51 protein-coding genes, 1 tRNA gene and 1 pseudogene (2 of these 53 running past the window's edge) are annotated in these 57,671 nt (G+C 45.2%); 26 read left to right on the top strand and 27 right to left on the bottom strand.

The window, feature by feature from the left end; genetic code table 11:
• The 4 genes from OH461_RS12935 to pomA form a co-directional block, all read right to left on the bottom strand.
• Positions 1-694, bottom strand: partial view of a transcriptional regulator GcvA gene (locus OH461_RS12935; protein WP_270021024.1) — the 5' portion only. 218 nt of this gene lie to the left of the window's left edge; the window shows 694 of its 912 coding nt (coding positions 1-694); it begins with the start codon at positions 692-694; its stop codon lies beyond the left edge, outside the window.
• 446 nt (positions 695-1,140) lie between these two features.
• Positions 1,141-2,589 carry a tRNA uracil 4-sulfurtransferase ThiI gene (gene thiI, locus OH461_RS12930; RefSeq protein ID WP_270021023.1) on the bottom strand — a complete coding sequence of 483 codons (1,449 nt, stop codon included), beginning with the start codon at positions 2,587-2,589 and terminating at the stop codon, positions 1,141-1,143.
• Between the two features lie 148 nt (positions 2,590-2,737).
• Positions 2,738-3,679 carry a flagellar motor protein MotB gene (locus OH461_RS12925; protein ID WP_270021022.1) on the bottom strand — a complete coding sequence of 314 codons (942 nt, stop codon included), beginning with the start codon at positions 3,677-3,679 and terminating at the stop codon, positions 2,738-2,740.
• A 9-nt stretch (positions 3,680-3,688) separates the two neighbouring features.
• The gene (pomA, locus tag OH461_RS12920; RefSeq protein ID WP_333482226.1) at positions 3,689-4,402 is read right to left on the bottom strand and encodes a flagellar motor protein PomA; all 714 of its coding nucleotides are present in this window, start codon (positions 4,400-4,402) and stop codon (positions 3,689-3,691) included.
• A gap of 303 nt (positions 4,403-4,705) precedes the next feature.
• Here pomA and xseB point away from each other — a divergent pair, with 303 nt between their 5' ends.
• From xseB to dxs, 3 genes are read left to right on the top strand one after another with little or no spacing between them, the layout of a single operon-like run.
• Positions 4,706-4,948 (top strand): exodeoxyribonuclease VII small subunit, encoded by a 243-nt coding sequence (xseB, locus tag OH461_RS12915; protein WP_260259573.1) that lies wholly within the window; start codon positions 4,706-4,708, stop codon positions 4,946-4,948.
• A 20-nt stretch (positions 4,949-4,968) separates the two neighbouring features.
• Positions 4,969-5,853, top strand: a complete 885-nt coding sequence (gene ispA, locus OH461_RS12910) for a (2E,6E)-farnesyl diphosphate synthase (RefSeq protein WP_270021020.1) — start codon at positions 4,969-4,971, stop codon at positions 5,851-5,853.
• A 20-nt stretch (positions 5,854-5,873) separates the two neighbouring features.
• Positions 5,874-7,739: a 1-deoxy-D-xylulose-5-phosphate synthase gene (gene dxs, locus OH461_RS12905; protein WP_270021019.1), complete on the top strand. Its 1,866-nt coding sequence runs from the start codon at positions 5,874-5,876 to the stop codon at positions 7,737-7,739.
• An 87-nt stretch (positions 7,740-7,826) separates the two neighbouring features.
• Here the strand turns inward: dxs and truC are convergent, their stop codons facing one another.
• Both truC and OH461_RS12895 read right to left on the bottom strand, forming a co-directional pair.
• On the bottom strand, positions 7,827-8,549 hold the full coding sequence (gene truC, locus OH461_RS12900) for a tRNA pseudouridine(65) synthase TruC (protein WP_270021018.1): 723 nt from the start codon (positions 8,547-8,549) through the stop codon (positions 7,827-7,829).
• A gap of 12 nt (positions 8,550-8,561) precedes the next feature.
• Entirely contained in the window at positions 8,562-8,876 is a 315-nt protein-coding gene (locus tag OH461_RS12895; RefSeq protein ID WP_270021017.1) for a YqcC family protein, read from the bottom strand.
• A 91-nt stretch (positions 8,877-8,967) separates the two neighbouring features.
• Between OH461_RS12895 and OH461_RS12890 the strand changes: the two genes are divergently transcribed.
• Positions 8,968-10,005 (top strand): DUF3549 family protein, encoded by a 1,038-nt coding sequence (locus OH461_RS12890; RefSeq protein WP_270021016.1) that lies wholly within the window; start codon positions 8,968-8,970, stop codon positions 10,003-10,005.
• Positions 10,006-10,024: 19 nt separating this feature from the next.
• The gene (locus tag OH461_RS12885) at positions 10,025-10,324 is read left to right on the top strand and encodes a DUF3301 domain-containing protein (protein ID WP_260259579.1); all 300 of its coding nucleotides are present in this window, start codon (positions 10,025-10,027) and stop codon (positions 10,322-10,324) included.
• Here OH461_RS12885 and OH461_RS12880 read toward each other — a convergent pair.
• Positions 10,272-10,790: a GNAT family N-acetyltransferase gene (locus tag OH461_RS12880; RefSeq protein WP_270021015.1), complete on the bottom strand. Its 519-nt coding sequence runs from the start codon at positions 10,788-10,790 to the stop codon at positions 10,272-10,274. The two genes, OH461_RS12885 and OH461_RS12880, sit on opposite strands and share 53 nt — an antisense overlap.
• Before the next feature lie 876 nt (positions 10,791-11,666).
• Here OH461_RS12880 and OH461_RS12875 point away from each other — a divergent pair.
• Positions 11,667-11,951 carry a hypothetical protein gene (locus tag OH461_RS12875; RefSeq protein WP_270021014.1) on the top strand — a complete coding sequence of 95 codons (285 nt, stop codon included), beginning with the start codon at positions 11,667-11,669 and terminating at the stop codon, positions 11,949-11,951.
• Between the two features lie 58 nt (positions 11,952-12,009).
• Here the strand turns inward: OH461_RS12875 and sucD are convergent, their stop codons facing one another.
• From sucD to sdhC, 8 genes are all read right to left on the bottom strand, one after another.
• On the bottom strand, positions 12,010-12,882 hold the full coding sequence (gene sucD, locus OH461_RS12870) for a succinate--CoA ligase subunit alpha (RefSeq protein ID WP_270021013.1): 873 nt from the start codon (positions 12,880-12,882) through the stop codon (positions 12,010-12,012).
• Positions 12,882-14,048: an ADP-forming succinate--CoA ligase subunit beta gene (sucC, locus tag OH461_RS12865; RefSeq protein WP_270021012.1), complete on the bottom strand. Its 1,167-nt coding sequence runs from the start codon at positions 14,046-14,048 to the stop codon at positions 12,882-12,884. Before sucC ends, sucD begins: the two co-directional genes overlap by 1 nt.
• Before the next feature lie 199 nt (positions 14,049-14,247).
• Positions 14,248-15,453 (bottom strand): 2-oxoglutarate dehydrogenase complex dihydrolipoyllysine-residue succinyltransferase, encoded by a 1,206-nt coding sequence (gene odhB / locus OH461_RS12860; RefSeq protein WP_270021011.1) that lies wholly within the window; start codon positions 15,451-15,453, stop codon positions 14,248-14,250.
• A 27-nt stretch (positions 15,454-15,480) separates the two neighbouring features.
• Positions 15,481-18,321: a 2-oxoglutarate dehydrogenase E1 component gene (gene sucA / locus OH461_RS12855; protein WP_270021010.1), complete on the bottom strand. Its 2,841-nt coding sequence runs from the start codon at positions 18,319-18,321 to the stop codon at positions 15,481-15,483.
• 97 nt (positions 18,322-18,418) lie between these two features.
• On the bottom strand, positions 18,419-19,129 hold the full coding sequence (locus tag OH461_RS12850; protein WP_270021009.1) for a succinate dehydrogenase iron-sulfur subunit: 711 nt from the start codon (positions 19,127-19,129) through the stop codon (positions 18,419-18,421).
• Between the two features lie 15 nt (positions 19,130-19,144).
• Complete coding sequence (sdhA, locus tag OH461_RS12845) at positions 19,145-20,911, bottom strand: succinate dehydrogenase flavoprotein subunit (RefSeq protein WP_270021008.1); 1,767 nt, start codon at positions 20,909-20,911, stop codon at positions 19,145-19,147.
• Positions 20,912-21,256 (bottom strand): succinate dehydrogenase, hydrophobic membrane anchor protein, encoded by a 345-nt coding sequence (sdhD, locus tag OH461_RS12840; RefSeq protein WP_270021007.1) that lies wholly within the window; start codon positions 21,254-21,256, stop codon positions 20,912-20,914.
• Positions 21,250-21,642, bottom strand: coding sequence for a succinate dehydrogenase cytochrome b556 subunit (sdhC, locus tag OH461_RS12835; RefSeq protein ID WP_270021006.1), 393 nt, complete (start codon positions 21,640-21,642; stop codon positions 21,250-21,252). The genes sdhD and sdhC overlap by 7 nt, the downstream gene beginning before the upstream one ends.
• A gap of 394 nt (positions 21,643-22,036) precedes the next feature.
• Between sdhC and OH461_RS12830 the strand changes: the two genes are divergently transcribed.
• Positions 22,037-23,326 (top strand): citrate synthase, encoded by a 1,290-nt coding sequence (locus OH461_RS12830; protein WP_260259590.1) that lies wholly within the window; start codon positions 22,037-22,039, stop codon positions 23,324-23,326.
• A 69-nt stretch (positions 23,327-23,395) separates the two neighbouring features.
• Here OH461_RS12830 and OH461_RS12825 read toward each other — a convergent pair whose 3' ends face one another.
• A complete protein-coding gene (locus OH461_RS12825) occupies positions 23,396-24,154 on the bottom strand; it encodes a Nif3-like dinuclear metal center hexameric protein (RefSeq protein ID WP_270021005.1) in 759 nt (252 codons plus the stop codon).
• 80 nt (positions 24,155-24,234) lie between these two features.
• Here OH461_RS12825 and OH461_RS12820 point away from each other — a divergent pair, with 80 nt between their 5' ends.
• Positions 24,235-24,993, top strand: coding sequence for a DUF1853 family protein (locus tag OH461_RS12820; RefSeq protein ID WP_270021004.1), 759 nt, complete (start codon positions 24,235-24,237; stop codon positions 24,991-24,993).
• 60 nt (positions 24,994-25,053) lie between these two features.
• Here OH461_RS12820 and pgm read toward each other — a convergent pair whose 3' ends face one another.
• Both pgm and seqA read right to left on the bottom strand, forming a co-directional pair.
• Positions 25,054-26,700: a phosphoglucomutase (alpha-D-glucose-1,6-bisphosphate-dependent) gene (pgm, locus tag OH461_RS12815; protein ID WP_270021003.1), complete on the bottom strand. Its 1,647-nt coding sequence runs from the start codon at positions 26,698-26,700 to the stop codon at positions 25,054-25,056.
• A gap of 119 nt (positions 26,701-26,819) precedes the next feature.
• Positions 26,820-27,359: a replication initiation negative regulator SeqA gene (seqA, locus tag OH461_RS12810; RefSeq protein WP_270021002.1), complete on the bottom strand. Its 540-nt coding sequence runs from the start codon at positions 27,357-27,359 to the stop codon at positions 26,820-26,822.
• Between the two features lie 93 nt (positions 27,360-27,452).
• On the opposite strand from seqA, the gene OH461_RS12805 reads away from it, so the two are divergent.
• The 3 genes from OH461_RS12805 to fldA all read left to right on the top strand — a co-directional run bounded on the left by OH461_RS12805 (position 27,453) and on the right by fldA (position 29,150).
• A complete protein-coding gene (locus tag OH461_RS12805) occupies positions 27,453-28,217 on the top strand; it encodes an alpha/beta fold hydrolase (protein WP_270021001.1) in 765 nt (254 codons plus the stop codon).
• A 128-nt stretch (positions 28,218-28,345) separates the two neighbouring features.
• Positions 28,346-28,567 carry a DUF2788 domain-containing protein gene (locus OH461_RS12800; RefSeq protein WP_260259596.1) on the top strand — a complete coding sequence of 74 codons (222 nt, stop codon included), beginning with the start codon at positions 28,346-28,348 and terminating at the stop codon, positions 28,565-28,567.
• Between the two features lie 49 nt (positions 28,568-28,616).
• Entirely contained in the window at positions 28,617-29,150 is a 534-nt protein-coding gene (gene fldA / locus OH461_RS12795; RefSeq protein ID WP_270021000.1) for a flavodoxin FldA, read from the top strand.
• Positions 29,151-29,210: 60 nt separating this feature from the next.
• On the opposite strand, the gene OH461_RS12790 is transcribed toward fldA, so the two are convergent.
• Positions 29,211-29,711, bottom strand: coding sequence for a DUF4442 domain-containing protein (locus OH461_RS12790; protein WP_270020999.1), 501 nt, complete (start codon positions 29,709-29,711; stop codon positions 29,211-29,213).
• A 198-nt stretch (positions 29,712-29,909) separates the two neighbouring features.
• On the opposite strand from OH461_RS12790, the gene fcrX reads away from it, so the two are divergent.
• Positions 29,910-30,359, top strand: coding sequence for a ferric iron uptake transcriptional regulator FcrX (gene fcrX, locus OH461_RS12785; protein ID WP_270020998.1), 450 nt, complete (start codon positions 29,910-29,912; stop codon positions 30,357-30,359).
• Between the two features lie 117 nt (positions 30,360-30,476).
• Here fcrX and glnS read toward each other — a convergent pair whose 3' ends face one another.
• Positions 30,477-32,147 (bottom strand): glutamine--tRNA ligase, encoded by a 1,671-nt coding sequence (glnS, locus tag OH461_RS12780; RefSeq protein WP_270020997.1) that lies wholly within the window; start codon positions 32,145-32,147, stop codon positions 30,477-30,479.
• Positions 32,148-32,393: 246 nt separating this feature from the next.
• Positions 32,394-33,950, bottom strand: a complete 1,557-nt coding sequence (gene nagE / locus OH461_RS12775) for an N-acetylglucosamine-specific PTS transporter subunit IIBC (RefSeq protein ID WP_270020996.1) — start codon at positions 33,948-33,950, stop codon at positions 32,394-32,396.
• Positions 33,951-34,429: 479 nt separating this feature from the next.
• On the opposite strand from nagE, the gene nagA reads away from it, so the two are divergent.
• From nagA to OH461_RS12745, 6 genes are all read left to right on the top strand, one after another.
• Positions 34,430-35,566 carry an N-acetylglucosamine-6-phosphate deacetylase gene (gene nagA / locus OH461_RS12770; RefSeq protein ID WP_270020995.1) on the top strand — a complete coding sequence of 379 codons (1,137 nt, stop codon included), beginning with the start codon at positions 34,430-34,432 and terminating at the stop codon, positions 35,564-35,566.
• A gap of 1 nt (position 35,567) precedes the next feature.
• Entirely contained in the window at positions 35,568-36,782 is a 1,215-nt protein-coding gene (nagC, locus tag OH461_RS12765) for a DNA-binding transcriptional regulator NagC (protein ID WP_270020994.1), read from the top strand.
• Between the two features lie 85 nt (positions 36,783-36,867).
• Entirely contained in the window at positions 36,868-38,454 is a 1,587-nt protein-coding gene (locus tag OH461_RS12760) for a cation:proton antiporter family protein (RefSeq protein WP_270020993.1), read from the top strand.
• Between the two features lie 196 nt (positions 38,455-38,650).
• Positions 38,651-40,315: an asparagine synthase B gene (gene asnB, locus OH461_RS12755; protein ID WP_270020992.1), complete on the top strand. Its 1,665-nt coding sequence runs from the start codon at positions 38,651-38,653 to the stop codon at positions 40,313-40,315.
• Between the two features lie 272 nt (positions 40,316-40,587).
• Positions 40,588-41,979 carry a peptide MFS transporter gene (locus OH461_RS12750; protein WP_270020991.1) on the top strand — a complete coding sequence of 464 codons (1,392 nt, stop codon included), beginning with the start codon at positions 40,588-40,590 and terminating at the stop codon, positions 41,977-41,979.
• A 229-nt stretch (positions 41,980-42,208) separates the two neighbouring features.
• Complete coding sequence (locus OH461_RS12745) at positions 42,209-43,078, top strand: TraB/GumN family protein (RefSeq protein ID WP_270020990.1); 870 nt, start codon at positions 42,209-42,211, stop codon at positions 43,076-43,078.
• A gap of 290 nt (positions 43,079-43,368) precedes the next feature.
• On the opposite strand, the gene OH461_RS12740 is transcribed toward OH461_RS12745, so the two are convergent.
• A tRNA-Pro gene (locus OH461_RS12740) sits at positions 43,369-43,445 on the bottom strand.
• A gap of 525 nt (positions 43,446-43,970) precedes the next feature.
• On the opposite strand from OH461_RS12740, the gene smrA reads away from it, so the two are divergent.
• Positions 43,971-44,552 carry a DNA endonuclease SmrA gene (smrA, locus tag OH461_RS12735; protein WP_270020989.1) on the top strand — a complete coding sequence of 194 codons (582 nt, stop codon included), beginning with the start codon at positions 43,971-43,973 and terminating at the stop codon, positions 44,550-44,552.
• Between the two features lie 140 nt (positions 44,553-44,692).
• Positions 44,693-45,754 (top strand): 23S rRNA pseudouridine(2604) synthase RluF, encoded by a 1,062-nt coding sequence (rluF, locus tag OH461_RS12730; protein ID WP_270020988.1) that lies wholly within the window; start codon positions 44,693-44,695, stop codon positions 45,752-45,754.
• Positions 45,755-45,818: 64 nt separating this feature from the next.
• Here the strand turns inward: rluF and upp are convergent, their stop codons facing one another.
• Positions 45,819-46,445: a uracil phosphoribosyltransferase gene (upp, locus tag OH461_RS12725; protein ID WP_270020987.1), complete on the bottom strand. Its 627-nt coding sequence runs from the start codon at positions 46,443-46,445 to the stop codon at positions 45,819-45,821.
• A 307-nt stretch (positions 46,446-46,752) separates the two neighbouring features.
• Here upp and purM point away from each other — a divergent pair, with 307 nt between their 5' ends.
• The 4 genes from purM (at position 46,753) to OH461_RS12705 (ending at position 49,023) form a co-directional block, all read left to right on the top strand.
• Positions 46,753-47,793, top strand: coding sequence for a phosphoribosylformylglycinamidine cyclo-ligase (purM, locus tag OH461_RS12720; protein ID WP_270020986.1), 1,041 nt, complete (start codon positions 46,753-46,755; stop codon positions 47,791-47,793).
• Positions 47,794-47,795: 2 nt separating this feature from the next.
• A complete protein-coding gene (gene purN, locus OH461_RS12715; RefSeq protein ID WP_270020985.1) occupies positions 47,796-48,434 on the top strand; it encodes a phosphoribosylglycinamide formyltransferase in 639 nt (212 codons plus the stop codon).
• Positions 48,435-48,625: 191 nt separating this feature from the next.
• Positions 48,626-48,832, top strand: a complete 207-nt coding sequence (locus tag OH461_RS12710; protein ID WP_260259620.1) for a YaeP family protein — start codon at positions 48,626-48,628, stop codon at positions 48,830-48,832.
• Positions 48,832-49,023, top strand: a complete 192-nt coding sequence (locus OH461_RS12705; RefSeq protein ID WP_270020984.1) for a DUF4250 domain-containing protein — start codon at positions 48,832-48,834, stop codon at positions 49,021-49,023. The genes OH461_RS12710 and OH461_RS12705 overlap by 1 nt, the downstream gene beginning before the upstream one ends.
• A gap of 58 nt (positions 49,024-49,081) precedes the next feature.
• On the opposite strand, the pseudogene OH461_RS12700 reads toward OH461_RS12705, so the two are convergent.
• Positions 49,082-49,315 (bottom strand): annotated as a pseudogene (locus OH461_RS12700) (DUF3622 domain-containing protein); the annotation flags it as partial.
• A 374-nt stretch (positions 49,316-49,689) separates the two neighbouring features.
• On the opposite strand from OH461_RS12700, the gene OH461_RS12695 reads away from it, so the two are divergent.
• Positions 49,690-52,341 carry a chitinase C-terminal domain-containing protein gene (locus OH461_RS12695; protein ID WP_270020983.1) on the top strand — a complete coding sequence of 884 codons (2,652 nt, stop codon included), beginning with the start codon at positions 49,690-49,692 and terminating at the stop codon, positions 52,339-52,341.
• Between the two features lie 78 nt (positions 52,342-52,419).
• On the opposite strand, the gene ybaK is transcribed toward OH461_RS12695, so the two are convergent.
• The 3 genes from ybaK to OH461_RS12680 form a co-directional block, all read right to left on the bottom strand.
• A complete protein-coding gene (gene ybaK, locus OH461_RS12690; RefSeq protein WP_270020982.1) occupies positions 52,420-52,893 on the bottom strand; it encodes a Cys-tRNA(Pro) deacylase in 474 nt (157 codons plus the stop codon).
• A gap of 138 nt (positions 52,894-53,031) precedes the next feature.
• Positions 53,032-54,708 carry a bifunctional UDP-sugar hydrolase/5'-nucleotidase UshA gene (ushA, locus tag OH461_RS12685; RefSeq protein WP_270020981.1) on the bottom strand — a complete coding sequence of 559 codons (1,677 nt, stop codon included), beginning with the start codon at positions 54,706-54,708 and terminating at the stop codon, positions 53,032-53,034.
• 363 nt (positions 54,709-55,071) lie between these two features.
• Complete coding sequence (locus tag OH461_RS12680) at positions 55,072-56,319, bottom strand: DUF2066 domain-containing protein (protein ID WP_270020980.1); 1,248 nt, start codon at positions 56,317-56,319, stop codon at positions 55,072-55,074.
• A 336-nt stretch (positions 56,320-56,655) separates the two neighbouring features.
• Between OH461_RS12680 and OH461_RS12675 the strand changes: the two genes are divergently transcribed.
• On the top strand, positions 56,656-57,671 hold the 5' portion of the coding sequence (locus tag OH461_RS12675) for a uracil-xanthine permease family protein (RefSeq protein ID WP_270020979.1). Its footprint extends 226 nt past the window's final position; the window shows 1,016 of its 1,242 coding nt (coding positions 1-1,016); it begins with the start codon at positions 56,656-56,658; its stop codon lies beyond the right edge, outside the window.

Below are 57,671 nucleotides of genomic sequence, written 5' to 3'. Positions count from 1 at the left end.
GCGCGGCGGCCTGCAAAACCATCGTTGAGTGGCTGAAGATTGGGCCATGATTTACATTCACCCCTTCAATACCGTGAAACTTCGCGAAGTGTTTCCAATCTTTACGCGACGTGTCATGTAGCAAAGTATGATTCTTAAGATCACTTAGCTGTTCTAATGGTTTAGTGCCTAACAGCAACGATGGCGAACAAAGTGGAATAAGAAATTCTTGGTAAAGTTTATCCGCTCGTAAACCCGGCCAATTTCCTCGGCCATAGTAGATAGCCACGTCAACATCATCGGTTAACGAGCCTTCGTCCATATCAACTGCTTTAATCCGAACATCGATATCAGGTTCTTGTTGATTGAAGTCAGCAAGGCGTGGAACTAACCATTGAATCGCAAAGCTTGGCGGCAAGCTGATGGTCAGCGCGCCCTTCTCACTGCGCTCTAGCACCTTATCGGTGGCCTCAGCCAATGAGGTAAAAATATCCTTAATATCGAGGAAGTAACTTTGACCTTCTTCAGTCAACAGCAATGAACGGTTGCGGCGGCGGAAAAGCTTCAAACCTAGAAACTCTTCTAAGGCTTTGATTTGATGGCTAACTGCGGCCTGCGTCACAAATAACTCTTCTGCTGCACGAGTGAAACTAAGGTGGCGAGCAGCGGCTTCAAAGACCTTAAGTGAGTTGAGAGGCGGTAATCGTCTAGACATAGGGACACTCAATATATTGGATTAGTTTTTTTTATCTGAAACATTATAAAATGTCCATTGCCTGACGACCAGAGATTTTCTATATTTCATCCCGCAACGCAAGCCTGAACGGCTTGATTTCTTTTTGAAATCAATTGGCTTGATGTTGCGATGTTGTGTTTGCAAACTCGTATTTCGAGTTAGGTAGATTTTCTACCAAGGTTTTGTTTCACTAATCCCAGAAACAAAACATATACTTCCTGTATTTATTTTGACCTGTCTGTCAAATTTTTTAGCACCGCCTTCATGGCGGTGTATTTTTATCTAGCAAATTCTCCCTTTCCTCGATTGATCATTACTCGAATTATCCTATTCAGCAGGCAAATAAAAAGCGCAAACCGCGTGAACGATTTGCGCTTATGCATCAGCTTCTGTCAGCGCCTCTCTATTGGCACTAACCTAAAACTCTATGGGCGATATACTTTAACGTTGTTAAAGCCTTGCTCTTGCAAGTAGAGCGCCTGTAGGCGACTCATTACACCACGGTCACAGTAAAGAAGGTAAGTCTTGCTTTGGTCAAGATCGCCAAACTGTGTACCCAACTTGTAGAATGGTAGGTGTTTTACTTCTACACCTTCGATTTCTAGTGGGTTTTCGTCTTCCTCATCTGGGCTACGAATATCCAATACGATAGCGTGCTCTTCAACCGCTTGAACCTGTTCTACTTCTGGTGCTGCTTGCTCAGACTCTTTCGCGATATCACGAATGTCCATTTGGCGAGCTTCACGTACAACCTGCTCTAGAATGTCAAAGTTGAATTTCTCTTCTTCTGCTTCCAGTTTCGCTTTAACCGCTTTCACTGTTGGCTTCTTAGAGATAACACCACAGTACTCAGGCATTGTCTTAGCGAAGTCTTCAGTACCGATATCGCGTGCTAGGTTGATGATGTCTTCTTTATCCCAGTTAATCAGTGGACGTAGGATAAGAGAATCCGTTACGCCATCGATGTGACGTAGGTTAGTCAGCGTCTGGCTTGATACCTGACCTAGAGCTTCGCCGGTTACCAGCGCTTGAATACCAAACTTCTCAGCGATCATGCCTGCTGCACGCATAAACATACGCTTCAGGATCACACCCATTTGACCGTCATCGACTTTCTCTAGAATTTCAGCCACAACAGGTTCGAAATCTACTGAGATGAAACGTACTTTTGCAGAAGAGCCGTACTTGTTCCATAGGTAGTGAGACACTTGCTTAACACCAATCTCGTGCGCAGGGCCACCAAGATTAAAGAAACAGTAATGTACTTTTGAGCCACGTTTGATGTGTAGGTAGCTTGAAACACCAGAGTCGAAGCCACCTGAAATTAGACTTAGTACGTCTTCTTGCGTACCTAGCGGGAAACCACCCAAACCTTTGTGACGTGCAATCACTTGGTTTAGCTTCTCGTTCGCCACTTCGACTTTAATAGTAACATCTGGGTTATGCAGTTTTACTCGTGCGCTCTCAACCGCTTGGTTTAGACCACCACCTACGTAACGCTCTAGCTCGATAGACGTAAAGTCATGCTTACCACGACGCTTAGCACGTACAACGAAAGTTTTGTTTTCGATGTTAGCGCGGTTTAGGTCTAGCACTTGCTCGTAGATATCATGCAGGTCTGTAAATTCAGACTGCTTCACCTCTAATACGTGGTGGATACCCGGAGTACGAGTAAGGACTTCTAATGTTTCTTTGTAGTAGTCAAATGACTCCGACGTCACCTCAATATGGTCACGACGGTTGAATACTGCAACAGACTCAGTGCGACTCTTGATGATGTTGCGAATGTTGCACTCAAGAATCTTAGTGAAGCGCTTACGCACCGATTCACTTTTTACGAAAATTTCTGGATGGGGCTTTACAATAAATTTCATACTTCACTTCACTGGTTTACAGTTGTCGCAATCATTACCTCATAAGCATATACGTTATACGTAACGTGTGCAGAGGTCGTTAAGGGCGCGGATTATACAACAAGGAAAGACCATAAAAAAGACGGGCATTAAGCCCGTCTGATTTTATTTACTGTACCGTTGGCACTTCTTCGCTGTAGAGAGGTTCACCTTGCATGATACTTATCTCTACACGTCGGTTTCTCGAACGCTGCGACTCCGTATCGTTTGGCCCTAGCGGTTCGGTATCTGCCATACCTCGAACACGTAAGCGCTGATGAGAGAAGCCGCGCACTTTTTCCATCTCTTGCGCCACTGACACTGCTCGCTGAGCAGATAAGTCCCAATTAGAACGATACAGCTCAGAATCAATACGTTGATTATCTGTATGGCCTGACACTCGAACGATACCCGGAACGTCTTTGACAAGCTCTGCCACTTGGCGAACCAATGGACGGAACTTAGGTTGCAAGAATGCCGACCCCGCAGGGAATGCGCCCTTCTCTCGAATTCGAATCACAATCTGTTGGCCTAAGTTTTCAACTTCAATTGCGCCTTGATCAATTTCGCGTTGCAACGCTTTCTTAATCGCTTCCATCAAGGTTTCGAGCTCTTGAGACGCCTCAGCAGACTGTTGCTGCTCTTTATCAGACTCAGAGTTTTGGTTGTTCTTGGTGGATGTTTCAGGCGACTGACCGCCGGTCAGCTTACCTTCTTCACGCTGCGTACCACCAGCACGATCCGATTCACCCTCATGGAACTCGAGAGTTTGCTGCGTGATGTCGATGGTTTGCTGCATGATGACGTCGATCGGTGTCGGCTCAGGGCGACCCGGACGAAACTCTTGCGCGATGATACTGGTGCCTTTAGGGATGTCTTTTACTTCAAGACGGTTTTGTACACCAAACGCAAACTTCATCGAGCCGGCGATCTGTTTGAACTTCAGTACATCCATTTCAGAGAACGATAGCAGTAGTACGAAGAAACACATCAACAGCGACATCAAGTCAGCAAATGTATTCATCCACGCTGGTGCACCAGGGGGTGGACATTTACATTTTTCTTCTTCCATACCGTTCCCTTACTCGTTGTCTACGTCTAAGGCACGTTTACCTTCATTGAGGTAGTTCTTCAGGTAACTATCAATAACACGTGGGTTTTGACCATCTTGAATCGCTAGGACGCCATCCATGATCAAGCGGCGGTTCAGTTTTTCTTGCTCACGACGCAATGACAGTTTATCTGCAATCGGGAAGAACAACATGTTAGAAAGGATTGCTCCGTATAGGGTCGTCAAAAGTGCAACCGCCATTGCAGGGCCGATGGCTTTCGGGTCATCCATGTTTGACAACATGGCAACCAGACCAACTAGCGTACCAATCATACCCATTGCCGGAGCAACGTCACCAAATGCTTTGAATACGCTCGCGCCTTGTTCATGGCGCTCATCCGTCAAGGCAATATCTTTTTGTAGTGCCGAACGCACCACATCTGCGTCGTGACCATCTACTAGCAAGTCGATACCTTTTTGCATGAAGGTGTTGGTAATTTCCATCTCTTCAAGCGCAAGGAAGCCACCTTTACGTGCGGCATCGGCCATTTCAACGATCTTGGCAATTAAATCTTCTGGTTCATCGGTTTTGAACATGAAAGCTTTGCCAGCAATTTTGGTCGCACCAAAGAATTGACCGATGGTAAATTTCATCAACACAACGAAGGTTGAACCACCTAGTACAATCAGAATTGACGTTACATCGACGAACATCATGATACTGCCACCCAGTACCATCGCCATGATAACGAAGGCAAATCCGCCAATCAGACCTATCAGCGTTGCTAAATCCACAAAGCACTCCTCATGCTAACCTTTTACTCTTTCTCTGGAATTATATCGGCTGCGCCTCTGAATCTTTAGCTTTTTATTGGTATCACACTCACACTAATGCAGATTCCGCCGCAACAATTACCCTAACTAACAGCTAAGTAACGCTTGGGGGCACTAAATTACTTCACTTTTCTAACAAATTTGCTCGGTTAAATTTGACCATCATTAACGGCTAAGGTAACTTTCGTGCATCTTTCCCTAAGTAGAAAAGTTATGGCGAGCAAGAAACCTGAAAATATGACCTTTGAAGCAACCATCGAAGAGTTAGATAGCATTGTTGAAAACCTTGAAAATGGTGACCTTGCTCTCGACGATGCGCTGAAAAAGTTTGAACGCGGCATTTCTTTAGCTCGCGCAGGCCAAAGTAAACTGAACGATGCTGAGCAGCGTGTTAGTATATTGTTACAAAACGATGATGATGCTCCATTATCGGATTTTAACCAACAGCCTGAATAACCCAGTTAGAAGATTGCTCTATGCTTGAGGCATTAACCTCTTTTCAACAAAGAAATAATTCACAATTAGAGTCGTGGTTAGATAGCTACCCTCATCAAAACCAAACTCTGATTGAAGCAATGCGCTACGGCCTACTGTTAGGCGGTAAACGCGCGCGCCCATTTTTGGTTTACATTACCGGCCAAATGTTAGGCGTCTCCATCGAAGATTTAGACACTCCAGCCGCTGCTGTTGAGTGCATTCACGCCTATTCTCTGATTCATGATGACTTGCCAGCGATGGATGACGATGAGCTGCGTCGCGGACAACTGACTTGTCACATTAAATTCGATGAAGCCACCGCGATCCTGACTGGTGACGCATTACAAACCTTAGCGTTTACTATTTTGGCTGATGGTCGTTTAAATCCAAACGCCGAAGCACACCGTATTAAAATGGTGAAGATATTAGCAGAAGCTTCTGGTGCGAATGGCATGTGCATGGGTCAGTCACTTGATCTTGAAGCGGAGAATCGCTCTGTTGATTTGGCTGAACTGGAAGAAATCCATCGCAACAAAACTGGCGCACTGATGAAAAGTGCTATTCGCCTTGGCGCTTTAGCCGCTGGAGATAAAGGCATCGCTGTTCTGCCATTACTCGATAAGTACGCGGACGCGGTCGGCCTTGCATTCCAAGTTCAAGATGACATTTTGGATATCATTAGCGATACCGAAACGTTAGGTAAACCGCAAGGCTCTGACCAAGAATTAAACAAAAGTACTTATCCAGCTCTGCTAGGCTTAGAAGGAGCAATCAGCAAAGCTAACAACTTGTTACAGGAAGCGCTTCAAGCATTAGAAGCGATCCCATACAATACAACGCAATTAGAAGAGTTCGCCCGATACGTCGTCGAGCGCAAAAACTAACACTATAAGCGCGCATTTATATGACTCTTGATATTTCAAAGTACCCAACACTGGCATTAGCAAATACGCCTGATGAACTGCGTAGCCTTCCTAAAGATGTGCTGCCAAAGTTGTGTGAGGAGTTACGAACTTACCTACTTAACTCGGTAAGCCAGTCGAGTGGACACTTAGCATCTGGCCTTGGCACGGTTGAACTAACCGTGGCCATTCACTACGTCTACAACACTCCGTTTGATCAACTCATCTGGGACGTAGGCCACCAAGCATACCCACACAAAATCCTTACTGGCCGCCGTGAAGAGATGCCAACCATTCGTCAAAAAGATGGGCTACATCCTTTCCCATGGCGTGAAGAAAGCGAATACGACACTCTATCGGTGGGTCACTCGTCAACCTCGATCAGTGCTGGCCTAGGTATGGCGATCAGCGCGCAGAAAGAAGACAAGCAACGTAAAGTGGTTAGCGTCATTGGCGATGGCGCAATTACTGCGGGTATGGCATTTGAGGCCATGAACCACGCGGGTGGCATTCACCCTGATATGTTGGTGATTCTTAACGATAATGAAATGTCGATTTCAGAAAACGTTGGCGCACTCAACAATCACCTCGCACAGCTTCTTTCAGGTAACTTCTACACGTCGATTCGCGAAGGCGGTAAGAAAGTTCTGTCTGGTGTACCACCAATTAAAGAGCTGGTACGACGCACAGAAGAGCACCTAAAAGGCATGGTGATTCCTGGCACTCTATTTGAAGAATTAGGGTTTAACTATATTGGCCCGGTTGATGGCCATGATGTTATCGAGCTAGTGAAAACGCTGAAGAACATGCGCGAGCTAAAAGGCCCGCAGTTCCTGCATATTATGACTAAGAAAGGTAAAGGCTATGAACCTGCGGAGAAAGATCCGATTGGTTACCATGGCGTACCTAAGTTCGACCCAAATCATTCAAGCCTACCAAAGAGCACAAGCACTAAACCGACCTTCTCGAAGATCTTCGGTGACTTCCTGTGTGACATGGCAGCGCAAGATCCTAAGCTAATGGCAATTACACCCGCCATGCGCGAAGGTTCCGGCATGGTGCGTTTCTCGAAAGAGTTCCCAGAACAATACTTCGATGTGGCAATCGCAGAGCAACACGCAGTGACTCTCGCGACAGGTATGGCCATCGCAGGCGATCACCCTATCGTTGCGATTTACTCAACCTTCTTGCAACGTGGTTACGATCAATTGATCCACGATGTGGCCATCATGGATTTACCTGTGATGTTCGCCATCGACCGTGCTGGCCTTGTCGGTGCCGACGGTCAAACTCACCAAGGCGCGTTTGATATTAGCTTTATGCGCTGCATTCCTAACATGGTGATCATGACACCAAGTGACGAAAACGAATGTCGTCAAATGCTTTACACCGGCCACAAGCATACGGGCCCGAGTGCAGTGCGCTACCCTCGTGGTAATGGTATGGGTACACCAATTGAGCAAGAGTTTACTGCTCTTGAAATTGGTAAAGGCCGCATGGTTCGCCAAGGTGAGAAAGTCGCTATCTTAAACTTTGGTACTTTCATGCCTAACGCACTTGAAGCAGCAGAAGCGCTCAACGCCACCGTTGCCGATATGCGTTTTGCTAAACCATTAGATCATGAGTTAATTAAACAGCTCGCAGATAGCCACGACGTATTAGTCACGTTAGAAGAAAATGCGATTGCTGGCGGCGCGGGCGCTGGTGTGGTTGAGTTCTTAATGCAAGAAAAAATCATGAAGCCAGTACTTAACCTTGGCTTACCAGACCGCTTTATTGCGCAAGGTACGCAGCAAGAACTACATGCTGAACTTGGCCTTGATAGTGCAGGGATTGAAAAATCCATTCGCGACTACTGCGCAAAATAAGCAAGTACCTAATGATTAAAACAAAAGCCCTCATGATGAGGGCTTTTTTCTATCTCTAATCTCTAGCTCAAACAATTCGCTAACGATTTAATTCGGCATTTGCCAACCAAAGTTCTCACACAGCGACCGCCATGTTTCATCGACACCCGCTTTAATCGTAATGTTCTGCTGAGTAAACGGATGAACAAAGCTCAATGAAGAAGCATGCAGTAGCAAGCGGTGGCTATCAAAATGCTCACGGAACAGTTTGTTATGTTTTCCATCACCATGAGTCGTATCACCCACTATAGGATGGCGTAGGTGCGCCATATGACGACGTAGCTGATGTTTTCGACCCGTTTGAGGGCTAAGCTCCATCAAACAATAACGCGTCGTAGGAAAGCGTCCAGTTGAGATAGGAATCTCTACCTTCGCTAATGGTTGGTAATCTGTCACCGCTTCTTGAGCTTGCTTTTCTTCACTCGCAAACTTATCAGCTATCTTATCGAGCTCAACTTTGAGAGCATAATCGAGTGTGCCCCCTTCTTCTATCCATCCGCGCACAATCGCATGATACGTTTTTTGCATTTCATGGTTGGCAAACATTGGCATCACTTGAGAAGCCACTTCGCTCGATAGTGCAAAAATAAGTACGCCAGACGTAGGACGGTCTAAACGGTGCAAAGGAAACACGTGCTGACCAATTTGATCGCGCAATGTCTGCATAACAAACTGCGTTTCATGTTTATCAAGCCAACTGCGATGCACCAACATACCCGCAGGCTTATTGACCGCAACAAAATACTCATCTTGATAGACGATTTCTAACATTGTTCTTTTCCTTTAAGCCACTTGCTGGTCAATTTGAGCAATCAAGATAATGATCTCGGCGTATCTCGCCTCTGCTTGCCAACTCTGTTCAAAATATCCCACCATACTAAATCCAGTCGGTAGGCTTTGCTCTGCTGCTAACATGGCCTTCATTCGTGGAATGAACACCCATTGCAACCATTGCTCTGGCTTTAGTGTATCAATGGCAAAAGGCTGTTCACTGGCGAGCTGCTCTGGTGATGGAGGGACAGTGTCCCAAAGTTGTGCTGCTAGTAATTGCTGCTCTAGAGCATCCAACAAACCGAGCATTGAATTGTCTTGTTTCATGAGGCTTTGTTTATTTATCTTTGGCGGTGACCTTGAAAATTGGCGATAGAATACCATTTATAAGGGAAAGAAAGTTAGGAAAAGTCTTCCCATGGATACCATTCATACCCTTACCCAATTGCTAAAAAATAGCGGCTGCGACTATCAAGTCTTCGATTTAGGTCGACGAATCAAAACCATCACTAACGATGTGTTTGCTGATGTAGAAAAAGGCCAGCAAGCCTATCCGTATCCATTGCAGCGTAAAGCACATCTCGCCATCGCTTACTGGAACGAAGCAAAGCAACCGTGGATTTGGTTTCTTAAGTTCGAGCTAGACGAGCGTGGGTTATTAAAACAAGCGGATATCGGTAACTTCATCAAGTATGTGGTTGAAGCCATGGGCACTCGTCTCAATCAAGAGATGAGCGAAGAGCAGCAACAAAAACTCTCCAATAACCCATACACCTTTAAGCCTGCTGAAGACAAAATGGCGGTATTCCATAGCCAAGTTCGAGCTAAACTAGATTTACCTTGTAGCCAATACTACGAGCACGCTCAGCACTACTTCAGTGGTGATTTAGGTTGGGACAATTGGCAAACCGTTGGCTTGCAAGGCATCACTGATATTTGCGCTCGCCTTTCAACCTCACAAAATGGTGTGCAAGTTCGCAAGGCCATCAAGCACCTACCTAACGAGCCTCTTTACGCCCTACTAGGTGCATTAGAACACACCGAACTGCCTGAAAAACTGGCTGAGCGTATCTCAGAGCTTGCAGAGCAACAAATTCATAGTGACGACCCTGATCTTTTCTTAATCTCGGCGCTAGTTCGTTCGCTCTCTGGCGCTAATACTGAATTAGCAAACCCGATCCTAGATTCAATTTTACAAAGCCCTCGCCTTAGCCATCAGGAAGTACTGATTGGTATTGCAGGTCGCTGTTGGCACTTACTTGCCGATGCTAATCGAGCAGAGCAATTTCTACTTCGTTTAGCTCAAACCGGCAACCAAGCTTTGTTTAATCAATTATTCGCAGATTTGGTCATGTTACCCGAGCTACGTATGGTCATTTTACCTTTACTGCACTCAGCTCCCTCTACAGAGCTGGCCACCGCATTGATCAAGTTGCAGCAAGCAACGAAGTCATAACCAAATAGAGCATAACACTATGATTGGTGATTTATTGGCAATTGTCGGACTTAGTCTTGTTTGTATGATTTTCTGGCAACAGCGTCGCCAATCAGAACTGGCCAAAGTGGCGGTAAAACGTAAGTGTGATCAGTTAGATCTGCAATTATTAAGTGTCGCTTTCAAAGGCCACAAAATAAAAACGCCAGACGGAGTCTGGCGTTGGCATACTGTATATCAATTTGAATTTTCATCACTTGGGGATGATTACTATCAAGGTGAACTGATTATGCAGGGATTCCATGTCGTTCACTTTCAGCTTCCACCTCATCGGATGTAAACATGAATTCAAAGTAAGGGCCAAAAGCATCGTCATGCTGACGTTGCTTTTCAAAACCGATCTTTTCCAAAATTCTAATTGAGGCTTGGTGACTGACGTTTGATGTCGCTTTCACACGGCTTAAACGTAAGTCTTTCACTGCCTTATTAAAAAAAGCCCCAACCGCTTCAGAAGCATACCCTTGCCCCCAATAAGCCTTATCAAACAAATAACCAAGCTCTGGCGTTTCATCTAAATCACTCAAGAAAATATGGCCCATATATTCTCGTGTGCGGCTATCAAGCACCGCTCGAGAATACAAAGTATGATCATTAAGCAATCGGTGAAAAAGCTGTTTAGCGGTCGCTACAGTATGAGGGCCATTCATCTCAGCGCGATTCTTCGCACAGATGTTCAGCATTAAAAACTCTGATTGCAGCGATTCATTGTAGGGTACCAATAGCACTCTGCGGGTTACGATAGTCAAAACACTTCCTTGCTTACAACTCCACTTACCCACGCTACAACAGCTTTTCATGGGTTAGCGTATACACAAAATCTCCCTGTACCGGAATACAGAGAGTCAGAGATACCAACGAGCATAACTCTATGTTTATTGGTATTAAGCCGAATAACTGCCCTTTAGTTTTTTATATAGATGGGCAATGACGTCGTTGTGAGAATGTGTTTGATAAGAAAAGCCCCGATACGTGAGTACCGGGGCTATAGTCTTACTCGTAGCAATCCAGCCACTAAAAGGTGCTCCATGCATCTTCCTTAATAGTTACTGAATCCTTCAGTATATTCCGTCCATCGCTATCCTAGCGGTGTCCTGCAATTCCTTTGAGCTAACATTCCCCGTTAGCGCACTTCACTTGTTCCTTGAGCGGTATCCCTGGCATCGTCCTAATGCTGTCCTGCCTCATCCTAGAGGTGTCCTTCGCATCCATTGCTCATTAACAACCTTGTTAACGATGGTATCCTACCCAGTCCTCGTTCCGTGCTTAATTGGTATTCCTAACCAATCAACTATCTTCTTCCTGAAGATATCCACATCCTTAGTGGTTCCTATTCCGTGTCAGTATCCGTCCGACAAGGTTTAATTTACTCCTTTCCCTGTTCTGAACAATTGCCCTAGCTCACAAATAAATTTCAGACAAAGGAACAAAAAAGAAACAAGCAACTACTTATCAATTACTTAGGCAGAATTTTCCGCTATTTGGCGACATCACTATTCTCTTTCTCTTACATGGCTTGTAAGCGATCTCTCACAAGCTAAGGCCTTTTTTACCATTCGCCTTATGACGGATTGAGACGTATGATTGTCTTCAAGTAATCCGATAAGCGAATGAAGGAGTTGTTAATGCTTACTAAGGATGTCAGTGCGGAACTAGAAGCAGTGATTACTGAGCTCCACGCTCAAGGTAAAGAACCAACTGTCGCGTTAGTCAAAGCGCGCTTATCAACATCAGTGCCCATGCCCGCACTAATTACTGCAATTAAAAGTTGGAAAGGTAGCCAGCGCGTACCAAAAGTGGAAATAGCCACGACAAACTCTACCTCTGATGGCGAACGAATTGCTCAGCTCGAAAAGGAAGTGAGTGAACTTAAACAGCGCTTAGCCGCGTTGGAAGCGAAGCTCAACTAAGCAGTAAAACAAAAAAGCTTGGCGCATCGCCAAGCCTTTGTCTATTAGCATGAAGTCACTACCAACCCGTTACTTCACGCAGACCTTTACCAATGTCTGCTAGAGACTTAACGGTTTTCACACCCGCTGATTCTAAAGCTGCGAATTTGTCTTCCGCTGTACCTTTACCACCAGAGATGATTGCACCTGCGTGCCCCATACGTTTGCCTGGAGGCGCAGTCACACCCGCAATGTAAGAGACTACTGGCTTAGTGACGTTATCTTTGATGAACGCCGCAGCTTCTTCTTCTGCTGTACCACCGATTTCACCAATCATGACGATTGCTTCTGTTTCAGGGTCTTCTTGGAACAGCTTTAAGATATCAATGAAGTTTGAACCAGGAATTGGGTCACCGCCGATGCCAACACAAGTCGACTGACCAAAGCCTTCATCGGTAGTTTGCTTCACTGCTTCATAAGTCAATGTACCTGAGCGTGAAACAATACCCACTTTACCTTTCTTGTGGATATGGCCAGGCATGATACCAATCTTACACTCATCAGGCGTAATCACACCCGGACAGTTAGGACCAATCATAACCACACCCGCTTCATCTAGGCGTACTTTTACATCAAGTAGATCAAGCGTTGGGATACCTTCGGTAATGGTAACGATAAGCTTAATACCCGCATCAATCGCTTCTAAGATGGCATCTTTACAGAAAGGTGCTGGCACGTAGATAACTGATGCAGTTGCACCTGTTGCTTCTACCGCTTCACGTACAGTGTTAAACACTGGCAAACCTAGGTGAGTTTGACCGCCTTTGCCCGGTGACACACCACCCACCATTTGCGTACCGTAATCAATCGCTTGCTCTGAGTGGAACGTACCTTGACCGCCGGTGAAACCCTGACAGATAACTTTAGTATCTTTATTAATTAGTACTGACATTATTTGCCCTCCGCTGCTGCAACTACTTTTTGTGCTGCTTCAGTAAGAGAGTTTGCAGCAATGATATTCAGGCCGCTTTCCGCTAGCTTCTGAGAACCTAGTGGTGCGTTGTTACCTTCAAGACGTACAACAACTGGCACTTCTACGCCAACTTCTTCTACTGCACCGATAATGCCATCGGCAATTAGGTCACAGCGAACGATACCACCAAAGATGTTAACCAGTACCGCTTTCACATTGGAGTCTGAAAGAATGATTTTGAATGCTTCAGTTACACGCTCTTTCGTCGCGCCGCCACCTACATCTAGAAAGTTCGCAGGTTGACCGCCATGTAGGTTTACGATATCCATCGTACCCATTGCAAGGCCAGCACCATTAACCATACAGCCAATATTGCCATCAAGAGCAACGTAGTTTAGCTCCCACTGCGCAGCGTGTGCTTCACGCTCATCTTCTTGCGATGGATCGTGCATTTCACGTAGTTTTGGCTGACGGTATAGCGCGTTTGAGTCGATGTTGATCTTACCATCTAGACATAGAAGGTTGCCTTCACCAGTAATCACCAGTGGGTTAATTTCTAGTAGAGCAAGATCGTACTGAGCAAACATATTGCCAAGACCCATAAAGATCTTAACGAACTGTTTAATTTGATCGCCTTCAAGACCAAGTTTGAACGCCAGTTCACGGCCTTGGTATGCTTGAGGGCCTACTAGCGGGTCAATCGCGGCTTTGTGGATAAGCTCTGGCGTTTCTTCCGCTACTTTTTCAATTTCTACGCCGCCTTCAGTAGACGCCATAAATACGATTCGACGAGTTGAACGGTCTACTACTGCACCTAAGTACAGCTCATTAGCGATGTTAGACGCTTCTTCAACAAGGATTTTAGATACCGGCTGACCATTGGCATCTGTTTGGTATGTCACTAGGTTTTTACCTAGCCACTTCTGCGCGAATTCTTTAACACCATCTTTCGTATCGTGTAGCTCTACGCCACCCGCTTTACCACGTCCACCTGCGTGAACCTGACATTTAACGACTTTCTTTTCTGTGCTGATTCGACCGGCTGCTTCAAACGCTTCTTGCGGGGTATCACAAGCGTAGCCTTCTGGTACAGGCAATCCGAATTCTGCAAACAGCTGTTTGGCTTGATATTCATGCAAATTCATTTTGATAATCCGTTTGTTTTCCCTTAAGGGATTTTATTATTTCCATAACGTTGCAACTTTGGTGTTGCTTATACGTCTGTAGGGTCTTCTCAAATAAAGCCACATCACTTGGCTAAATTGAAGGCCAGACGTTGAGCTAGTCTAGCCTTGGACGCTAGTAACGTCGAGTTAACCGGAGCAACTCGACGTTTTAGCGATATTAAACGTCTAATAAGAGACGTGCTGGGTCTTCAAGTAACTCTTTAATGGTTACTAGGAAGCCCACTGACTCACGACCATCAATTAAACGGTGATCATAAGACAGCGCTAGGTACATCATCGGCAAGATTTCAACTTTGCCATCCACTGCCATTGGGCGGTCTTGAATCTTGTGCATACCAAGAATCGCCGCTTGCGGTGGGTTAATGATTGGCGTAGACATCAATGAGCCAAATACACCGCCATTAGTAATGGTGAAGTTACCACCCATTAGCTCATCAACCGTTAATTTGCCATCACGACCTTTAATCGCTAGATCTTTGATGCCTTTTTCAATATCGGCAAAGCCTAGTGTGTCACAGTCTTTTAGAACTGGAGTAACAAGGCCACGCGGCGTGGATACCGCCATGCTGATATCAAAGTAGTTGTGGTAAACGATGTCATCACCATCAATAGACGCGTTTACTTCTGGGTAACGTTTTAGCGCTTCTGTCACCGCTTTCACGTAGAAAGACATGAAGCCAAGACGAATGCCATGACGCTCTTCGAACTGATCTTTGTATTGTTTACGCAGATCCATGATTGGCTTCATGTTTACTTCGTTGAACGTGGTCAACATTGCAGTGCTGTTTTTCGCCTCAAGCAGACGGTTTGCCACTGTTTTACGTAGGCGAGTCATTGGCACACGCTTCTGGCTACGAGCTGCTGCCGGCGCTTCAACCGCTGGCTCTTCCGCTTTAGGCTCTTGTTTCGCATTCGCAAGGTGCGCTTCTACGTCTTCACGAGTAATGCGACCACCAACACCAGAACCTTTCACTTGATTCACTTCTAGGCCATGCTCAGCCATCAAACGACGAACGGCAGGGCTAAGTGCATCATTGGTCTCTTCTGTTAGAGAAGCTTTATGACGCTTATCTGGAGACGCTTCAGTTTCTTCGGTGCTGTCCGTGGTTGGTTCACCTGCGACTGCACCCGGCTTCAACTTAGCGATTAATTGTTTCGAAAGTACAGTTGCACCTTCTTGTTCGATAATGGCTTCAAGTACGCCCGCTTCTGGAGCCGGCACTTCTAGCACAACTTTATCTGTTTCGATGTCTACCAACACCTCATCACGCTCAACCGCTTCACCCGGTTGTTTGTGCCAAGTGGCAACAGTTGCGTCGGCGACTGATTCAGGTAAGTCTGGAACCAGAATTTCAATTGTCATTTTCTATCTTCCTTATGCTTCTAGTTCTTAATTCGAGGTATTAGCGTCTGCTACATCAGAACTAATCGTCAATGCGTCTTCAATTAACGCTTTTTGTTGTTTCAAGTGAACCGACATGTAACCAACGGCTGGCGAAGCTGAGGCTGGGCGTCCCGCATACTTCAAATCAGCGCCGGCTGGAATTCCAGCTCGGAAATTGTGTTGGCTAGAATACCAAGCACCTTGGTTTTGTGGTTCTTCTTGACACCATACGAAGTCTTCAACGTTGGTAAACGGAGCTATCGCCGCTTTCACCTCTTCTAGAGGGAATGGGTATAGCTGCTCGATACGAACAATCGCTACATCAGTTTGCTCATTATTTCTGCGCGTCTCTAGTAAGTCGTAATAAACCTTACCTGAACAGAACACCACGCGCTTCACTTGGCTTGCATCTAGATCGTCGACTTCACCAATTGCAGCTTGGAAGTTGCCATCGGTAAGGTCTTCTAGCTTAGAAGTACACAGTGGATGACGAAGCAGTGACTTAGGAGACATCACAATAAGTGGACGACGCATCGGGCGAACCACCTGACGACGAATCATGTGGTAAACCTGTGCAGGCGTCGATGGCACAACAACTTGCATGTTTTGTTCAGCACAAAGCTGGAGGTAGCGCTCTAGACGAGCAGACGAGTGCTCTGGGCCTTGGCCTTCATAACCGTGTGGAAGCAGCATGGTTAAACCACATAGGCGGTTCCATTTTTGCTCACCTGATGAGATAAATTGGTCAATCACCACTTGTGCGCCGTTGGCGAAATCACCAAATTGCGCTTCCCAAATGGTCAAGCCACTTGGCTCTGCGGTTGCGTAGCCATATTCAAACGCCAATACCGCCTCTTCAGACAGAACTGAGTCAAAGACTTGGAATGGACCTTGTTTGTCATGAATGTTCGCCAATGGAATGTAAGTGCTCGCATCCGATTGGTTATGCAGTACTGAGTGACGATGGAAGAACGTACCACGACCAGAATCCTGACCAGAAATACGAATTCGTTTACCGTCATCCACCAGCGTCGCGTAAGCCAACGTTTCCGCCATGCCCCAGTCAACATCCTTCTCGCCATTCATCATCGAGATACGGTCGTTGTAGAGTTTATTTACACGGCTTTGTAGCTTGTGGCTATCTGGGTATTGGCACAGACGGTTGCCAAGTTCAGCTAAACGCTCACGATCAAAAGTGCTATCCCATTCCGCATCCCAATCATGGCCAATGTATGGCGACCAGTCCACTGAGTGCAGAGCCATCGGGCGCCACTCTTTCACCACAACTTCACCACGATCAAGCGCATCGCGGTATTCGTTCACCAACTGAGTTGCAACTTCGATATCGTAGTCACCACGCTCAATCAATACGTCGGCATAAAGCTTACGAGGTGTTGGGTGTTTCTTAATTTTCTGATACATCAGAGGCTGAGTTGCATTTGGCTCATCAGCTTCGTTGTGGCCATGACGGCGGTAACATACCAAATCAATCACAACATCACGCTTAAACTCATTACGGTAATCCAGAGCAATACGTGTAACGAATGCTACGGCTTCTGGATCGTCTGAGTTAACGTGGAAAATCGGTGCCTGTACCATCTTCGCGATATCGGTACAGTACATGGTCGAACGAGTGTCACGAGGGTTTGACGTCGTAAAGCCAACTTGGTTATTGACTACGATACGAACCGTGCCACCTACTTGGAAGCCACGCGCCTGAGACATGTTAAACGTTTCAGCCACAACACCCTGACCCGCGATGGCTGAGTCACCGTGAATGGTGATTGGCAATACAGTATCGCCTTGTCTGTCACCTAAGCGGTCTTGACGGGCACGTACCGAACCAATAACCACAGGGTTCACAATCTCAAGGTGAGATGGGTTAAACGCCAAGGCTAAGTGAACATCACCACCGGGCGTTGCAAAGTCTGCTGAGAAACCTTGGTGATATTTAACATCGCCCGTACCCCACGTTTCATCGTGCTTACCGGCAAATTCATCAAACAAGTCTTGTGGTTTCTTACCCAACACGTTAACCAACATGTTAAGGCGACCACGGTGGGCCATACCAATCACCACTTCGCGCATGCCGTTTTTACCAGCATGACGAATCAATTCTTTGGTCATTGGGATAAGAGCATCACCACCTTCTAGTGAGAAACGTTTTGCCCCTGGGAACTTAGCACCCAAGTAACGCTCTAGACCTTCTGCAGCCGTTAACTCTTCAAGAAACTCACGCTTTTCTTCAGAAGTGAACGATGGCTGACCGACCACAGATTCTAAACGTTGCTGAATCCAACGTTTTTGCTCTGTATCCGTCATGTGCATGTACTCTGCACCAATCGAACCACAGTAAGTTTTCTTCAATGCCGCGTAGATGTCTTTCAGTTGCATGGTCTCTTGACCGATCGCAAATGAACCGACATTGAACGTTTCTTCGAAGTCATCTTCGGTGAGATTGTGGAATGCGGGATCTAATTCAGCCACCGGAGGGCGGTTCCATAGACCGAGGGGATCAAGTTCTGCAGCTTCGTGACCGCGGAATCGGTACGCATTGATTAACTGAAGAACTTTTACTTGTTTAGCATCGACATCTGGGTCACTGACTTGAACGCTATAATGCTTAGTTTCTTGGGCGAGTCGACGGAAGTAATCACGGACACGTGAATGAGGCTGTTCAATCACCTCTTGTGAAGGCTTGGGCAAACCTTCAAAAACACGAATCCACTCCTCACTTACCAGGTCGGGATCACTTAGATACAGTTCGTAGAGGTCTTCTACGTATGTTGCATTGGCGCCAGCCAAGTGTGAAGACTCGAGCCATGCCTTCATCACGCCGTTGTGCATATTTTCCCTTAACCAGTAGTTTTCACGTTTTTATTGCGGTCTATGCCGCACTTATAAGAGCCGATGCTCACCTGAACACCGGCAATTTTATGTATCTTTAAACCGAACGATTAACCAACATACTCTTAATATGGCCAATCGCTTTTGTCGGATTTAACCCTTTAGGACAAACACTTACACAATTCATGATGCCGTGGCAACGAAAAACGCTAAATGCGTCATCAAGATCTGATAATCGTTCATCTGTGGCTGTATCACGGCTATCAATCAGCCATCGATACGCTGCTAACAAACCTGCAGGGCCGATAAATTTATCTGGATTCCACCAGAAAGATGGACACGATGTTGTACAACATGCGCACATGATACATTCGTATAATCCATCAAGATGAGCACGCTCATCCGGCGCTTGTAAATTCTCGCGCGACGGTGGCAGCGCACCGTCTGAAATCAAGAATGGTTTTACTTTCGCATAGTTATCATAGAACTGTGTCATGTCAACGATAAGATCGCGAATTACAGGTAATCCCGGCAGTGGGCGAATGACAATCTGCTTACCTTGTAAAGCAGACAATGGCGTTATACATGCCAAGCCATTCTTACCATTCATATTCAAACCATCAGAGCCACAAACCCCTTCTCGGCAAGAACGACGAAACGCAATCGTTGGATCTTGCTCTTTAAGCAGAATCAGCGCATCCAACACCATCATGTCAGAGCCTTCATCTACCTCAAGAATGTAGTCCTTCATATAAGGCTTGTCATCGAGATCCGGATTGTAGCGATACAAAGAGAAGTTCAGTTTCATAGTCTTGTCCTCCTCTTAGTATGTACGAACTTTCGGTGGGAAAGCGTCACGATGCACAGGAGTCATGTTCACATCACGCTTACTCATCTGTTCTGTTTCAGGATTGTAAATAGAGTGACATAGCCACTGCTCGTCATCACGATCTGGGTAATCAAATCGAGCGTGTGCGCCGCGACTCTCTGTACGGTAGTTTGCTGCAACCGCAGTAGAGAATGCCGTTTCCATTAAGTTATCAAGTTCTAAACACTCAATGCGTTGCGTGTTGAACTCAGAAGACTTATCAGAAAGGTGCGCTTCTTTTAGACGCTCACGAATCACTTTAAGCTCTTCTAGGCCAGTTGCCATTGCATCGCCTTCACGGAATACCGAGAAGCTATTTTGCATACAAGTTTGCAGATCTTTACGGATAACTGCTGGGTCTTCACCGCTGGTGCTGTTTTCCCAGCGCATTGTGCGCGCCAGTGACGCTTCAATGTCTGATTCTGTTGCCGGACGAGCTTCCGCTTGCGCAGCTAAGGTTTCACCTAGGTGTAGACCCGTCGCTCGACCAAATACCACTAAATCAAGTAGTGAGTTACCACCTAAGCGGTTTGCACCATGTACAGATACAGAAGCAATCTCACCACAAGCGTATAGGCCTTGAACTTCCGCCTCACTGCCATCAGCCAGTTGTTTAATCGCTTGACCAGAAACTTGCGTCGGTACGCCGCCCATCATGTAGTGACAGGTTGGAATAACCGGAATCGGCTCTTTGACTGGGTCAACGTGAGCAAAAGTACGTGATAGTTCACAGATACCCGGTAGACGAGACTCAAGAACATCTTTGCCCAAATGGTCCATCTTAAGCTTAATGTGTGGACCCCACGGGCCATCACAACCGCGACCTTCACGGATTTCGATCATCATTGAACGAGCAACCACGTCACGACCAGCCAAGTCTTTAGCATTCGGCGCGTAACGTTCCATAAAGCGCTCACCGTCTTTATTTAACAGGTAACCACCTTCACCACGACAACCTTCTGTTACCAATACACCAGCACCTGCGATGCCCGTTGGGTGGAACTGCCACATTTCCATATCTTGCATCGGTACGCCCGCACGTAGCGCCATACCCACACCATCGCCCGTATTAATGTGCGCGTTAGTGGTAGAAGCGTAAATACGGCCAGCACCGCCGGTTGCAAGGATGGTTGCTTTCGATTTGAAGTAACAGATTTCGCCTGATTCCATACAAATCGCAGTACAGCCCATAATGGCGCCATCTTGGTTTTTCACCATATCTAACGCGTACCATTCAGAGAAAATGGTGGTTTTGTGCTTAACGTTTTGTTGGTAGAGAGTATGAAGAAGTGCGTGACCTGTACGGTCAGCCGCCGCCGCAGTACGTGCAGCCTGTTCACCACCAAACTGTTTCGACTGACCACCAAATGGGCGTTGATAAATCGTACCATTGTCAAAACGAGAAAACGGTAACCCCATCTTCTCTAGTTCAATCACGGATTCTGGACCGTTCTTACACATGTACTCAATGGCATTTTGGTCGCCAATGTAGTCAGAACCTTTTACGGTATCGTACATGTGCCACTGCCAATCATCTTCGTGAGAGTTACCTAAGGCTACGGTAATACCACCCTGAGCAGATACAGTATGAGAACGAGTTGGAAATACTTTAGATAACAAGGCACAAGTTAGGCCCTGCTCTGAAATTTGCAGCGCGGCACGCATGCCTGCACCACCTGCGCCGATTACTACGGCATCGAATTCACGAACTGGAATAGACACTTACGCACCCCACAAAATAAACAGACCAGAGAAGAAGTAACCCAACAATAGAGCTACGATACCGACTTGCAGCGCACCACGAAGCATCGTGTGCTTAATGTAATCAGTCAGAACCTGCCACAAACCAATCCATGCGTGGATCAACACGCAAGTTAGCGCCAACATAGTGAACGCTTTGGTAAAGGTTCCATCAAAAAACTGGGTCCAAGATGCGTAAGAAATATCTGTGAACGCACAAAAGCTCACCAGATAGATCGTGTAAAGAGTCATAATGATGGCTGATGCACGAATCAGTAGGAAATCGTGAACACCATTACGACCGAATGATGAAATGTTTTTTACCATACCAGTACCCCCGCGAGAACAGATAATACGGCGGTTGCTCCGAACGAGACTTTAGCGCTCATCGCGCCAGTGTCTAGCTCCTCAAAATAACCCATATCCATGAGAAGGTGACGAACACCACCTACAATATGATAGGCTAGAGCGGTAAGAACGCCCCATAAAATGAAGGTAACGAACCAACCGTCAACGATATCGACAGCTTTCATAAAACCAACAGGGGACGACAGAGATAGGGATAGCAGCCATAGCAAAATACCGATCGACACGAACGTAATCACACCCGATACACGATGTAATATGGATGCGATAGCGGTGATCGGAAAGCGTATGGTCCGCAAGTCTAAATTAACAGGTCTTGACTTTCTTTCTTTCACGGGCTTGCTCACTCAGCTCACTAGAGCATTTATAGTTATTAACGAAATTTAGTCGCAAACCCATAAAACAAAACATTTAATCAACAAAAACAGGTCAAATTGGACAGGTTAATTGTAAGTAAAATGTTAAAATCAGTTCTTGAAAAAGCAGTCATTAATTCTTTCAAGCCTTGAATTTATTAGGTTTCTCCCAAATTTCACATCGCCACTATACGATTGGCAACATTCTAATACAATTAGTGTAACAATTTTTGCTACACAGAACATATTTTTAACTTTATGGGCATAAAAAATAATAACAAGTGCACACATCAGAGGAGAAAAATTGACTTTATTAACGAACAGACGTACAAAAATGGCACACAAACATCCTGGATGGATTAAATAATAAACAAAGGAGATTGTTATGGCGGATAAGAATGCGACCCTTCATATTGAAGGTAAAGCACCAATCGAGCTGCCAATTATGGACGGGACTATTGGCCCACAAGTAATTGACGTTCGTAAACTGGGAGCAAACGGATTTTTCACTTTTGACCCAGGTTTTCTTGCCACTGCATCTTGTGAATCCCAAATCACCTACATCGACGGAGCGAAAGGTGTTCTTCTCCATCGCGGTTTTCCAATCGATCAATTAGCAAATAACGCTGATTATTTAGAAGTCTGTTATATCCTTCTTTACGGTGAAGCCCCAACTCGTGAGCAGTACGAGCAATTCAAAACAACAGTAACTCGCCATACCATGGTGCATGAGCAAATCGCTAGCTTCTTCCACGGCTTCCGTCGTGATGCACACCCAATGGCAGTTATGTGTGGCGTGGTTGGCGCATTGGCGGCCTTCTACCACGATTCACTTGATATCAACAACGACTCTCACCGAGAGATCGCTGCATACCGTCTGCTATCAAAAATGCCGACATTGGCTGCCATGTGTTACAAGTACTCTATTGGCCAGCCTTTCATCTACCCTCGCAATGACCTCAACTACGCAGAAAACTTCCTACACATGATGTTCGCAAATCCTTGTGAAGAGTATGAAGTGAACCCTGTTGTCGCTCGTGCGATGGACAAAATCTTTACTCTACATGCAGACCATGAGCAAAACGCATCAACGTCAACTGTGCGTCTAGCAGGCTCATCTGGTGCAAACCCATTCGCCTGTATTGCAGCAGGTATCGCGTCACTATGGGGGCCAGCACATGGCGGTGCAAACGAAGCGTGTCTGCGTATGCTGGAAGAAATTGGCAGCGTAGATAAGATTGAAGAATATGTTGCTAAAGCAAAAGACAAGGATGACCCATTCCGCCTAATGGGCTTTGGTCACCGTGTTTACAAAAACTACGACCCACGCGCAACAGTAATGCGTGAAGCATGTCATGAAGTATTGTCTGAGCTGAACATCAAAGATCCACTGCTTGATGTAGCAATGGAGTTAGAGCGTATTGCGTTGTCTGACGAATACTTCGTTGAGAAGAAACTGTACCCGAATGTCGACTTCTACTCAGGTATCATTCTAAAAGCGATTGGTATTCCTGTTTCTATGTTTACGGTTATCTTCGCAATGTCGCGTACTATTGGTTGGATTGCACACTGGAACGAAATGCACAGTGATCCTGCAAACCGTATCGGTCGCCCTCGCCAGCTATACACCGGTGAGCAGCAGCGCACATTTAAGCCTATCCACGAACGTGAATAAGCTTTAACAGTTCAATAAGCGAAAAAGGTTGACCATTGGTCAACCTTTTTTATTTCTGCTTTACACTATCTACACTGGATTATCGATATCAATGAAAGTGACATCTAACCCATGTTGCTCAGCTAACCACTCACCTAACGCCTTAATACCGTAGCGCTCTGTTGCATGGTGACCGGCTGCAAAGTAATGAATGTCTTGTTCTCTCGCGCTGTATGTGGTGCGTTCAGAGATTTCACCTGAAATGAACGCATCCAAACCATTTTGCGCAGCCAACTCAATGTAATCTTGACCACCACCTGTACACCAACCTACCGTTTCAATCAGCTTGTCCGCGTTGTCTGGCGTAATATGAAGCGGAGCGCGGTTCAGCACTGAATCAATTCTTTTCGCTAGCTCAGCGCCGGTTACAGGCTGCTTTAAACGCCCGTACATGGCGACAGACTGGGCGTGGCCTTCTAAACCACCCTCTACCTCTATCTCGAGTAAACGTGCAAGCTCTGCGTTATTACCGAGCTCAGGGTGAATATCCAGCGGCAGGTGGTAGCCCAAAAGATTAATATCATGTTTGATTAGGCTACGAATACGTTTACCTTTCATACCACGAATTGGCTCTGGCTCGCCTTTCCAAAAGTAACCATGATGAACTAATAGCGTATCCGCCCCCAATGCAATAGCTTGATCAATCAAAGCTTGAGAGGCCGTCACCCCAGTGACGATTTTCTTAACTTCCGATTGACCTTCCACCTGTAGGCCATTTGGGCTGTAATCTTTAATCAGTTGCGGAGACAACTTGTCGTTTAAAATCTTTTCCAATTGTAGATTGTTCATCTGACTTTCCAGTATGCTGATGGTTAGCGCTGTTATACCAATTTCAATCATCAAAGTGAAACGAACGAGTTCGATCGCCAATGGATAATCTGCAAAAATTTGATCACTGGGTACGCACAGCCCCCAACCTCATCACCTCCGAGGCGCCATTCAGTGATTTTTCCAGCTTTAACACTAAAGCAATCTCCAGTAATGCAAAATACCAAGGAAACTCTCGACTAGGATTTCTCTTTCAACACCTATGTACCGAAATATTCAAAAGAGATGAACATTACGCCATTGAGCTAGAAGAAGTGCAATTATCCGAGAATGGAAGAACGCTAGGCGCGATCGATTTGATTGTTAATAATCTCACGAGCCACCAGCTTGAACATTGGGAAGTTGCAATCAAGTTCTATCTACTCAAAGACGGGATTTGGTATGGCCCCAATGCGCATGACCAGTTGGATAAGAAACTGGATAGAATGCTAACCCACCAACTCAGCATGTCGTCGACTCAAGCATTCAAAAGTGCCTACCCCAATATGGCGATAGCGAGCCAGCGCTTGCTAATGCAAGGGCGCTTGTACACTAACCCTTTTAGTGACGAAGAAATACCAACGCACTGCTTAGACTACCCGCTAAACCAAACACAGATTAACGGTTATTGGTGCTACTTCCATCAAACTAGCCAAATTGGTAAACCGCTTTTCCCTTTAACTAAACCTCAGTGGGCGATTGGTACTGATGATTTCTCACAGCCTATCGAACCAAGCAGTGAACGATTTATCCATGCCCAAACCGAAGATGGGCAATTTTGGTTTATCGTCCCGGAAAGCTGGCCAAACAACAAAACCTAACCCCATAAAAAAGGGCTGATGTTATCACATCAGCCCTTTTCAGCTATATATGGCTATTAATTACAAGCCAGCATCAGCAAACACTTGATTTACAATCTCTTGAGCTTCTTTCTCAATCAATTTCAAGTGCTCTTCGCCTTTAAAGCTCTCACAGTAGATTTTGTAAATATCTTCTGTGCCTGACGGACGCGCCGCAAACCAACCATTTTCCGTGGTCACTTTCAGGCCACCAATCGCCGCACCATTGCCTGGCGCATGAGTCAAACGAGCAGTAATCGCATCGCCAGCTAATGTATCAGCAGAAACCATCTCAGGAGAAAGCTTCTTCAACACATCTTTTTGTGGGCCATTCGCCACTGCCTGAATACGATTGTACTTAGACTCACCATGTTTCGCAGCAAGTTCTTCATAATATTGCTGTGGGTTCTTACCCGTCACTGCGGTAATTTCTGCCGCGAGTAGACAAAGAATGATGCCATCTTTATCCGTTGACCAAGGCGTACCATCTTTACGTAAGAATGATGCGCCTGCGCTCTCTTCGCCGCCGAAACCAAACTTACCTGAATAGAGGCCATCAACAAACCACTTAAAGCCCACAGGTACTTCACAAAGCTCACGACCTAGGTCCGCCACAACACGATCGATTAACGCGCTAGATACGAGCGTCTTACCTACCGCAACGTCTTTACCCCAACCTTCACGATGACGGTATAGGTAATCAATACAAACGGCCAGGAAATGGTTCGGGTTCATCAAACCTTTTGGCGTCACAATACCGTGGCGATCGTAGTCTGGGTCATTACCAAACGCCAAATCATAGTCATCTTTCAGAGCAAGAAGCCCAGCCATAGCATAAGGTGATGAACAGTCCATACGAACCACACCATCTTTGTCTAAAGACATGAACTGGAAGCTTGGATCAATCGCTTCGCTCACGAGTGTAAGGTCTAAATTGTATGCCTTAGCGATTTGACGCCAGTAATCAATACCGCTGCCACCAAGAGGATCAACACCAATCTTAAGGTTCGCTTTTTGAATCGCTTCCATATCGATAACGTTAACCAAGTCATCAATGTACGGCTTAACCAGATCCAGCTCGACAAACAACTCTGATGCTTTTGCCTCGGCTAAAGGAAGACGCTTCACACCCTGTAGACCTTCTGCGATAACCACATTCGCACGATTTTCAATCGCTTTAGTCAGTGCATCTTCTGCAGGGCCACCATGAGTTGGGTTGTATTTAATACCGCCATCTTGTGGTGGGTTATGTGATGGAGTAATTACGATACCGTCAGCTTTATCTTGGTGCTGTAGGTTGTAAGTCAGGATTGCATGCGACACACCCGGCGTTGGCGTATAACCACTCTCTTGCTGAACAATGACTTTTACGCCATTAGCGATCAGAACTTCGACCACACTTGCGAAAGCGGGTTCAGATAGTGCGTGGGTGTCTTTACCGACAAACAGAGGACCTTTAACCCCTTTTTCTTCTCTTACTTCAGCAATAGCTTGCGCGATAGCCAAAATATGGTTTTCGTTAAAGGTCGACTTATCTGCAGTACCACGATGGCCAGACGTGCCAAACGCGACGTTATGCGCAGGGTTTGTTGGATCGGGTTGCAGTAAGAAGTAGTTGGAAACTAACACAGGAATATTGTGCAAATCCTGTTGCTGGGCCTTTTGTCCAGCGCGTGGGTGCATAGCCATGTTGACATCCTTTCTAAATTTAAATTACCGATAACGATCAGCAACAAGCCATAAAATATCGGCATAAAAAAAACCTCATAACTCGGAGTAAGCCAGATTATGAGGTCAGGTATTTGACGTTAGATGGAGTTAATCACTTTCTCGATTAAGTCGCTAGGGAAGCTCATCCTTTCCATAAGTTGATCAACCATTTGTCTCTTGCGACTGGTGTTATTATTAGTGATAACCCAGAATGGAGAAGCAGGAATAGCTTTAGGTTTAGTCGTATTGCCATTCTCTAATAGGGTTTGCTCGTTATCTGCAAAGTAAACACGTTTACGACCTTTGACTTGAGTCGCTTCTGAGAAACTCTCAGGATCAATGCGGTGCAGAGTAGATAAAACAAGCATAAAACGATCAATGGCTTTCTTAAGGCCTGCAAACTCGTCTGAAATCAGTAAAGTTCGCATCTCTTTTACGCCATCAACTTGTACATCTTTCACGGCATCCTTGCTGACCACTACCCCTTGAGGTTGTGGGCTAGATTGCTGTGGAGTTTCTTGAAGGTTCGCATCTACCGCCAATAAACGACGTAAAATATCTGACGCGCTCTCGCCAATATGTTGGGTTTGGCTTGCGATGTAACGGTATAGATCCTCATCAACCTCAATTGTTTTCATTCGCTTTTCACAATCTCTATGTTTAAACTCTGTGACGATTATAACGAGATCTTGTCTCAGACTCTACGTTAAACCAGTCACGAATAAGATAAAATGTCACAACTGCTCAACTACAAACTAGAAGGTGAGGGTCACACCATAGTATTGATCCACGGATTATTCGGTAATCTTGATAATCTTGGCTTGCTAGCAAGAAGCTTAAAACAAGATCATCAAGTGCTGAGTATTGATCTTCGCAACCATGGTCAATCCTTCCATTCAAAGAGCCATACCTATCTTGAGCAAGCTCAAGATGTCAAAGCGCTTTTGGATCATTTGGCAATTCAGCGCTGCACTTTAATTGGCCACTCAATGGGCGGTAAAGTCGCAATGAAGTTAGCGGAACTGATCGAACCCATGGTTGATAAGCTGATTGTACTCGACATGGCGCCCGTTCATTACTCACAAAGCCGACATGATAATGTTTTTGCAGGCCTACGTAACGTTGAGTCCGTCAAACCGACCAATCGCAAAGATGCTCAAAACCTTCTTGCTGAACATATCGAGCTTGATGGCGTGAGACAATTTCTCGGAAAGTCTCTTTACAATAACGGCGAGCACCTCGCTTGGCGCTTTAACGTCGAATCTCTCGGGGACAATTACTCAGAAATCCTTGGCTGGCAGCCAATCAACAAGATCGAGACACCGACCTTATTCGTAAAAGGGGTAAACTCCGATTATTTGTTGGCCAAACATCAAAACGACATTCAGCAGCAGTTTTTACACGCAAAAGCGCATGTCATTGCCAACACCGGACACTGGCTGCATGCTGAAAAACCGGATGAAGTGCTACGCACTATTCGAAAGTTCTTGGCTTAAAAGCCGTTTAAGAACGTTCGAGGAAATGCGATTTTTCTACACAGAAGCAAAGTGAGATACTCTCTCATTAACTTTGTCGGATAACAGTGGTATAGTTCGGCGCAAGTAAATTAGCATACAGGGATTCCATGCTTTACGACTACATGAACATGCTTGAGGCTATTGGCCTTGATCTTCTTTTCGCTGCTATCTTTTTTCTGATAGGTATGGCGATAAAAGATGTTCTCAAAGCAGGCAATGTGCCCGCATTTGGTCGTAGAATAGTATGGTTGGTTCTTTTCCTAGGGTGCGCTGGATTCATCGCGAAAGGGATAATTCAGTTGAGCTGGGAAGGGGGAGGCCTAGGCTAACCCACGCAAAGATGCTGTTAAGTAGACAATATTTAAAGGTAACGAATCTATGGCAAGTGTAGGTATCTTCTTTGGTAGTGACACAGGTAACACTGAAGCTGTTGCAAAGATGATTCAAAAAGAACTAGGTAAACAACTGGTTCACGTACAAGACATTGCAAAGAGCAGCAAAGAAGACATTGATAATTTTGATCTTCTGCTTCTAGGTATCCCTACTTGGTACTACGGTGAAGCTCAATGTGATTGGGATGACTTCTTCCCTGAGCTAGAGCAAATCGATTTCTCGACTAAGTTAGTCGCTATTTTCGGTTGTGGCGACCAAGAAGACTACGCAGAGTACTTCTGTGATGCGATGGGTACCGTTCGCGATATCGTTGAAGCGAAAGGCGGCACTATTCTTGGCTACACACCAACAGAAGGCTACGAGTTTGAAGCGTCTAAAGCGCTTGTAGAAGGCGACGACAGCCAGTTTGTTGGTCTATGTATTGATGAAGACCGTCAACCAGAGCTAACCGACGAGCGCGTTGGTAACTGGTGTAAACAAATTCATGAAGAAATGTGCCTAGCTGAGCTAGAAGATTAATTTCTTCCTGAAGAAAAACCTCCCATGTGGAGGTTTTTTTGTATCAGTTACTTTTGCTTATTAACTATTTGCTTGCTCTGCTTCGGTTCTGTGTTGCGGTTTTTTGCGTACATACAGTTTGCGCTGTACTTCTGCCACCACTTCTCCTTTTGCATCTTTTACGTGAATCACAAACTCGGGGAAGCTCTTATCTCCGTTGCTGGTTTGTTGATATATCTCATCCAGTTGAGCACTACTCAGTTCAAAATCCGCGAATAAATCCCCTTTTCCCGGCCTAATAAAGTTAATGCTAGCCTCTTTGTCCCACACATAATATTGCTCGCCTAAAATGCCCATCAGCATCAAGGAGTAAACAGGATCCGTCACAGAAAAAATACTGCCACCATATTGAGTTCTATTGGCATTTTTGTTCCACCAGCGCAATTTCAGCTTCATTTTCACTTGGCGGAAATCTCGGCTAATCGAAACGATTTTTATTCCCGCGCCCCAAAATGGCGGCCAACTATTTAACGCAAACCTCACAACCCTTGGTTTGTAAATCTTTGAAAATAAAGAACTCATGCATTTCCTTTGCAAAAAAGACTCATTAAGTTAATAAATTGTAACTGGTCATACCAGAAAAGTCCGTGACAGTACACATGTTTATAAAAAAATAATTAACCCCTTGAAGTTCGTGGTTTATTGTTTAGCCCACCTGCCCTATAATGGTATGAATATTGAATTCTGTTTAAATGCTGCAGATCATCAACGGGAAAGTATATGTCAGACAATAACCAAGCGCTAAAGGATGCTGGTCTTAAGGTAACATTACCAAGACTAAAAATTTTAGAAGTACTACAGCACCCTGAATGCCAACACATCAGTGCTGAAGAGCTGTATAAAAAACTGATCGACCTAGGTGAAGAGATCGGTTTAGCTACTGTGTATCGAGTATTAAACCAATTTGATGACGCAGGCATTGTGACTCGCCACCACTTCGAAGGCGGTAAGTCAGTATTTGAGCTTTCAACTCAACACCACCATGATCACCTAGTATGTCTAGATTGTGGCGAAGTTATCGAGTTTTCAGACGCCGTAATTGAAGAGCGTCAACGCGAAATCGCAGCAAAATACAATGTGACGCTAACCAACCACAGCCTATACCTATACGGCAAATGTGGCGACGGAACGTGTAAAGACGACCCTAACGCTCACAAAGCAAAGAAATAACAAAAAGCGCCCTTTAGTGGCGCTTTTTCTTTCTCTGTACTTTCCAAAGTTCAGCATAAAAAAAATGCCAGTCTAGTGACTGGCATTTTTGTTTTAACTATTCACTACACAGTGAAACTATTTTGCTTCAATCTTAGCCCACGTATCACGTAAGCCAACAGTGCGGTTGAATACTAGACTCTCCGCAGGTGAGTCTTTCTTATCCGCACAGAAGTAACCCATACGCTCAAACTGGAAGCCTTTCTCAGCTTCTGCTTGAGCTAGGCTTGGCTCAACAAAGCCATTAAGCACTACGAGTGACTCTGGGTTAATGGTTTCTGCAAAGTTATCCGCTGCCGCTGGGTTTGGCACTGTAAACAGGCGATCGTATAGACGAATCTCAGCAGGTAGACCTTTGTCAGCCGATACCCAGTGAATAACACCTTTCACTTTACGACCGTCAGCTGGGTTCTTACCTAGCGTATCTGCATCGTAGCTACAGAAAATCGTAGTAATGTTGCCTTCTGCATCTTTTTCAATACGTTCAGCTTTGATTACGTAAGCACCGCGCAGACGTACTTCTTTACCTAGCACTAGGCGTTTGTACTTCTTGTTCGCTTCTTCACGGAAGTCTTCACGCTCAATCCATACTTCACGGGTAAATGGAACTTCACGTGAACCCATTTCCGGTTTGTTTGGATGATTTGCCACAGATAGCGTTTCAACCTGACCTTCTGCGTAGTTTTCAATTACGATCTTAACCGGATCAAGCACAGCCATTGCACGTGGTGCATTTTCGTTCAAGTCATCACGGATACAAGATTCTAAAGAACCCATCTCGATCATGTTGTCTTGCTTGGTCACACCAATACGCTTACAGAACTCGCGAATAGATGCAGAGGTAAAGCCACGACGACGTAGGCCAGAGATAGTTGGCATACGCGGGTCATCCCAGCCATCAACCAATTTCTCAGTCACAAGTTGGTTTAGCTTACGCTTAGACATCACCGTATACTCAAGATTTAGACGACTAAACTCGTACTGACGAGGCTGACAATCAATAGTAATGTTGTCTAGAACCCAATCGTATAGACGACGGTTGTCTTGGAACTCAAGCGTACAGATAGAGTGCGTGATGCCCTCTAGCGCATCCGAGATACAGTGCGTGAAGTCGTACATTGGGTAAATGCACCACTTGTCACCCGTTTGGTGATGCTCAGCAAAACGCACACGGTAAAGCACTGGATCACGTAGCACGATGAACGATGACGCTAGGTCAATCTTAGCACGTAGACACGCTTTACCTTCTTCGAAGCCACCATCACGCATTTTTTCAAACAGCGCTAGGTTTTCTTCAGGTGTACGATCGCGGTATGGGCTCGGCTTACCTGGTTGGGTAAGTGTGCCACGGTACTCGCGGATCTGCTCAGGACTTAGCTCTTCAACGTACGCTAAGCCTTTGTTAATTAATTCCACTGCGTACTCGTATAGCTTGTCGAAGTAGTTTGATGAGTAACATACGTCACCATCCCACTCGAAGCCTAACCAGCTCACATCATTCTTAATTGACTCAACGTATTCTACGTCTTCTTTTTCTGGGTTAGTGTCATCAAAACGAAGATTACACTTACCTTGATAGTCCTGAGCAATACCAAAGTTTAAGCAAATTGACTTAGCGTGACCGATATGCAGATAGCCGTTTGGCTCTGGCGGGAAACGAGTATGCACGCTTGTGTGTGTACCATCCGCTAAATCTTTATCAATGATTTGGCGAATAAAGTTCGATGGACGAGCCTCAGCTTCACTCATCTATAGCACCTCAATTATTTTAGTATTGTCAGAGAAAAATGGCTCCAACGGGCAATTCTGCCGATTAGAGCATATTGACTCTAATCATCCACAATTCTTTATCAAGACACAACAACAACCGCGCTTTTATTGAGAAATAATCACGCCCTATTGATGCTAAATTAACCGCCCTGTTATTTTCTTTGCTGCAAACGCAAAAAAGCCTCCCGAAGGAGGCTTTTACACTTACATATTAACTATTGGTTATTATGGAAGTTTTACATCAGATAGGTCTTCGTTTGCACCGATAGCTTTCATTTCGCCAGCAACGATTTCAGCTAGTGGGCCAAGGATAACCTGAAGGTTGTTTTCACCTAGTTTAACTACACCTTTCGCACCAAGCTTCTTAAGAACATCTTCGTTAGCTACAGAGCGGTCTTTTAGAGTAAGACGTAGGCGAGTGATACAAGCGTCGATTGAAGTTAGGTTCTCGTGACCACCTAGAGCTTTTAGGTATTGACGAGCAAGGTCACCTTTTGGAGCTTCACCAGTTGCACCAGCTTCTTCGTCGTCATCTTCACGACCAGGCGACTTCAGGTTGAATGCGCGGATTGCGAAGCTAAATGTGAAGAAGTATAGAGCACCGAAGCCAAGACCGATTGCACCTAGTAGTAGAGGCTTAGTCGCTAGACCGAAGTTCAATAGGTAGTCGATTAGACCAGCAGAGAAACCGAAGCCGTGTAGCGTACCGAACATGTTAGCAACTACTAGCGATAGACCTGTAAATACTGCGTGCATTGCGTATAGAGCAGGAGCTAGGAATACGAACATGAATTCTAGTGGCTCAGTGATACCTGTTAGGAAAGAACAGAATGCTACTGAGAATAGTGCACCACCAACTTGACCGCGTTTTTCAGCAGGAGCCGCTAGGTACATTGCTAGAGCAGCACCAGGTAGACCGAACATCATTACTGGGAAGAAACCGTTCATGAATACACCAGCAGACTTATCGCCGCCGAAGAAACGGTGTAGGTCACCAGATTTAACTGTTTCAGTTACTTCTTTAACAGTTGCAGTGATTTCAGGAGTTACAGAGTTAGCAAACTCAAATGTGTACTCTTGGCCTACTACTAGAGTTTTCGCTAGAGTTGGGTCAACACAAAGTTGCTTGATGTTTTCGAAACCAGCAGCGCCAGCTACTACGATTTCTTGACAAGTACCCATACCGAACCAGAAGTAAGAGTTCAATACGTGGTGTAGACCTACAGGGATAAGTGCACGGTTAAGAGTACCGTAAACGAATTGACCAACAGCGCCTGAAGTAGATACAGCGTGTGCTAGAGCGTCAAGACCGCCTTGGATAGTTGGCCATACAACACCACCGATAGCACCTGCAACTAGAGCAAACAGACCAGCCATGATAGGAACTAGACGTTTACCAGCGAAGAATGCTAGCCATTCTGGAAGACGAGTTGCGTGGAAAGCGTTGTAAGAGTGACCCGCGATGATACCAGCGATGATACCGCCGAAGAATGACATGTTAACACTTGCGTCAATTGTTGTTGCTGTTGCTGTTAGTACGAAGTACGCAACTGCACCAGCTAGGCCTGCTGCACCGTTACCGTCTTTAGAAAGACCGATTGCGATACCTAGACCGAATAGCAGTGGAAGGTTACCGAAGATAGCACCACCTGCTTGTGCCATAAACGGAATGTCTAATAGGTCGCCTTGACCTAAACGAAGTAGAAGCGCCGCAACTGGAAGCGTTGCGATAGGTAGCATAAGCGCTTTACCTAGCTTCTGTGCATATCCAAGAATATTCACCTTAAGTTCCCCCTATAGGATTTGTATTTTGGTCGAGCTACTTTTTTTTGTTGCTCAATTTAGTCGAGCTCAGTTTATGACATTAATTTTGCTCCGCAAATTAAAACCTTATCATTTGTGATCCTAATCACCAGAAAAGGGTTGAATGGAAGGTTTTTGCTAGCGAGATCATAAAACTTATTTTACAATTCAAAAAAATGACCACAACGAGATAGTATTCTCTCGATTGTTACCCACGTGGAATGAGTCATAAACATTGCTTCTATAAGGCTTTAGCGTTTCTTTTTAGTTTTATAAATAAGCCGCTTTTTGATTCGCGACCAACCACACATTTAAAGGGTAATGGGATATGAAAAGTTCGTTTGCAAAAGATATTTCGCGACCTAATTGAAACGCTCAAATTAAGTCGTTTTTAGGGTAAAATTAACCCAGGTGGCCATAAAGTTTTAAGACTCTTAACTTATAAGGATTAGCTAATCATGTATGCGCTAACTAACTGTAAAATCTATACCGGTAACGATGTTCTCGTTGACCACGCAGTCATCATCAAGAATGACCTCATCAATTCAGTATGCCCAGTAGCTGAGCTACCTGAAGGTATCGAAACTCGCGACCTTAACGGTGCAAACCTGAGCCCTGGTTTTATTGACCTACAGTTAAACGGTTGTGGCGGCGTGATGCTAAACGATGAAATCACTGCAGACACAATGCAAATCATGCACGAAGCTAACCTAAAATCAGGTTGTACTAGTTTCCTACCTACGCTAATCACGTCATCAGACGAGAACATGCGTCAAGCTGTAGCTGCAGCTCGTGACTACCACGCGCAATACAAAAACCAATCGCTAGGTCTGCACCTTGAAGGTCCTTACCTTAACGTTGCGAAAAAAGGTATTCACAGCGTTGATTACATCCGTCCATCAGATGACAGCATGATCGACTTCATGTGCGAAAACGCAGACGTTATTGCAAAAGTAACGCTAGCACCAGAGCACAATGAACCTGCGCACATCGAACGCCTAAAAGCAGCGGGTATCGTTGTTTCTATCGGCCACACTAATGCCACTTACGCAGAAGCACGTAAGAGCTTTGAACACGGCATTACTTTCGCGACTCACCTATTCAATGCGATGACACCAATGGTTGGTCGTGAACCAGGTGTTGTTGGTGCGATTTATGATACTCCAGACGTATACGCTGGCATCATTGCTGACGGTTTCCACGTTGACTACGCTAACATCAGAATTGCTCACAAAATTAAGGGCGAAAAATTAGTATTAGTGACCGATGCCACAGCTCCTGCAGGCGCTGACATGGATTACTTTATTTTTGTTGGTAAGAAAGTATATTACCGTGATGGTAAGTGTGTTGATGAAAACGGCACACTTGGCGGCTCAGCACTAACAATGATTGAAGCAGTACAAAACACTGTTGAGCACGTCGGTATCGCTCTGGACGAAGCACTTCGTATGGCAACTTTGTATGCCGCGAAAGCAATCGGTGTTGAAGATAAACTAGGCCTAATCAAAAAAGGCATGGTTGCCAACCTGACTGTTTTTGACCGTGACTTCAACGTTCAGGCGAATGTTGTTAACGGACAATACGAGCAAGTGTAGAATGAATGGCGGACAAATAGGTAACGTAGATTTAGTCAAACAACTGAATAGCGCGGCAGTATATAGACTGATTGACCAGCAAGGTCCTATCTCTAGGATTCAAGTGGCAGACGTCAGTCAACTCGCCCCAGCTAGCGTCACTAAAATAACCCGCCAATTACTCGAGCGCGGCCTGATTAAAGAGGTCGCGCAACAAGCCTCGACCGGTGGTCGACGCGCAATTTCCCTGACGACCGAGGTGGAACCTTTCCACTCGGTCGCTGTTCGTTTAGGACGAGACTACATTCAAATCAGTCTGTTTGACCTTGGTGGTAAAGAGCTTAGCTCTGATTACCAAGAGTTTTACTACACCACTCAGGGTGAATTGGTTGATGGTCTTATTCTGTTCCTCAAAACCTTTATTCAAAATCACCAAACGACAATCAATCAACTGATTGCCATTGGTGTCGCGCTACCTGGTTTAATCAATCCTGAAACTGGCGTGGTTGAATACATGCCAAATATCAATGTAGATAATCTAGCTCTGGGCGATCTCATCCGTAACACCTTCCACGTACAATGCTTCGTTGGTAACGATGTTCGCGGCATGGCCTTAGCTGAGCATTACTTTGGCGCGAGCAAAGATTGCCAAGATTCTATCCTGGTAAGCGTTCACCGCGGAACGGGCGCAGGTATTATCGTCAATGGCCAAGTTTTCTTAGGCTTTAACCGCAACGTAGGTGAGATTGGCCATATTCAAATTGATCCTCTAGGCGAGCAATGCCAGTGTGGCAACTTTGGTTGTCTAGAGACGGTTGCCGCTAACCCAGCGATTGTCGAACGTGTGAAAAAACTGATTGCGCAAGGCTATGAATCTAGCCTGACTGAACTGCCTAGCATCACCATCAAAGATGTGTGCGACCAAGCAAACATGGGTGATGAGCTGGCTAAACAGAGCTTAGTTCGTGTGGGTAACCAGTTAGGTAAGGCTATCGCTATCACCATCAACCTGTTTAACCCACAGAAAGTAATCATTGCAGGTGATATCACGCGCTGTGAAGAAATTTTGTTCCCAGCAATTCGTCGTAACGTAGAAAACCAGTCTTTAACGACCTTCCATAGTGGCTTGCCAATTGTGGCATCGGAAATCGACGTTAAGCCGACGTTAAGCGCCTTTGCGATGATTAAACGTGCGATGTTAAACGGCGTTTTGTTACAAAAATTACTCGAAGACTGATCGTTTAAGCAATTAGTTGAGTTAGAATACGGGGCTATGTCGAAAGACATGGCCCTTACTCTATTTAGGACAGAACATTTTCAATATGGAACTCTTGTTAATTACTGCGGCATTTGTGGCTGGTTTTATCGCGCTCAAATGCAACTTACCGCCTTTAGTCGGCTTTTTGCTGGCTGGTTTTGGTTTACACGCTGCTGGCTTTCAATCCAACGACACTATCGTTACCCTTGCTGACCTTGGTGTTACCCTGCTGTTGTTCACCATTGGCTTAAAACTGGATGTCAAAACCCTACTTTCTAAAGAGATTTGGGCAGGCGCAACCGTTCACAACTTATTATCTACCGCTCTTTTTGCGGGAGCGCTTTTGTGTTTAAAAGTACTGGGTGTTGGTGCACTGGCCTCAATGAGTGTCGACCAAGTTGTTCTGCTCGGTTTTGCTCTTTCGTTCTCTAGTACCGTTTTTGCCGTTAAGTCTCTACAAGAAAAAGGCGAAATGAACGCCACTTACGGCACCATTGCTATCGGTATCTTGGTTATGCAAGATATCTTTGCTGTAGTATTTCTTACCGCCTCAACAGGTAAGCTACCCGAGTGGTACGCCATAGCCCTATTTGCCCTACCGCTACTCCGCCCTTTGTTCTACAAACTTTTAGACTGGGTAGGCCACGGCGAAATGTTGGTTCTGTTCGGTATTTTCTTCGCTTTAGTTGTGGGTGCAGGTTTGTTTGAACTTGTCGGTATGAAGGCCGATTTGGGCGCTCTGATCTTAGGTATGTTACTCGCCGGCCACAAAAAAGCCTCGGAGTTATCTAAATCGTTATTCAACCTTAAAGAACTGTTCTTAGTCTGCTTCTTCTTAAATATCGGCTTATCTGAGCAACCAACGCTTTCTGGTTTAGCGCTGGCTTTAATTTTCCTATTACTGCTCCCGCTTAAAGGCATTTTGTACTTCTTAGTACTGAACAACTTTAAGTTCCGCGTTCGTACTTCCCTACTCGCCTCTTTAAGCCTGTTTAACTTCAGTGAATTTGGTCTAATTGTTGGCGGTCTAGCCTTTAAGATGGGCTGGATGGGTGGTGATATTTTAGTCGCCTTGGCAATTGCCGTTTCTATTTCTTTCGTTCTTGCCGCGCCACTTAATCGCAAAGGTCACGAACTCTATCAGCGTTCCAGTCGTTGGCTAAAAGAACACGCTGCTGAAAAGCTCAATCAAAGAGATCAGCTCATCAACCCGGGCAGTGCTCAAGTGCTGATCTTAGGCATGGGCCGCATTGGTACAGGTGCGTACGACGAACTGATCAGTAATTACGGCAACATTAGCTTAGGCATAGAAGTGCGTGATGACGCAGCGAAACTGCATCGTGAAGAAGGCCGTAATGTCATTCAAGGCGATGCTACTGACCCTGATTTTTGGGAACGAATCTTAGACACCGCTCATGTCAAACTTGTGCTACTTGCCATGCCTCATCACCAAGGTAACCAAGTGGCGCTTGAGCAGCTGCAGTCTCGCAACTTTAAAGGCCAAATCGCCGCCATTGCCGAATACCAAGATCAAATGGACATTTTGCTTGAGAAAGGGGTCGATGCTGCCTTTAACATCTACAGCGAAGCGGGTGCTGGTTTTGCAAATAATGTATGTGACCAGCTAAAACCTAACTTCCAGAAACCTTAAACGTTGTCCAAAACTCATCGATATTGAATCAAAATCCACCAAATGGTGGATTTTTTTTAATCATTAGAAGATATATTAAATATTATTTAATGCATTCACTGTTTAGTCATTTTTTTTATCGATAGCGGTTGATTTTTTTAACCATAATGGCAAATTTGAACTCAAGAGATAAATACAGTTTAAAAAAGGGATTGGTATGTGTTCTATTTTTGGCATTTTGGATATAAAAAGTGATGCCGCTCAGTTGCGCCCTATTGCGCTAGAGATGTCTAAGAAACTTCGTCACCGTGGCCCAGATTGGTCAGGTATCTACTCATCAGATAACGCGATCTTAGCGCATGAGCGTTTAGCGATTGTGGGTCTAAATAGTGGCGCTCAGCCAATCTATAGCCCAAATAAAAAACACATACTGGCTGTAAACGGCGAAATCTATAACCACAAAGAAATTCGCGCTCGTTACGAAGGTAAATACGACTTCCAAACTGATTCAGACTGTGAAGTTATCCTCGCGCTATACCAAGATATGGGTGAAGCGCTGCTTGAAGAGCTTAACGGTATCTTCGCATTCGTATTATACGATGAAGAAAAAGATACTTACCTAGTAGGCCGTGACCACATTGGTATCATTCCGCTTTACCAAGGTTATGATGAGCACGGTAACTACTATGTGGCTTCAGAAATGAAAGCGCTGGTTCCTGTATGTAAGACAGTGAGCGAGTTCCCTCCTGGTTGTCACTACAGCAGCGCAGATGCTGAACCCCAGCGTTACTACATCCGCGATTGGAACGAATACGCAGCGGTTCAGGACAACCTTTCAAGCAAAGAAGAACTGACCGCCGCACTTGAAGCTGCAGTAAAACGCCAGCTAATGACTGACGTACCTTACGGGGTGCTTCTATCGGGTGGTCTAGATTCATCTATCACATCAGCAGTAGCGAAACGTTTTGCCGCTATGCGTATCGAAGATGATGAGAAATCAGAGGCATGGTGGCCACAGCTTCACTCCTTTGCAATTGGTCTTGAAGGCGCTCCGGATCTAAAAGCAGCCCGCGAAGTGGCCGATCAAATTGGTACTGTGCACCATGAAATGACCTATACCATTCAAGAAGGTCTAGATGCGATTCGTGACGTTATTTACCACATTGAAACGTATGACGTCACCACTATCCGTGCTTCAACACCAATGTTCCTGCTAGGTCGTAAAATCAAAGCCATGGGCATCAAGATGGTATTATCAGGCGAAGGTGCAGATGAAATCTTTGGCGGTTACTTATACTTCCATAAAGCACCAAACGCGCAAGAGTTCCACGAAGAGACAGTACGTAAACTGCTAGCTCTTAACATGTTTGACTGTGCTCGCGCAAACAAATCATTGGCCGCTTGGGGTGTTGAAGGTCGTGTACCATTCTTGGATAAAGAGTTCATTGACGTCGCAATGCGCCTAAACCCAGCAGATAAGATGTGTGGCAATGGCAAAATGGAAAAACATATCCTTCGCGAGTGTTTTGAAGATTACCTGCCAGAGTCGATCGCATGGCGTCAAAAAGAGCAATTCTCAGACGGCGTGGGCTACAGCTGGATTGATACACTGAAAGAAGTCGCTGAGGCAAAAGTGACTGAGCAACAGCTAGAGACGGCCGCTTACCGATTCCCTTACAACACACCAACAACCAAAGAAGGTTATGTATACCGCGAAATCTTTGAAGAGTTGTTCCCACTGCCATCAGCCGCAGAGTGTGTACCGGGTGGCCCTTCTGTCGCTTGTTCTTCAGCAAAAGCGATTGAATGGGATGAGTCGTTCAAAAACAACACAGACCCTTCTGGCCGTGCTGTTAAAGCGGTTCACAACGACGCTTACTAAGCCTCTGTTCATATTTAAATCAAAGGGACGCCACGGCGTCCTTTTTTCTTATCTAGTGAGAATTTGAGCGATTTATAAATAAATGCCAAATTTGAAATCTTAGTTTGTTACACGTAAAATTGCCGCCACAAAAACCACCATTACAGACTAAAATCAAACACTTACCACGAAATCTCAATTCATCCGCAAAATTTATCGTTTGCATTAGCTTTATCCAAGATGTATAGCTATTCCAACATAAAATCCTTTAATCAATCTCATTAGTAAAATTTATGTCAACACAACATCAACAATTTTTCGGCCACCCTCGTGGCTTGTTCCTTCTGTTCGGAACTGAACTTTGGGAGCGTTTTTCTTACTACGCAATGCGCGCAATTTTGGTACTTTACCTAACTGATACCACAATCAATGGCGGTATGGGCTGGTCTACTAAAGATGCTCTGGATCTCTATGGCATCTATACTGGACTCGTCTACGTTACACCGCTCGTCGGTGGGTGGCTGGCGGATAACTATTTAGGCCAACGCCGTTCGATTCTATTAGGTGGCGCTTTGATGGCAATTGGCCAGTTTACGCTGGCGATCCCTGCGGACATGCTGGGTCTGTCACTTCACCACTCTTTCTACCTAGGTCTAGCGCTACTTATTGCCGGTAATGGTCTATTTAAACCAAACATCTCAACAATGGTAGGCGACCTATACCAAGAAGGCGACAACCGCCGAGACGGTGCTTTTACCATCTTCTACATGGGTATTAACTTAGGCGCATTGTTGGCAGGTTTTGTTGCTGGTTCTGTGACTGGCGAATTCGGCTGGAAAGCTGGCTTTATCACTGCGGGTATCGGTATGGTCATTAGCTTAGTGATGCAAATGAGCCTCGCCCAATCTTGGCTTGGTGATATTGGTACTATCCCTGCAGCTAAGCGCGATCTTGCCGGAAAAAATAATCAACTAACACAGCCACTAACTAAACAAGAAATCGATCGCTTAAAAGTGATCATGGTAATGGGCCTATTTGTTATCGTATTTTGGGCTGGTTTTGAACAAGCTGGCGGCCTGATGAACATCTACACTCAACAATACACAGACCGTATGATTGGCAGTTTTGAAGTGCCAGCAGCATGGTTCCAATCACTGAACCCGTTCTTCATCATCACTTTGGCACCTTTGCTTGCTGCCTTCTGGGTGAAACTGGGTAAACGTGAGCCGAACTCTCCAGTGAAATTCGCTCTAGCCCTATTCTTTTTAGCGCTTGGCTTCTTGTGCATGGTTGGCGCAGTAATGGAGCAAGGCGGTGACACTAGCGTGAAAACCTCAATGCTTTGGTTAGTTGGTGCGTTCTTCTTCCATACATTGGGTGAGCTATGCCTATCACCAATTGGCCTATCACTGGTGACCAAGCTAGCACCGCTTCGTTTAGCATCACTAATGATGGGTGCATGGTTTGGCTTTAATGCTATCGCTAACTATGTGGCTGGTTATATTGGCTCTCATGTAGGTGAATTAGGCGCAATGTCTATCTTTGGTGGTATCGCTGTGAGTGCAACGGTCTCTGGTATTTTACTACTGATGTTCTCTAATACGCTAGTACGCTGGATGCATGGCGCAGAAACACCAATCAGCACCGAAGAGCAAATTGAGGAGCAACAAGCACAGCTTGCATAATCACACTCTAGTTCTTAAAAATACCCAGCTTCGGCTGGGTATTTTTTTATCTATAGCTAAGAAATTTGCGAGTTATTTCACATCGAGAAATTAGTTTATTATTCCTCCGGCTTAATTTCCGTCATGAATCAATTCGAGTAAAATCACGTTTTGTTGCGAAGTATTGGACTTTTAAACGATTAGATTCATTCTTATAGCTGCTTCTCTAAGCCTTGAACTGGAAACTACTATGCAAAGAACCATCGCACTCTTCTTCTCGCTCATCATTTCTTTCTCTGCATTGGCAGAACCTCTTTATTGGCAAGCAAGCAAAGGAAAGCTGAACTACCTCATTCTCGGTTCAATGCACGTTGGTGATGACAGCATGCACCCTCTTCCTAGTAACATCACCACGTATTTAAAACACTCAGACGGGTTAATCGTTGAAACAGATATACGCAATAATTCTGACGTCACCTACCCTCGCTCGCAGTTAACCAGCCAAGATGTACTTAGCCCAAAACAGCAGAAAGAATTGTCAGGCATTGCCAGCCTACTGGAGTTAAACAGCGCACAGCTATTGCAAAGCCCACCATGGGCAACCGCACTAGCGGTTCAAATGAAGCAATTTGACTACCTTGGCTATCAGGCAGACAAGGGCATTGATATTTGGCTACTTAACCAAGCCTCTGCCTTGAACAAGCCAGTGCTCAGCCTTGAAACATTACAGTTCCAAATCGACTTAATCGCGACACAAGAAAATGATGGTGAAGAGCTGTTGATCAGCATGATAGATGAGTTTGATTATTCAGAAGACGTGACGCACTGCTTGGTTGAGAGTTGGAAGAAAGGCGATGCAGATAAACTTAGCAAAGTAGCCAAAATGGTCGAAATGTCCCCCGAATTTGAGCGCGCATTAATCACTGATCGCAATCGAGACTGGGCAACAAAATTGACCGAACAAAAGCTATTACCTAAGAAAAATGGTAATTACCTAGTGGTCGTAGGCGCTTTACACCTAGTAGGGGAGCAAAACCTAATAGCGCTTCTGAAACAAAATGGATTCAAAGTAACCCAAAGATCAAAAAGCCAAGCCGCTAAGTGCGATTTTAAGCTGTAGCTCAACTTAGCGATTCTATAGGACTGGCGCTCCAGGCCCCGACTATATGTTCTCTTAATATGGTCGGTGAAGAGAGATTCGATCGGACTGGCGCTCCAGACCCCGACCATAGTGCGCAAGCAATTCATCAAACCGTAGACGCAAAAAAGCCGCAATATTTCTATTGCGGCTTTCTTTAATATGGTCGGTGAAGAGGAATTCGATCGGACTGGCGCTCCAGCCCCCGACTATATGTTCTCTTCAAACAAACGAAAAAGGCTCTGCATTTCTGCAGAGCCTTTCTCTTAATATGGTCGGTGAAGAGGGATTCGAACCCCCGACCCTCTGGTCCCAAACCAGATGCGCTACCAAGCTGCGCTATTCACCGAGATGTTGTTTGGACTATTGCCCGTCAACGGATGCGTATATTACGGATTCTGACCTCTAACGCAAGTGATTTTCAGCAATTTTCCTCAAAATGACACTGACTGCTTAAAACATCTACAGGCCATGACAAAACGTGATCAAAACCTCACCTGTAAAAACAAGTTTATAACCAAAAAAACACAATTGATCCAGATCAGTGTCATTTTTTATCCAATCATTAACTTATGGAGTGTCTTCGGAACTTTGGAGGAAATAAAGAGACTGTGTGGGTCGAGTAATGCTTTAGTCACAAACACAGATCTTAGCGCAATATCATCTGCTATCCGCTTTTGACTTTGTGATTCGGCGATTTCTTCTATATCAAGGTGATGATTGACAAATCTCCTCACTAGATCGCTTAGCATAGCTTAACAGCCTTACGCTTTGCACCGAAGTAGATAACTTATCTACTTCGGTTTTTTATTGATCATTGCTACTGCTCTAACGGTATAATTAGCCTATTGAATCCACTTCATGAGATGCCGTTATGTCTCAAGACGACGATTTTGCTCTATTCCAGCAAATGATGGGCGACGTAAAGCCTATTCACAACGATACCGCTGAACTTAAAAAGCAGCACCAAGTCAGCGATGCTCAAATAGCCAAACGAGAAGCCGCGATTTGGCTAACTGAAGATGACCCCGAGTACCTGTCCATTGACCATGCACCAATGGTTAAGCCGGAGGACATCATCGAGTTCAAACGTGATGGCGTTCAAGAAGGGGTCTACCGTAAACTCAGACTAGGAAAATACCCCATCCAAGCGAGACTAGACTTACATCGAAAGACACTCAAGCAAGCTCGCGATGAAGTAGTACAGTTTCTTAAACAGTGCATTCAGATGGATATTAGAACCGTCGTCATCGTTCATGGCCGCGGCGAACGCTCTAACCCACCCGCACTAATGAAAAGCTATTTAGCCCAGTGGCTACAACAAATTCGTGATGTTCAATGTGTGCATAGCGCCCAGCGTTTTCATGGCGGTACTGGCGCCGTTTATGTCATGCTAAGAAAAAGCAGCGAAAAGAAACTGGAAAACCGCGAACGCCATCAAAAGCGCATGAGCTAGGGAATGGTAGCGGGATACTCTCCCTTTATATTGAGGTTGGTATAAGTCGAATTGAGCTGTTACACTCCTCGCCCACATATCGATGGCGCCAAGAATGGCACCATTTCAACTAAGCCGTTGGGAAACGTTAAGAGAAAATCATGACACAAGATAATGCAAAGCGCTTAAACAAATACATTAGCGAAACCGGTTTTTGCTCACGTCGCGAAGCCGATAAGCTCATCGATCAAGGCCGTGTAACAATTAATGGAAAAGTGCCAGAAATGGGCACTAAAGTATTGCCTGGCGACGATGTTTGCATTGATGGCAAACCCGTTAAATCAAAAGAGAAGCCAATTTACATTGCGCTAAACAAACCAACGGGTATTACCTGTACGACAGAGCGCGACATACCGGGTAACATTGTTGACTTTATTGGTCACAAGTCTCGTATCTTTCCAATTGGTCGCTTAGACAAGCCTTCCGATGGCCTTATATTCCTAACCAACGATGGCGACATCGTAAACAAGATCCTTCGCGCCGGTAACAACCACGAAAAAGAGTATGTTGTCCGCGTGGATAAGCCTATCACCGACGATTTCATAAAAAAGATGAGTGCTGGTGTCCCGATCCTAGATACGGTCACGCTACCATGTAAAGTGTCTAAAGAAACTAAGTTTTCTTTCCGTATCGTGCTAACTCAAGGCTTAAACCGTCAAATCCGACGTATGTGTGAAGCTCTGGGCTATGAAGTCTTTAAACTTCGCCGTGTACGTATTATGAACATCAGCTTAGATGGCATTCCTAACGGCCGTTGGCGTTACCTTTCAGATGACGAGATCAACGAAATCCTAGCGATGTGTGAAGGTTCAAGCAGCACTGAAGAAGCATCGAAAACCGATGCATCTGGTAAGCGAATTCGTAAAGCGACCGACGCTAAGCTGTTTGATAGCCGAGAAGAAAATCAAGAATCCACCGCGCGTCGCAACCAAAAGCAACGTACTTTTAAAGGCCGCAATGCAGACGAATACCGTCATGCGCCAAACTCGAAGAAAGGTCGTAACAGCGATCGTTTTAACGACCGCAATAAAGATCGTAACAACGAGAAAAGCGGTTCCAACAAACCTTTTCACAAACCTAAAAGCCAGCAAGGGCAATCAAAAGGTAATAGCAATCAAGGCAATAAGCCACGAGTGGGTGGAACGCTAAGTCTTAAGAAATAACACTAAGATCATACGCATTAAAAAAGGGAGCCATTGGCTCCCTTTTTATTTATTCATTTCAATACTATTTAGTACCGAAGATCTTATCGCCTGCATCACCAAGACCAGGAACGATGTAACCTTTGTCGTTCAGTTTCTCATCGATCGCCGCAGTGTAAAGCTCAACCTCTGGGTGTGCTTTTTCTAGTGCTTCGATACCTTCAGGTGCTGCAACTAACACAAGCACTTTAATGTGCTGACAACCTTTCTCTTTAAGAAGATCGATGGTTGCAATCATTGAACCGCCCGTTGCTAGCATTGGGTCAACGACAAGTGCGATACGCTCATCGATGTTTGAAGCAAGTTTGTTAAAGTATGGTACTGGCTCAAGAGTCTCTTCATCGCGGTAAATACCAACAACACTGATACGTGCGCTTGGCATGTGCTCTAGTACACCATCCATCATGCCTAAGCCAGCACGTAGGATTGGCACTACTGTTACTTTTTTACCTTTGATTTGGTCTACTTCTACTGGACCGTTCCAGCCATCAATGGTTACTTTCTCAGTTTCAAAGTCTGCAGTTGCTTCGTAAGTTAATAGGCTACCTACTTCAGTAGCTAACTCACGGAAGCGCTTAGTGCTGATATCACCTTCTCTCATTAGACCAATTTTGTGTTTTACAAGAGGGTGTTTTACTTCAACAACTTTCATTTCCATCTCCGGCTTATGTGGCATATTTTAAATAAACCGTCAGATTATAAACGATTTCGTTCTCTATTTCTTGATTTAATAGGGCAATAATTAGCCTTTTCGACTGATTTTTTCAATAAATCACAGTTTTTCAAATCGATAACTGTTAGCCCTTATTTTAAATCCCTCAAAGGCTCAAATCCTCAAACCGAAATGGCTGTAGGATTCCACGAGTAAAAAACTCACGCAAACGTTTGCTATTGCGGTTTATCCACTGTTAGAATAGCGCCGATTTCTCATATCCAACTTATTAATCCGAGGACTTCCCGTGAGTGGCAATAACACTTCTCTAAGCTATAAAGATGCTGGCGTTGATATTGATGCAGGTAATGCACTTGTTGATCGTATTAAAGGTGCTGTAAAGCGTACTCGTCGCCCAGAAGTAATGGGTGGTATTGGTGGCTTTGGCGCACTGTGTGAACTGCCAACAAAATACAAACAACCTGTTCTTGTTTCTGGTACTGACGGCGTAGGTACAAAACTACGTTTAGCGTTGGATATGAACAAACATGACACTATCGGTATCGACCTTGTGGCAATGTGTGTAAACGACCTAATCGTTCAAGGTGCTGAACCACTGTTTTTCCTAGACTACTACGCAACAGGTAAATTAGACGTTGATACGGCTGCAGACGTTGTTTCTGGTATTGCTGAAGGTTGTATTCAAGCGGGCTGTGCGCTAATCGGTGGTGAAACGGCTGAAATGCCGGGTATGTACGAAGGCGAAGATTACGACGTAGCGGGTTTCTGTGTTGGCGTAGTAGAAAAAGAAGACGTTATCGACGGTACTAAAGTAGCCGCAGGTGACGCACTTATCGCTGTAGGTTCAAGTGGCCCTCACTCAAACGGCTACTCACTAGTACGTAAGATTCTTGAAGTTTCTGGTGCTGATAAAAATGAAGAACTAGCAGGTCGCACTATTGGTGAGCACCTTCTAGAGCCAACTAAAATTTACATCAAGTCAGCACTGAAAATGATTGAGAAGCACGATATCCACGCGATTTCTCACATTACAGGTGGCGGCTTCTGGGAAAACATTCCTCGCGTGCTTCCTGAAGGGACTAAAGCCATTATCGATGGTAACAGCTGGGAATGGCCAGTGATCTTCAACTGGCTACAAGAAAAAGGCAACGTCACTACTCACGAAATGTATCGTACATTTAACTGTGGTGTGGGTCTGGTTGTTGCTCTACCACAAGATCAAGCTGACGCGGCTGTCGCCCTACTACAAGAAGAAGGCGAAAATGCATGGGTTATCGGTAGCATTGCTCCGGCACAAGCTGGCGAAGAACAAGTAGAGATCAATTAAGCATGAAGAGTATCGTTGTTTTAGTTTCGGGGAACGGAACCAACCTGCAAGCAATTATTGATGCGTGTGAAACTAATATCACTAATGGTCGCGTAACCGCTGTATTCTCTAATAAAGCAGAAGCTTACGCTCTTGAGCGCGCAAAAAAGGCAGGTGCAGCGGGTGTTTCCCTAAACCCTAAAGACTTCGATACTCGCGATGCTTTTGACCATGAATTGATGCGACAAATGGATGAATTCAAACCTGATTTGATAATCCTTGCGGGCTACATGCGTATTTTGAGTGGTGAGTTTGTTCGTCACTACATGGGACGAATGATTAATATCCACCCTTCTCTGTTACCAAAATACCCGGGTCTGAACACTTACCAGCGAGCTATCCACGCAGGTGATGAAGAACATGGTACTAGCGTGCATTTCGTCACCGAGCAACTTGACGGTGGTCCTGTAATCTTACAAGCGAAAGTGCCTATTTTTGATGAAGATACGGTCGAAACGCTGACAGAAAGAGTGCAGAACCAAGAGCATCGCATCTACCCTATGGTTGCAAAATGGTTTGTGGATGGCCGTTTAGAGATGCGTAATGGCAAAGCCTATTTAGACGAGCAACTTTTAGGTATGCACGGTTACGCTCAAGATTAATAGCATCCAAACAATGTCAAAAGGTGGGCCCAGCGGCTCACCTTTTTTGTTTGGCGATTCGCTCAAATTCTCAAATGGTCATAAAGCCACCAGCACCGACGGATTATTGTTTTAAAACAAATTCCAGCTTTGAATCTACACAGCGCTATGTGTATATTGAGAGCAATTATCATTAACCACGAGTTTACCCCATGAAAGTTTACGATTGTTGCGATTTAGTTCGCGAGCTTTACGCTCAAATTGGCAGTGGCGACCAAGCCTACGTTCCTCAAGCAATCTCTTGTGCAGTGCGTGCTCTCAATGAAATCGCAAGCAACACAGGTCTAGAAAAACAAGTACGTGAGCGTGCCGCTTTTGCCGCAGCAAACCTGCTTATTTCGGACTTCGAGGACAAGTAATGAATTTGGCCAATTTCGACACTATGGACCCAATCATGTTGATGAGCATTGTTAACATGAAGCTGCGCGACGATTTTGGTGGCGACTTAGACAAACTAGTTAACTTCTTTGACATCAGCCGTGATGCTTTAGAGAAGAAACTCGCAACTGCGGGGTTTGAGTTTTTACCTGAAGCAGGACAATTCCGCTAAGTAATCAACCCGCTAACCACAGATACAAAAAAACCGCTCGATGAGCGGTTTTTTATTACTCTGCAGAACGAGTTTTGCGCTGCTGCGCTTTACGAGCATTACGCTCAGTTTGGTTTTTGATAAAACCTGCTAGCTCTTTTTCTGCCCACGCATTCGCTTCTTGTTCTGTTTCAAAACCTGTTTCGCGTTTTGAAACTACTGTCTTGCGTGACGTAACTTGACGAGTAATTTCTGCACACCAGCCATTGCGTTTTTCGCTTAAGCGGATGGCAAATTTTTTACTTTTTGACATGTTTAATTCCTAAGAATGGTTCAGGGACACCTTGTTGTGCTCGTCTAATTGATCGACGATATGGCCGCTCATCCCTGGGTCGCGCGGTATTAGAGCACAATCAATCAATCTTCGCTGCATTTATTTGCGATTTCGAGCCCAAAAAGTTTCATGCCAAGTTTTTTATCGGTAAAAACAAACTTGAATGAAAACAGCAAATGAGTTGTTTGCTACTTACATAAACGCCATGTTCAATGCGAAGTAGCACGTAAATTTACAACACTTCCCGCCATCTCCTAGCCCTTAATCTATAGTTGCTTTGCAACAGAAAAAATCTGTTGTTTTGTTGTTCAACTGCATACGCAATTTAGTAATTGTAAATTAAGGAAGAACCAATGAATCACATAATTACAAAGGCTTGGCTAAGGAAAGCACTCACTTTAGGGACATGTAGTGCAGCTAGCTTATATGCCATCAACGTCAATGCCGCTATCGACTGTACCAATATTGAAGTATGGGATAGCGCTAAAGCTTATACCTCTGGCTCTCAAGTTCAAGAGGCCAATAACGCCTACCAAGCCAATTGGTGGACACAAGGAAATAACCCAGCGACTCATTCAGGCCCACATCAAGAGTGGAGCTTTGTGGATAGCTGTTCGAGCACTGGCTCAAACCTCCCCCCTGAGGTTGACATCGCGACCTCTGCGAATGCAATCAGCCTTGGTGACCCAGTCGTGCTCAGTTCGAATGCCACTGACCAAGATGGTCAAATCGCTCAAGTTGAGTTCCTAGCAAATGGTGTAGTCATCGCAACCCTAACCGCTCCACCATACCAAGCGAGCTACACTCCGACTCAAGCGGGTACTATCAGTTTCGTTGCAAGAGCAACGGACAATGAAGGTGCTGCGACCGATTCGGCAGCCTCTTTAGTTTCAGTCAATGATGGTCCGATCGTACAAAGTTGTCGTCCGGATGGCCTATTCCAGACTCCTGGCACTAATGTGCCTTATTGTACTATCTACGATGAAAACGGTCGTGAATTGATGGGCGCAGACCACCCTCGTCGCGTGATTGGCTACTTCACCAGTTGGCGCGCGGGCGATGACCCTCAAACATCTTACTTAGTCAATGATATCCCTTGGGAGCAGCTCACCCACATCAACTACGCTTTCGTCAGTATCGGCTCTGACGGCAAGGTTAACGTTGGTGATGTAACAGATCCAACTAACCCAGCGGTTGGCCTTGAATGGCCCGGTGTAGAGATTGATCCTGCTCTAGGATTCAAAGGTCACTTTGGCGCGCTAGCAACTGCAAAAGCGAAACATGGCGTAAAAACACTGATCTCGATTGGTGGTTGGGCGGAAACCGGCGGTCACTTTGGCCCAGATGGCACTCGCATCGCTGATGGTGGTTTCTATACCATGACGACCAATGCTGACGGCTCTATCAACCACGCCGGTATTCAGACCTTTGCAGATTCAGCCGTTGCTATGATGCGTCAATATAAGTTCGATGGTTTGGACATCGACTATGAATACCCAACAAGCATGGCAGGAGCAGGTAACCCTGACGATAAAGCGTTCGCTGAACCTCGTCGTCCATACTTGATGGCTTCTTATCATGAATTAATGCGTGTCCTACGTGAGAAACTCGATATTGCCAGCCAACAAGATGGTCATCACTACATGCTAACCATCGCGGCACCATCATCAGCGTATCTATTACGCGGCATGGAAACCATGGCGGTGACCAAGTATCTCGACTACGTAAACATCATGACCTATGACTTGCACGGCGCATGGAACGAGCACGTCGGTCACAATGCTGCGCTGTATGACACAGGTAAAGATTCAGAGCTAGCAATGTGGAACGTGTACAACACAGCGGCTTACGGTGGTATTGGTTACCTAAATACCGACTGGGCATACAAATACTTCCGCGGCTCTATGCCAGCTGGTCGAATCAACATTGGTGTGCCTTACTATACCCGTGGTTGGCAAGGTGTCACTGGTGGCGAAAATGGCCTATGGGGTCGTGCTCCACTGCCAAATCAAGCTGAGTGTCCTCCGGGTACTGGTGAAGGTGAGAAGAACAAGTGTGGTAATGGTGCTCTAGGTATCGACAACTTATGGCACGATAAAGACGCGGCGGGTAATGAAATGGGCGCTGGCTCAAACCCAATGTGGCATGCTCTTAACCTTGCCAACGGTGTTTACGGCAGTTACAGCACCGCTTATGGCTTAGACCCTGTCAATAACCCATTGCACGCGTTAGTAGGTACATACGCACGCTTCTACGATGATATTGCGGTAGCTCCATGGCTATGGAATGTTGAGAAGAGCGTATTCCTATCAATTGAAGACAAAGCGTCTATCAATATCAAAGCGGACTACGTAGCCGACAACGAAATCGGCGGTATCATGTTCTGGGAATTAGCGGGGGACTACAACTGTTATCAATTTGATGCGAACGGTAACCGCGCGGGTATCGATCTAACAGAAGCGGCATGTAAAACAGGCAATGGCGAATACCACATGGGTAATACCATGACAAAAGCCATCTACGATAAATTCTTGTCAGCAACACCTTACGGTAACAAAGTGGCGCACACTGCATTGCCGGGACAAGCTATCGACATTACCGTGGATATCAGCGGCTTTAAAGTCGGCGATCAAAACTACCCAATCAATCCAAAAATCACCTTTACCAACAATACGACCTCTACCCTACCGGGTGGCACAGAGTTCCAGTTCGATATTCCGGTATCGTCACCTGATAACGCAAAAGATCAGTCTGGTGCAGGTCTAAAAGTGATCGCTTCTGGTCATACTAGAGCAAACAACATTGGTGGTTTAGATGGCGTGATGCACCGCGTGGCATTCTCTCTACCTACATGGACAAACTTAGCCCCAGGTGAAAGCTACATTCTGGATATGGTGTACTACTTACCAATCTCTGGCCCAAGTAACTACACGGTTAAAATTGGTACGAGCGAATACGCATTTAAATTTGAACAGCCAGATTTACCAGTAGTACCGCTACCATAATCTGAGTTTCAAAAACCAAGTTCCGTAAACCAAGAAGGCAGACTGAGCGTCTGCCTTCTTTATATCAATACGCTTATTCTACAAGCATAAATCGATAAACTGCCCACGAGTCAATGTCGCTAAATCTTGAGGGGCTAACTCGATTTCTAATCCTCGACGACCAGCGCTGACACACATAGTCTCTAACTGGCTAGCACTAGTATGAATAAAAGTCGGTAATGCCTTCTTTTGACCTAGTGGGCTAATACCACCTACCACATAACCCGTCGTTTTCTGCGCGACTTCAGGATCGGCCATCTCAGCTTTCTTTGCTTTTGCCGCTTTAGCCGCGAGTTTTAAATTAAGCTTTTGCTCTACCGGAATCACAGCGACGGCTAAATTCTTTGCTTCGCCATTCAAACAAAACAACAAAGTTTTAAACACTTTGTCTGGATCATGGCCTAGTGCTTCAACGGCTTCTAAGCCAAAGCTTTCTGCCCTTGGGTCATGCTGATATTGATGTACGGTGTGGGAAATTTTTTCCTTTTTCGCAACGTTGATTGCTGGAGTCATGATTGTTCCTTACACCAATCAGGGTAAGCCACTACCAATATGGTCATCGTAATGGACTATCCTACTTGGTGAACATAAAAAAACGGCGCTGTATAAGCGCCGTTTAGTAAAAGCTATCTGCTCTTTCGAGTCAATGGTTTACTTGTAAACCATCTCGCCTTTTGATTCAAACGCGTTCACGTCGATTGGGCTGTTTGCTTCTAAGTATTCTTTCAATACTTCAGCATCAACAAAACCAGTGTTCACGTAACCTGGGTGATCTGACAGTTTAGGGTAACCGTCACCACCAGCCGCGTTAAAGCTTGGCACAGTGAAGCGGTAAGTCGCCGCTGGATCTAACGCTTTATCACCAATCTTAACATCTGATACTTGACCATTTTCAACGTTCATCGAGATGCCAGCAAATTGTGCGTATGCACCTGAATCGATTGGTTTAGTCGCCACAACATTTAGGTAATCCAGAACTTCTTTGCCTGTCATATCAGTGTAAGTCAGGATGTTACCAAATGGCTGAACGGTCAGTACATCTTTGTACGTTACGTCGCCACCTTCAATAGAAGCACGAACACCACCAGAGTTCATCACACCAAAGTCAGCTTTTGCACGCTCCATGTGAGCCGCTGCAATAAGACGACCTAGGTTAGTTTGTTGGAAACGAACAACGTTACGGTCACCTTCCAGTTTACCGTTTGTTTCAGCAATCTTAACGTCTAGCTGAGCTTTGCCTTTCTCTTGGAATGGACGCAAGAACTCTAGCATTTCTGCATCTTCAGCGATTTCATCTTCAATAAGAACACGTTTCTTCTCGCCATCGATCTTAACTTTTTTCTTCAAGTTAACAGGGATCAGGTCATAGCTTACCATCTGTAGCTCGCCGTTACGGAATTCGTAATCAGCACGACCAACGTATTTGCCCCACTCGTGCGCTTGCACGATGTAAGTACCGTTTTGAAGATCTGGCTTACATTCGTCAGAAGGTTGGAAGTTTTTCTTAACTACGTTTGGCGCTTCCATACATACCGGCTCTTGCGAGTGACCACCAACGATCATGTCTAGAGAACCTTCGTTTAGGTAACGAGCTAGTGCCACATCACCCGGAGCGTTTACGCCTCGTTTACCATCTTCGTAGTGACCCATGTGAGTAACCGCGAAGATAAGATCTGGTTTTTCAGTTTTCTCAAGTTCTGCAATCAGCGCTTTCGCTTCTTCTTTAGGATCGCGGAAATCAATGCCACCGATGAATTCTGGGTTACCAATTTTTTGCGTGTCTTCCGTTGTCAGACCGATAACCGCAATCTTGATACCTTGTTTGTTGAACATCACGTAAGGCTGGAACATACGTTCGCCCGTTTTCTTATCGTAGATGTTTGCAGAAAGCATTGGGAAGTTAGCCCACTCTTTCTGTTTTAATAGAACTTCAAGTGGGTTATCGAATTCATGGTTACCTAGCGCCATTGCATCGTAACCAATTTTGCTCATACCTTTAAAATCAGGTTCAGCATCTTGTAAGTCTGACTCTGGAACGCCTGTATTGATGTCACCACCAGATAGAAGCAATACGCTGCCACCCTGAGCACGGATTTCAGTACGTAGTTGATCGATAAGCGTCTTACGAGCAGCCATACCATACTCGCCGTATTTGTTTTGCCAGAAACGACCGTGGTGGTCATTCGTGTGCAGAACCGTTAGCTTGTAAGTTGTATCTTTGTTCCATTCATGTTCAGGAGTGTTCGCTTGCGCGTCTTCACCACAGCCAGAAAGAGTTGCAAGAATTGCTGCACTCAGTGCTGCTTTTAGCATAAGGCGTTGCTTCATTGTCATACCTTTAGAAATAATTTTATCCACTGCCACTTTGCCACTATCAGTTATGAATCACCAACTTAGCGTTGGTTGTTTTATGTACTCTGAAAGCGACAAAACTTGATATAGTTTAAATTAAGCTTAAGCATCAGACATCGGTATTTCATATTTATGTAGAACCGATCACCTTATTAACTCATTGAAAGTGTAACAAATAGATAGCGTTGCATACGTTTCAACAAACGATCACAGGCAATCGTTTACGCTTTAACCAAACGACAATTTTACAAATTCAGCGGCGGTTTTCGTGGGAATAGCGAAAATGATCACAGCAGATAAAAGAAAGGCCTAGCAGTGCTAGGCCTTATTCTATTTAGTTTAGAACTCTATATTGGCTTCAGAGTCACTAGACTCTGGCTCAGCCTGCAAAGTTTCTTGAGACGTCTCTTTAGGCGATTGCGTTGGAGCATAGCTTCGACTTTGCCATTCAAATACTAATGTCGGTTCACCCATGATAACTTCAGGCTCAACAACCGGCTGTGGTTCATCAACAATAATCGCACCTTCCGAAGGCTCAGTCATTACTGTGGTAGGCTCTTCAATAAGCGCTGGTTCAACCACTTGCTTGTCATCGTATTGTGCTGGCATTGGTGTGGTTTCAGCGAACCTCGCTACCGCTTGCTCAAATGACTCTTTTGAACTCAGCAGATGGACATTAAAAGTGACTTCTGTGCCACGAATATCAAGTATTTCTACCGAAGCGACAGAGTTAAGCTGTTTTAATTTACGTTCGACGACAAAAAAGTCGGTCGCATTATCAAGTGAGGTAAAACGAACTTTTACCGACTCAGAAGATTCAGTACCAACCACTACCGCGCTGTTTTTTGCGTAGTAGTCACTGATTTCATTGATCATCTGCTCTGCTGAGTTAGCACCGCGCTGCGAGCCAGTATATGGCGCTTGACGAGTGACACCGATCGTTGCTGGTTTCTGATCGTAAAGCGTCCAACGCAGATCATTGCCACGAGCACGAATCACCAAAACTGCATCCGCTGGGTAACGTTCACTAACCTCACCGACAGGTCGTGCAAAACCGCCCCATAGGTCAGAGATGTTGACACTCGTTACGTCTGCAAAATCACCCACAGGCACTGTAATTGGTAAGCCGCGACTTTGCGCTTCACTCTTCATTTTGGTCAAAATGGCAGAATCTGAATATTGCCACGCAATGCTGCGATCAGATTGCGCCTCTTCAATCAACCAGACTAAGACGTTAGCACGCTCAGCTGGCCATGTTGCTAACTGAGCTTGATTAAGTAGCGATTGAATTTGCGAAGAGTTAAAGACCATTTTCAGGGTTTGCTGCTCACCCTGCTGGCCATAACTGATTTGCGATAAATATTGTGCACTTTGGCCAAGTGCCTTTTTTACTACAGTATTATTTGTTGACGTTTGATCGCCAGACGCTCTTACGATCACTTCTTTCATGCCCTCGACACGGGCTTGAGCGTCAGGCCTCTCGATGCTCTGATCCAGTACAACTTCGGTTTGGTACAAATCAACATTGACGAGCGCTAACGCGGGAGCGCTAATCAAACCCAATGCGAATAAAACTAAATGACGCATATTTTTCCTAGAATCAGTTTCACGATTACAGCGACTGATGATAAGCAACTTACTAAATTCGAGCAATACAAGCCGTCAAGCTTGTTTACCAAAATGTGCTCACTACAACGCAATAACTAAGCCTTATATCAACCCGCTCGCATAAAAAATCACTTTGAGGCGCACAGCATGTTATTGATATTTTTGAAACCCTTTTGACTGGCTAATTTGTAATCTTTTGATCTAGTTCAGATTGAAATCGTTTGCGACGGTGATAAAATCCCGCGAATTTTGTTTTTGAATCAGAAATATCTGCGTTTTTGATTCTTTTTGAACGCCACATACAGGAATAATAATATGAAAAATGCCATTCAAGGCGCACAGATGCTGTTCGTAGCATTTGGTGCTCTGGTGCTAGTACCACTCCTCACGGGACTAGACCCAAGCGTTGCTCTCTTCGGTGCTGGTATCGGTACCCTAATTTTCCAAATCATCACCCGCCGTTCTGTTCCTATCTTCCTTGCCTCTTCTTTTGCTTTTATTGCTCCAATTTTATATGGCGTCCAAACATGGGGCGTGCCAGCAACAATGGGCGGTCTTATGTTCGCAGGTTGTGTTTACGTGGCAATGGGTGCATTGATTAAAGTTCGTGGCGTTGAAATTATCCATAGATTGCTACCACCTGTAGTAGTTGGCCCAGTGATTATGGTGATTGGTCTTGGCCTAGCTCCAACAGCAGTGAGCATGGCACTAGGTAAAGTTGATGGCAGCCAAGTGATTGATGCAAATGCATCACTGGTTATCTCAAGTGCCTCTCTACTTACCACTATTTTCATTAGTGTATTCACTCGCGGCTTCCTAAAACTCATGCCAATTCTTGGCGGTATTATTGTGGGTTACAGCCTGAGCTTGTTCTACGGCATTGTTGATTTTACCCCTGTTCATGAAGCCGCTTGGTTAGCACTACCAAACTTCACCTTCCCAGAGTTCAACATCAACGCGATCCTATTTATGATCCCTGTGGCTATCGCTCCTGCGGTTGAACACGTTGGCGACATGCTTGCGATTTCAAACGTGACCGGTAAGAACTACATTAAAAAACCGGGTCTGCACCGCACTATTACTGGTGACGGGGTAGCAACCATTGCCGCTTCTATGGTTGGCGCGCCGCCAAACACTACTTACTCTGAAGTAACCGGTGCGGTAATGTTAACTAAAGCGTTTAACCCGAAAATCATGACTTGGGCCGCTATCACGGCTATCGTACTCGCACTGGTTGGTAAGTTAGGTGCTGTGCTACAAACCATCCCTATGCCTGTTATGGGTGGTATCATGATTCTGCTATTCGGTTCTATCGCGACCGTTGGTCTAAA

Source organism: Vibrio sp. LaRot3, from assembly GCF_027587025.1.
Lineage (GTDB): Bacteria > Pseudomonadota > Gammaproteobacteria > Enterobacterales > Vibrionaceae > Vibrio.
This window is presented reverse-complemented; position numbering and strand designations above follow the sequence as displayed.

Excerpts from the sequence above, each read along its gene's own strand:
- OH461_RS12895 (WP_270021017.1), bottom strand. The coding sequence starts at position 8,876 with ATGAAACAAGACAATTCAATGCTCGGTTTGTTGGATGCTCTAGAGCAG.
- dxs (WP_270021019.1), top strand. The coding sequence starts at position 5,874 with ATGACTCTTGATATTTCAAAGTACCCAACACTGGCATTAGCAAATACG.
- fcrX (WP_270020998.1), top strand. The coding sequence starts at position 29,910 with ATGTCAGACAATAACCAAGCGCTAAAGGATGCTGGTCTTAAGGTAACA.
- odhB (WP_270021011.1), bottom strand. The coding sequence starts at position 15,453 with ATGACAATTGAAATTCTGGTTCCAGACTTACCTGAATCAGTCGCCGAC.
- OH461_RS12820 (WP_270021004.1), top strand. The coding sequence starts at position 24,235 with ATGGATAATCTGCAAAAATTTGATCACTGGGTACGCACAGCCCCCAAC.
- OH461_RS12890 (WP_270021016.1), top strand. The coding sequence starts at position 8,968 with ATGGATACCATTCATACCCTTACCCAATTGCTAAAAAATAGCGGCTGC.
- pomA (WP_333482226.1), bottom strand. The coding sequence starts at position 4,402 with ATGGCGATGGTACTGGGTGGCAGTATCATGATGTTCGTCGATGTAACG.
- xseB (WP_260259573.1), top strand. The coding sequence starts at position 4,706 with ATGGCGAGCAAGAAACCTGAAAATATGACCTTTGAAGCAACCATCGAA.
- OH461_RS12710 (WP_260259620.1), top strand. The coding sequence starts at position 48,626 with ATGAAAGTTTACGATTGTTGCGATTTAGTTCGCGAGCTTTACGCTCAA.
- OH461_RS12695 (WP_270020983.1), top strand. The coding sequence starts at position 49,690 with ATGAATCACATAATTACAAAGGCTTGGCTAAGGAAAGCACTCACTTTA.
- sucC (WP_270021012.1), bottom strand. The coding sequence starts at position 14,048 with ATGAATTTGCATGAATATCAAGCCAAACAGCTGTTTGCAGAATTCGGA.
- smrA (WP_270020989.1), top strand. The coding sequence starts at position 43,971 with ATGTCTCAAGACGACGATTTTGCTCTATTCCAGCAAATGATGGGCGAC.
- thiI (WP_270021023.1), bottom strand. The coding sequence starts at position 2,589 with ATGAAATTTATTGTAAAGCCCCATCCAGAAATTTTCGTAAAAAGTGAA.
- OH461_RS12830 (WP_260259590.1), top strand. The coding sequence starts at position 22,037 with ATGGCGGATAAGAATGCGACCCTTCATATTGAAGGTAAAGCACCAATC.
- ispA (WP_270021020.1), top strand. The coding sequence starts at position 4,969 with ATGCTTGAGGCATTAACCTCTTTTCAACAAAGAAATAATTCACAATTA.
- OH461_RS12800 (WP_260259596.1), top strand. The coding sequence starts at position 28,346 with ATGCTTTACGACTACATGAACATGCTTGAGGCTATTGGCCTTGATCTT.
- sucD (WP_270021013.1), bottom strand. The coding sequence starts at position 12,882 with ATGTCAGTACTAATTAATAAAGATACTAAAGTTATCTGTCAGGGTTTC.
- ybaK (WP_270020982.1), bottom strand. The coding sequence starts at position 52,893 with ATGACTCCAGCAATCAACGTTGCGAAAAAGGAAAAAATTTCCCACACC.
- OH461_RS12925 (WP_270021022.1), bottom strand. The coding sequence starts at position 3,679 with ATGGAAGAAGAAAAATGTAAATGTCCACCCCCTGGTGCACCAGCGTGG.
- OH461_RS12885 (WP_260259579.1), top strand. The coding sequence starts at position 10,025 with ATGATTGGTGATTTATTGGCAATTGTCGGACTTAGTCTTGTTTGTATG.
- OH461_RS12745 (WP_270020990.1), top strand. The coding sequence starts at position 42,209 with ATGCAAAGAACCATCGCACTCTTCTTCTCGCTCATCATTTCTTTCTCT.
- asnB (WP_270020992.1), top strand. The coding sequence starts at position 38,651 with ATGTGTTCTATTTTTGGCATTTTGGATATAAAAAGTGATGCCGCTCAG.
- OH461_RS12760 (WP_270020993.1), top strand. The coding sequence starts at position 36,868 with ATGGAACTCTTGTTAATTACTGCGGCATTTGTGGCTGGTTTTATCGCG.
- OH461_RS12825 (WP_270021005.1), bottom strand. The coding sequence starts at position 24,154 with ATGAACAATCTACAATTGGAAAAGATTTTAAACGACAAGTTGTCTCCG.
- OH461_RS12680 (WP_270020980.1), bottom strand. The coding sequence starts at position 56,319 with ATGCGTCATTTAGTTTTATTCGCATTGGGTTTGATTAGCGCTCCCGCG.
- nagA (WP_270020995.1), top strand. The coding sequence starts at position 34,430 with ATGTATGCGCTAACTAACTGTAAAATCTATACCGGTAACGATGTTCTC.
- fldA (WP_270021000.1), top strand. The coding sequence starts at position 28,617 with ATGGCAAGTGTAGGTATCTTCTTTGGTAGTGACACAGGTAACACTGAA.
- OH461_RS12850 (WP_270021009.1), bottom strand. The coding sequence starts at position 19,129 with ATGAAACTGAACTTCTCTTTGTATCGCTACAATCCGGATCTCGATGAC.
- OH461_RS12790 (WP_270020999.1), bottom strand. The coding sequence starts at position 29,711 with ATGAGTTCTTTATTTTCAAAGATTTACAAACCAAGGGTTGTGAGGTTT.
- seqA (WP_270021002.1), bottom strand. The coding sequence starts at position 27,359 with ATGAAAACAATTGAGGTTGATGAGGATCTATACCGTTACATCGCAAGC.
- OH461_RS12875 (WP_270021014.1), top strand. The coding sequence starts at position 11,667 with ATGCTTACTAAGGATGTCAGTGCGGAACTAGAAGCAGTGATTACTGAG.
- rluF (WP_270020988.1), top strand. The coding sequence starts at position 44,693 with ATGACACAAGATAATGCAAAGCGCTTAAACAAATACATTAGCGAAACC.
- OH461_RS12805 (WP_270021001.1), top strand. The coding sequence starts at position 27,453 with ATGTCACAACTGCTCAACTACAAACTAGAAGGTGAGGGTCACACCATA.
- ushA (WP_270020981.1), bottom strand. The coding sequence starts at position 54,708 with ATGAAGCAACGCCTTATGCTAAAAGCAGCACTGAGTGCAGCAATTCTT.
- purN (WP_270020985.1), top strand. The coding sequence starts at position 47,796 with ATGAAGAGTATCGTTGTTTTAGTTTCGGGGAACGGAACCAACCTGCAA.
- upp (WP_270020987.1), bottom strand. The coding sequence starts at position 46,445 with ATGAAAGTTGTTGAAGTAAAACACCCTCTTGTAAAACACAAAATTGGT.
- glnS (WP_270020997.1), bottom strand. The coding sequence starts at position 32,147 with ATGAGTGAAGCTGAGGCTCGTCCATCGAACTTTATTCGCCAAATCATT.
- OH461_RS12705 (WP_270020984.1), top strand. The coding sequence starts at position 48,832 with ATGAATTTGGCCAATTTCGACACTATGGACCCAATCATGTTGATGAGC.
- sucA (WP_270021010.1), bottom strand. The coding sequence starts at position 18,321 with ATGCACAACGGCGTGATGAAGGCATGGCTCGAGTCTTCACACTTGGCT.
- sdhD (WP_270021007.1), bottom strand. The coding sequence starts at position 21,256 with ATGGTAAAAAACATTTCATCATTCGGTCGTAATGGTGTTCACGATTTC.
- pgm (WP_270021003.1), bottom strand. The coding sequence starts at position 26,700 with ATGGCTATGCACCCACGCGCTGGACAAAAGGCCCAGCAACAGGATTTG.
- nagC (WP_270020994.1), top strand. The coding sequence starts at position 35,568 with ATGAATGGCGGACAAATAGGTAACGTAGATTTAGTCAAACAACTGAAT.
- truC (WP_270021018.1), bottom strand. The coding sequence starts at position 8,549 with ATGTTAGAAATCGTCTATCAAGATGAGTATTTTGTTGCGGTCAATAAG.
- OH461_RS12750 (WP_270020991.1), top strand. The coding sequence starts at position 40,588 with ATGTCAACACAACATCAACAATTTTTCGGCCACCCTCGTGGCTTGTTC.